The organism is Mesorhizobium sp. B2-1-3A (assembly GCF_006442655.1).
Taxonomy (GTDB): Bacteria; Pseudomonadota; Alphaproteobacteria; order Rhizobiales; family Rhizobiaceae; genus Mesorhizobium.
Genome location: NZ_VFWK01000009.1, coordinates 276,767 through 332,320 on the forward strand (window position 1 = coordinate 276,767; position 55,554 = coordinate 332,320).

Annotated in this window: 56 protein-coding genes (2 of these 56 only partly in view); 26 read left to right on the forward strand and 30 right to left on the reverse strand. The window is 64.4% G+C overall.

Annotated elements, in window-relative coordinates; genetic code table 11:
- The 4 genes from FJ977_RS32255 to FJ977_RS32270 all read left to right on the forward strand — a co-directional run.
- Positions 1 to 491: the 3' portion of an ABC transporter ATP-binding protein gene (locus FJ977_RS32255; protein WP_140776296.1), read on the forward strand. 172 nt of this gene lie to the left of the window's left edge; only the last 491 of its 663 coding nucleotides appear in the window; its start codon lies off the left edge, out of view; its stop codon occupies positions 489 to 491.
- Complete coding sequence (locus FJ977_RS32260; protein WP_246683384.1) at positions 484 to 1,167, forward strand: ABC transporter ATP-binding protein; 684 nt, start codon at positions 484 to 486, stop codon at positions 1,165 to 1,167. Before FJ977_RS32255 ends, FJ977_RS32260 begins: the two co-directional genes overlap by 8 nt.
- Positions 1,164 to 3,818 (forward strand): ABC transporter permease, encoded by a 2,655-nt coding sequence (locus FJ977_RS32265; protein WP_140776300.1) that lies wholly within the window; start codon positions 1,164 to 1,166, stop codon positions 3,816 to 3,818. Before FJ977_RS32260 ends, FJ977_RS32265 begins: the two co-directional genes overlap by 4 nt.
- 130 nt (positions 3,819 to 3,948) lie before the next feature.
- Positions 3,949 to 4,203, forward strand: a complete 255-nt coding sequence (locus tag FJ977_RS32270; RefSeq protein ID WP_140776302.1) for a DUF1344 domain-containing protein — start codon at positions 3,949 to 3,951, stop codon at positions 4,201 to 4,203.
- 88 nt (positions 4,204 to 4,291) lie between these two features.
- Here the strand turns inward: FJ977_RS32270 and FJ977_RS32275 are convergent, their stop codons facing one another.
- From FJ977_RS32275 to FJ977_RS32290, 5 genes are all read right to left on the reverse strand, one after another.
- Entirely contained in the window at positions 4,292 to 4,843 is a 552-nt protein-coding gene (locus FJ977_RS32275) for a phosphatase PAP2 family protein (RefSeq protein WP_140776304.1), read from the reverse strand.
- A 110-nt stretch (positions 4,844 to 4,953) separates the two neighbouring features.
- Positions 4,954 to 6,117, reverse strand: coding sequence for a glycosyltransferase family 2 protein (locus FJ977_RS32280; RefSeq protein ID WP_140776306.1), 1,164 nt, complete (start codon positions 6,115 to 6,117; stop codon positions 4,954 to 4,956).
- Positions 6,114 to 7,640, reverse strand: coding sequence for a glycosyltransferase family 39 protein (locus FJ977_RS32285; RefSeq protein WP_181180131.1), 1,527 nt, complete (start codon positions 7,638 to 7,640; stop codon positions 6,114 to 6,116). The genes FJ977_RS32280 and FJ977_RS32285 overlap by 4 nt, the downstream gene beginning before the upstream one ends.
- A 100-nt stretch (positions 7,641 to 7,740) precedes the next feature.
- On the reverse strand, positions 7,741 to 7,911 hold the full coding sequence (locus tag FJ977_RS36010) for a hypothetical protein (protein ID WP_181180132.1): 171 nt from the start codon (positions 7,909 to 7,911) through the stop codon (positions 7,741 to 7,743).
- Positions 7,912 to 8,063: 152 nt separating this feature from the next.
- Entirely contained in the window at positions 8,064 to 8,492 is a 429-nt protein-coding gene (locus tag FJ977_RS32290) for an Lrp/AsnC family transcriptional regulator (protein WP_140776310.1), read from the reverse strand.
- A gap of 121 nt (positions 8,493 to 8,613) precedes the next feature.
- Here FJ977_RS32290 and FJ977_RS32295 point away from each other — a divergent pair, with 121 nt between their 5' ends.
- A complete protein-coding gene (locus FJ977_RS32295) occupies positions 8,614 to 9,717 on the forward strand; it encodes a saccharopine dehydrogenase family protein (protein ID WP_140776312.1) in 1,104 nt (367 codons plus the stop codon).
- A 156-nt stretch (positions 9,718 to 9,873) separates the two neighbouring features.
- Here FJ977_RS32295 and lpdA read toward each other — a convergent pair whose 3' ends face one another.
- The 4 genes from lpdA to FJ977_RS32315 form a co-directional block, all read right to left on the reverse strand.
- Entirely contained in the window at positions 9,874 to 11,268 is a 1,395-nt protein-coding gene (lpdA, locus tag FJ977_RS32300; RefSeq protein ID WP_140776314.1) for a dihydrolipoyl dehydrogenase, read from the reverse strand.
- Between the two features lie 240 nt (positions 11,269 to 11,508).
- Entirely contained in the window at positions 11,509 to 12,903 is a 1,395-nt protein-coding gene (locus FJ977_RS32305) for a dihydrolipoamide acetyltransferase family protein (protein WP_140776316.1), read from the reverse strand.
- A gap of 1 nt (position 12,904) precedes the next feature.
- Positions 12,905 to 13,918 carry an alpha-ketoacid dehydrogenase subunit beta gene (locus FJ977_RS32310; protein WP_140776318.1) on the reverse strand — a complete coding sequence of 338 codons (1,014 nt, stop codon included), beginning with the start codon at positions 13,916 to 13,918 and terminating at the stop codon, positions 12,905 to 12,907.
- Positions 13,919 to 13,921: 3 nt separating this feature from the next.
- Positions 13,922 to 15,154 carry a 3-methyl-2-oxobutanoate dehydrogenase (2-methylpropanoyl-transferring) subunit alpha gene (locus tag FJ977_RS32315; protein WP_140776320.1) on the reverse strand — a complete coding sequence of 411 codons (1,233 nt, stop codon included), beginning with the start codon at positions 15,152 to 15,154 and terminating at the stop codon, positions 13,922 to 13,924.
- A 455-nt stretch (positions 15,155 to 15,609) separates the two neighbouring features.
- Between FJ977_RS32315 and holA the strand changes: the two genes are divergently transcribed.
- Positions 15,610 to 16,653: a DNA polymerase III subunit delta gene (holA, locus tag FJ977_RS32325; RefSeq protein ID WP_140776324.1), complete on the forward strand. Its 1,044-nt coding sequence runs from the start codon at positions 15,610 to 15,612 to the stop codon at positions 16,651 to 16,653.
- A gap of 181 nt (positions 16,654 to 16,834) precedes the next feature.
- Here the strand turns inward: holA and FJ977_RS32330 are convergent, their stop codons facing one another.
- From FJ977_RS32330 to mnmE, 5 genes are all read right to left on the reverse strand, one after another.
- On the reverse strand, positions 16,835 to 17,722 hold the full coding sequence (locus tag FJ977_RS32330) for a ParB/RepB/Spo0J family partition protein (RefSeq protein WP_140776326.1): 888 nt from the start codon (positions 17,720 to 17,722) through the stop codon (positions 16,835 to 16,837).
- Positions 17,723 to 17,803: 81 nt separating this feature from the next.
- Complete coding sequence (locus FJ977_RS32335) at positions 17,804 to 18,604, reverse strand: ParA family protein (protein WP_081689605.1); 801 nt, start codon at positions 18,602 to 18,604, stop codon at positions 17,804 to 17,806.
- 54 nt (positions 18,605 to 18,658) lie between these two features.
- The gene (gene rsmG, locus FJ977_RS32340) at positions 18,659 to 19,291 is read right to left on the reverse strand and encodes a 16S rRNA (guanine(527)-N(7))-methyltransferase RsmG (RefSeq protein WP_140776328.1); all 633 of its coding nucleotides are present in this window, start codon (positions 19,289 to 19,291) and stop codon (positions 18,659 to 18,661) included.
- Positions 19,288 to 21,177: a tRNA uridine-5-carboxymethylaminomethyl(34) synthesis enzyme MnmG gene (gene mnmG / locus FJ977_RS32345; RefSeq protein ID WP_140776330.1), complete on the reverse strand. Its 1,890-nt coding sequence runs from the start codon at positions 21,175 to 21,177 to the stop codon at positions 19,288 to 19,290. Before mnmG ends, rsmG begins: the two co-directional genes overlap by 4 nt.
- A gap of 464 nt (positions 21,178 to 21,641) precedes the next feature.
- A complete protein-coding gene (gene mnmE / locus FJ977_RS32350) occupies positions 21,642 to 22,973 on the reverse strand; it encodes a tRNA uridine-5-carboxymethylaminomethyl(34) synthesis GTPase MnmE (protein ID WP_140776332.1) in 1,332 nt (443 codons plus the stop codon).
- Positions 22,974 to 23,038: 65 nt separating this feature from the next.
- On the opposite strand from mnmE, the gene FJ977_RS32355 reads away from it, so the two are divergent.
- Positions 23,039 to 25,057: a thioredoxin domain-containing protein gene (locus FJ977_RS32355; protein ID WP_140776334.1), complete on the forward strand. Its 2,019-nt coding sequence runs from the start codon at positions 23,039 to 23,041 to the stop codon at positions 25,055 to 25,057.
- 71 nt (positions 25,058 to 25,128) lie between these two features.
- Here the strand turns inward: FJ977_RS32355 and rho are convergent, their stop codons facing one another.
- From rho to hemE, 3 genes are all read right to left on the reverse strand, one after another.
- Positions 25,129 to 26,394, reverse strand: coding sequence for a transcription termination factor Rho (gene rho, locus FJ977_RS32360; RefSeq protein WP_081294988.1), 1,266 nt, complete (start codon positions 26,392 to 26,394; stop codon positions 25,129 to 25,131).
- Positions 26,395 to 26,610: 216 nt separating this feature from the next.
- Positions 26,611 to 27,147 carry a protoporphyrinogen oxidase HemJ gene (gene hemJ / locus FJ977_RS32365; protein ID WP_140776336.1) on the reverse strand — a complete coding sequence of 179 codons (537 nt, stop codon included), beginning with the start codon at positions 27,145 to 27,147 and terminating at the stop codon, positions 26,611 to 26,613.
- Positions 27,147 to 28,178 carry a uroporphyrinogen decarboxylase gene (gene hemE, locus FJ977_RS32370; RefSeq protein WP_140776338.1) on the reverse strand — a complete coding sequence of 344 codons (1,032 nt, stop codon included), beginning with the start codon at positions 28,176 to 28,178 and terminating at the stop codon, positions 27,147 to 27,149. Before hemE ends, hemJ begins: the two co-directional genes overlap by 1 nt.
- A gap of 403 nt (positions 28,179 to 28,581) precedes the next feature.
- On the opposite strand from hemE, the gene FJ977_RS32375 reads away from it, so the two are divergent.
- From FJ977_RS32375 to dnaQ, 5 genes are all read left to right on the forward strand, one after another.
- Positions 28,582 to 29,403, forward strand: a complete 822-nt coding sequence (locus FJ977_RS32375) for a pyruvate, water dikinase regulatory protein (RefSeq protein ID WP_140776340.1) — start codon at positions 28,582 to 28,584, stop codon at positions 29,401 to 29,403.
- 142 nt (positions 29,404 to 29,545) lie between these two features.
- Positions 29,546 to 30,145, forward strand: coding sequence for a Maf-like protein (locus tag FJ977_RS32380; RefSeq protein WP_140776342.1), 600 nt, complete (start codon positions 29,546 to 29,548; stop codon positions 30,143 to 30,145).
- On the forward strand, positions 30,138 to 30,980 hold the full coding sequence (locus FJ977_RS32385) for a shikimate dehydrogenase (RefSeq protein WP_140776345.1): 843 nt from the start codon (positions 30,138 to 30,140) through the stop codon (positions 30,978 to 30,980). The genes FJ977_RS32380 and FJ977_RS32385 overlap by 8 nt, the downstream gene beginning before the upstream one ends.
- Entirely contained in the window at positions 30,977 to 31,564 is a 588-nt protein-coding gene (gene coaE, locus FJ977_RS32390; protein WP_140776347.1) for a dephospho-CoA kinase, read from the forward strand. Before FJ977_RS32385 ends, coaE begins: the two co-directional genes overlap by 4 nt.
- A gap of 218 nt (positions 31,565 to 31,782) precedes the next feature.
- Complete coding sequence (gene dnaQ / locus FJ977_RS32395) at positions 31,783 to 32,508, forward strand: DNA polymerase III subunit epsilon (RefSeq protein WP_140776349.1); 726 nt, start codon at positions 31,783 to 31,785, stop codon at positions 32,506 to 32,508.
- A 3-nt stretch (positions 32,509 to 32,511) separates the two neighbouring features.
- Here dnaQ and FJ977_RS32400 read toward each other — a convergent pair whose 3' ends face one another.
- Genes FJ977_RS32400 through FJ977_RS32410 form a run of 3 tightly spaced genes read right to left on the reverse strand, consistent with a single transcriptional unit; the run spans position 32,512 to position 35,453 of the window.
- Complete coding sequence (locus FJ977_RS32400; protein ID WP_140776351.1) at positions 32,512 to 33,462, reverse strand: alpha/beta hydrolase; 951 nt, start codon at positions 33,460 to 33,462, stop codon at positions 32,512 to 32,514.
- Positions 33,463 to 33,480: 18 nt separating this feature from the next.
- Complete coding sequence (locus FJ977_RS32405) at positions 33,481 to 34,161, reverse strand: isochorismatase family protein (protein ID WP_140776353.1); 681 nt, start codon at positions 34,159 to 34,161, stop codon at positions 33,481 to 33,483.
- A complete protein-coding gene (locus tag FJ977_RS32410; protein ID WP_140776355.1) occupies positions 34,158 to 35,453 on the reverse strand; it encodes a Xaa-Pro peptidase family protein in 1,296 nt (431 codons plus the stop codon). Before FJ977_RS32410 ends, FJ977_RS32405 begins: the two co-directional genes overlap by 4 nt.
- 266 nt (positions 35,454 to 35,719) lie before the next feature.
- On the opposite strand from FJ977_RS32410, the gene FJ977_RS32415 reads away from it, so the two are divergent.
- Both FJ977_RS32415 and FJ977_RS32420 read left to right on the forward strand, forming a co-directional pair.
- A complete protein-coding gene (locus tag FJ977_RS32415) occupies positions 35,720 to 35,959 on the forward strand; it encodes a hypothetical protein (protein WP_140776357.1) in 240 nt (79 codons plus the stop codon).
- 21 nt (positions 35,960 to 35,980) lie between these two features.
- Positions 35,981 to 36,289, forward strand: coding sequence for a hypothetical protein (locus FJ977_RS32420; protein WP_140776359.1), 309 nt, complete (start codon positions 35,981 to 35,983; stop codon positions 36,287 to 36,289).
- Positions 36,290 to 36,338: 49 nt separating this feature from the next.
- On the opposite strand, the gene FJ977_RS32425 is transcribed toward FJ977_RS32420, so the two are convergent.
- From FJ977_RS32425 to FJ977_RS36015, 6 genes are all read right to left on the reverse strand, one after another.
- Complete coding sequence (locus FJ977_RS32425) at positions 36,339 to 37,307, reverse strand: GlxA family transcriptional regulator (protein WP_140776361.1); 969 nt, start codon at positions 37,305 to 37,307, stop codon at positions 36,339 to 36,341.
- Between the two features lie 270 nt (positions 37,308 to 37,577).
- Positions 37,578 to 38,759, reverse strand: coding sequence for a PLP-dependent aspartate aminotransferase family protein (locus FJ977_RS32430; RefSeq protein WP_140776363.1), 1,182 nt, complete (start codon positions 38,757 to 38,759; stop codon positions 37,578 to 37,580).
- On the reverse strand, positions 38,756 to 40,195 hold the full coding sequence (locus FJ977_RS32435) for a pyridoxal-phosphate dependent enzyme (protein WP_140776365.1): 1,440 nt from the start codon (positions 40,193 to 40,195) through the stop codon (positions 38,756 to 38,758). Before FJ977_RS32435 ends, FJ977_RS32430 begins: the two co-directional genes overlap by 4 nt.
- Before the next feature lie 253 nt (positions 40,196 to 40,448).
- Positions 40,449 to 41,807 (reverse strand): FAD/NAD(P)-binding protein, encoded by a 1,359-nt coding sequence (locus tag FJ977_RS32440; RefSeq protein ID WP_140776367.1) that lies wholly within the window; start codon positions 41,805 to 41,807, stop codon positions 40,449 to 40,451.
- A 25-nt stretch (positions 41,808 to 41,832) separates the two neighbouring features.
- On the reverse strand, positions 41,833 to 42,309 hold the full coding sequence (locus FJ977_RS32445; protein ID WP_140776369.1) for an Rrf2 family transcriptional regulator: 477 nt from the start codon (positions 42,307 to 42,309) through the stop codon (positions 41,833 to 41,835).
- Between the two features lie 169 nt (positions 42,310 to 42,478).
- On the reverse strand, positions 42,479 to 42,634 hold the full coding sequence (locus FJ977_RS36015) for a hypothetical protein (protein ID WP_181180133.1): 156 nt from the start codon (positions 42,632 to 42,634) through the stop codon (positions 42,479 to 42,481).
- Between the two features lie 586 nt (positions 42,635 to 43,220).
- On the opposite strand from FJ977_RS36015, the gene tauA reads away from it, so the two are divergent.
- The 8 genes from tauA to FJ977_RS32485 all read left to right on the forward strand — a co-directional run bounded on the left by tauA (position 43,221) and on the right by FJ977_RS32485 (position 50,472).
- Positions 43,221 to 44,234 (forward strand): taurine ABC transporter substrate-binding protein, encoded by a 1,014-nt coding sequence (gene tauA / locus FJ977_RS32450; protein ID WP_140776371.1) that lies wholly within the window; start codon positions 43,221 to 43,223, stop codon positions 44,232 to 44,234.
- 227 nt (positions 44,235 to 44,461) lie between these two features.
- A complete protein-coding gene (locus FJ977_RS32455; RefSeq protein WP_140776373.1) occupies positions 44,462 to 45,235 on the forward strand; it encodes a taurine ABC transporter ATP-binding protein in 774 nt (257 codons plus the stop codon).
- The gene (locus FJ977_RS32460; protein WP_140776375.1) at positions 45,232 to 46,092 is read left to right on the forward strand and encodes an ABC transporter permease subunit; all 861 of its coding nucleotides are present in this window, start codon (positions 45,232 to 45,234) and stop codon (positions 46,090 to 46,092) included. Before FJ977_RS32455 ends, FJ977_RS32460 begins: the two co-directional genes overlap by 4 nt.
- Before the next feature lie 28 nt (positions 46,093 to 46,120).
- Positions 46,121 to 46,309: a hypothetical protein gene (locus FJ977_RS32465; protein WP_140776378.1), complete on the forward strand. Its 189-nt coding sequence runs from the start codon at positions 46,121 to 46,123 to the stop codon at positions 46,307 to 46,309.
- 375 nt (positions 46,310 to 46,684) lie between these two features.
- Positions 46,685 to 47,638 carry a sulfonate ABC transporter substrate-binding protein gene (locus FJ977_RS32470; RefSeq protein WP_140776380.1) on the forward strand — a complete coding sequence of 318 codons (954 nt, stop codon included), beginning with the start codon at positions 46,685 to 46,687 and terminating at the stop codon, positions 47,636 to 47,638.
- An 89-nt stretch (positions 47,639 to 47,727) separates the two neighbouring features.
- Positions 47,728 to 48,891 (forward strand): FMNH2-dependent alkanesulfonate monooxygenase, encoded by a 1,164-nt coding sequence (ssuD, locus tag FJ977_RS32475; RefSeq protein ID WP_181180139.1) that lies wholly within the window; start codon positions 47,728 to 47,730, stop codon positions 48,889 to 48,891.
- Positions 48,888 to 49,664, forward strand: a complete 777-nt coding sequence (locus FJ977_RS32480; RefSeq protein ID WP_140776384.1) for an ABC transporter permease subunit — start codon at positions 48,888 to 48,890, stop codon at positions 49,662 to 49,664. The genes ssuD and FJ977_RS32480 overlap by 4 nt, the downstream gene beginning before the upstream one ends.
- Positions 49,665 to 49,674: 10 nt before the next feature.
- Entirely contained in the window at positions 49,675 to 50,472 is a 798-nt protein-coding gene (locus FJ977_RS32485; protein WP_140776386.1) for an ATP-binding cassette domain-containing protein, read from the forward strand.
- 73 nt (positions 50,473 to 50,545) lie between these two features.
- On the opposite strand, the gene FJ977_RS36020 is transcribed toward FJ977_RS32485, so the two are convergent.
- Complete coding sequence (locus FJ977_RS36020) at positions 50,546 to 50,722, reverse strand: hypothetical protein (RefSeq protein ID WP_181180134.1); 177 nt, start codon at positions 50,720 to 50,722, stop codon at positions 50,546 to 50,548.
- A 309-nt stretch (positions 50,723 to 51,031) separates the two neighbouring features.
- Between FJ977_RS36020 and FJ977_RS32495 the strand changes: the two genes are divergently transcribed.
- The 4 genes from FJ977_RS32495 to FJ977_RS32510 all read left to right on the forward strand — a co-directional run bounded on the left by FJ977_RS32495 (position 51,032) and on the right by FJ977_RS32510 (position 54,421).
- The gene (locus FJ977_RS32495; RefSeq protein ID WP_056574162.1) at positions 51,032 to 51,400 is read left to right on the forward strand and encodes a septal ring lytic transglycosylase RlpA family protein; all 369 of its coding nucleotides are present in this window, start codon (positions 51,032 to 51,034) and stop codon (positions 51,398 to 51,400) included.
- Between the two features lie 283 nt (positions 51,401 to 51,683).
- The gene (locus FJ977_RS32500; RefSeq protein WP_140776388.1) at positions 51,684 to 52,961 is read left to right on the forward strand and encodes a polyhydroxyalkanoate depolymerase; all 1,278 of its coding nucleotides are present in this window, start codon (positions 51,684 to 51,686) and stop codon (positions 52,959 to 52,961) included.
- Between the two features lie 159 nt (positions 52,962 to 53,120).
- Complete coding sequence (locus FJ977_RS32505) at positions 53,121 to 53,741, forward strand: transglutaminase-like cysteine peptidase (RefSeq protein ID WP_140776390.1); 621 nt, start codon at positions 53,121 to 53,123, stop codon at positions 53,739 to 53,741.
- A gap of 434 nt (positions 53,742 to 54,175) precedes the next feature.
- Positions 54,176 to 54,421 (forward strand): hypothetical protein, encoded by a 246-nt coding sequence (locus tag FJ977_RS32510; protein WP_140776392.1) that lies wholly within the window; start codon positions 54,176 to 54,178, stop codon positions 54,419 to 54,421.
- Between the two features lie 91 nt (positions 54,422 to 54,512).
- Here FJ977_RS32510 and FJ977_RS32515 read toward each other — a convergent pair whose 3' ends face one another.
- The 3 genes in view from FJ977_RS32515 to FJ977_RS32525 are tightly spaced (at most 25 nt apart) and all read right to left on the reverse strand, a layout consistent with a single transcriptional unit that may run on beyond the window.
- A complete protein-coding gene (locus FJ977_RS32515; protein WP_140776394.1) occupies positions 54,513 to 54,881 on the reverse strand; it encodes a helix-turn-helix transcriptional regulator in 369 nt (122 codons plus the stop codon).
- A gap of 25 nt (positions 54,882 to 54,906) precedes the next feature.
- Positions 54,907 to 55,437, reverse strand: a complete 531-nt coding sequence (locus FJ977_RS32520) for a Smr/MutS family protein (protein WP_140776396.1) — start codon at positions 55,435 to 55,437, stop codon at positions 54,907 to 54,909.
- A protein-coding gene (locus FJ977_RS32525) for a murein transglycosylase A (protein WP_140776398.1) crosses the window boundary here: on the reverse strand, positions 55,434 to 55,554 show its 3' portion. The gene runs 980 nt beyond the window's last position; the window shows 121 of its 1,101 coding nt (coding positions 981-1,101); the start codon falls outside the window, past its right edge; the stop codon is at positions 55,434 to 55,436. The genes FJ977_RS32520 and FJ977_RS32525 overlap by 4 nt, the downstream gene beginning before the upstream one ends.

A 55,554-nucleotide genomic window follows, 5' to 3' on the forward strand; every position in this document is an offset into this window, starting at 1 on the left:
AACCGGATGGCGGCTATATCGAGGTGGCGGGCGTCCGGCTGACCCGGCGTCCGGAGGCGCATCGCACGCGCGTCCGCGCCGCCAGCTTCGGCATCCTGCTGCAATCGGGAAACCTGTTCGGCCACTTGACCGTCGAACAGAACCTGCGATTGCAGATGCTGCTGGCCAGGAAGCCGGACGACCGGCGAACGGCCAGCCTGCTGGAAAGTGTCGGCCTCTCGCATCGCGCACGCGCTTTTCCGACCGAACTGTCCGGCGGCGAGACGGCGCGCGCGGGCCTCGCCGTCGCGCTGGCCGCCGATCCGCCGATCCTGATCGCCGACGAGCCGACGGCGGAGGTCGATAGCGAGACCGAAGCGCGGCTGATCGCTCATTTCGAGGCGCGGCGCGACGCCGGACTGGCGACGCTGCTGGCGACCCACAGCAGGGCCCTGGCACAGAAAGCCGATCGCATCGTCAGGCTGAAGGATGGGAGGATCGACCGTGGCTGAGACACTCGTCGTTGCAAAAGGCCTCGGGCGAGACTTCCGGGATGGCAACGCCGGTCGGATCGACGTGCTGCGTGATGTCGACTGCGAGATTGCCTCGGGCGCGCGCATCGCGCTTGTCGGGCCTTCGGGCAGCGGCAAGACGACCTTGCTGCATATTCTTGGCGGCCTCGACCGGCCGACGGCCGGTACCGTCGAATGGCCCGGGCTTGGCGCGTTCGAGACCTTGAGGCCACGCCATATCGGTTTCGTATTCCAGTCGCCCAGCCTGTTTCCCGCCCTCACCGCTGCCCAGAACGTCCGCCTGCCCTTGCTGCTGGCCGGCGAGAATACCGGCGCCAACGACATCGCGGTATCGCTTCTGCGATCGTTCGGCGTCGGCGAACTCGGCGACAAGCTGCCGGAGGAACTGTCCGGTGGCCAGGCCCAGCGCATTGCCATGGCGCGCGCCCTGGCCATGGGTCCAAAGCTTGTGCTGGCCGACGAGCCCACCGGGCAGTTGGACAGCCGAACGGCGCTGCGCTTCTTCGACGCCGTGCTCGACCGCCTGGACGGCACCGACATCGCCCTGGTGGTTGCCACGCATGACGAAGCCATGGCCAACCGCATGGCAACGCGCTGGACGATGGATCACGGCCGGCTCACCACCGGGCATCGGCCAGGAGCGGCCGCGGCATGATGGTCCTGCTGTGGATTCGCGGTGTGCTCGCCCGCCGCTTCCTGCGTGTGGCCGGCGCTGCCTTCGGCATCGCGCTGTCGGTCGCCTTGCTGGCGGCGATGTCGCTCTTCCTCGCCGACGCCGGTGCATCGATGACCGCACGCGCCGTGTCGGCGGTCCCGATCGACTGGCAGGTGCAAGTAATCCCCGGTGCCGATCCGGACCTAATAGGCAAGGCGCTGGCGCAAGCCGCTCCGGTCAAGCCCGTGCATCAGGTGCGCTATGCCGACGTCGCCGGCTTCGAGGCTCGGACCGGCGATACGACCCAGACCACGGGCCCCGGTCAGGCGGTTGCTTTCGACAGCCGGTATTCCAGCGACTTTCCGGCGGAAATCCGCTCGCTTTCCGGCACCCTTGACGGCGCGCTGATTGCGCAACAGACAGCCGCCAACCTTCATGTCGGTCCTGGCGACACTGTCTCGATCCAGCGGGTGGGCCTGCCGCCGGCGGAGGTGAGGATTGCCGGTGTGGTCGACCTCCCGGACGCCGACGCCCTGTTCCAGGCTGTCGGCCTGCCGCCCCAGGCCGCGCCGCAGGCCCCACCCGACAATGTCCTCATCCTGCCGCGGGAAGCCTGGCGGCAATTGTTCGATCCGCAGCAGAAGGCCCGCCCCGACACCACCCGGCTGCAATTGCATGTGCGGCTAGCCCGTGAGGCGCTGCCGCCGGATCCGGTCACGGCCTACACTTTTGTCACCGACGCCCAGCGCAATCTCGAGGCAAGGATCGCCGGCCAGGCCATCATTGCCGACAATCTCGGCTCGCGCCTCGGGGCGGTCCGGGAGGATGCGCTGTACGCCTCCGTGCTGTTTCTGTTTCTCGGGCTGCCCGGCGTCGCGCTGGCGGTCGCGCTTACCTTTGCGGTCACCGCGTCCGGCGCCGCACGCCGACGCACGGAACAGGCGCTGCTTCGCGTCCGCGGCGCGACGACCAGGGATATCCTGTTTCTGTCCGCCGCCGAAGCCGCCATGGCGGCAATAGGTGGAACCGCCATCGGAATGGCCGCCGCACCGCTCCTTTCCGGAACCGGACCAGGTTTCAAGGCGACGCTTGGCGTTAACGGCCCGACGTTGCTTCTTGTCGCCTTCTTCGGGCTGCTGGTCGGGTTCATCGCCTTTCTCTATCCGGCCTGGCGCGATGCGCGCTGGGCGACCGTTAGCGCGGCGCGGCGCACCGTGAGCCGGCTACAGGCGCCGCTCTGGCAGCGCCTGTGGCTGGATATCCTGTTGCTCGCGGCGGCGGGATTGTTCTTCTGGCAGTCGGCGAGCACCGGATATCAGGTCGTGCTCGCGCCCGAAGGCGTGGCGGCAACGGCGGTGGACTACAAGGCGTTCATCGCGCCGGCCCTGTTCTGGCTCGGCATGGCGCTGCTGACGATCCGGCTGTCGGCCACCGTCATCGCCCGCAATGGCACGCTCCTGCGAAAGATGGTTGCTCCGGCATCGGGAACACTGGCGCCCGTGGTATCGGCCGCCCTGTCGCGGCAATCGGGGCGGCTGACGATCGGCATTGCGATGACGGCGCTGGCCATCTCCTTCGCCGCGTCGACCGCCATCTTCAACACCACCTACAATGCCCAGGCGCGCATCGACGCCGAGCTCACCAACGGTTCCGACGTCACCGTCTTCGGCACGGCGGACAAGCCCGCCGGAGCGCACTTTGCTGCTCTCGCCTCGCTGCCCGGCGCGGCAGCGGTGGAACCCATGCAGCATCGTTTCGCCTATGTCGGCGCGGACCTGCAGGACCTCTATGGCATAGACCCCAGCCGCATCGGACACGCAACCAGTCTTTCCGATGCCTATTTCAGCGGCGCCAGCGCGGCAGGCACGCTTGCCCTGCTCGCCGCGACGCCGGATGGTGTCCTGGTCTCGGAAGAGACCGTGCAGGATTTCCAGCTCCAGCAAGGCGATACCATCAATCTGCGGCTCATCGACGCCAGGGATCACCAGTATCATCCCGTGGCCTTCAAGTTCATCGGCGTCGCCCGCGAATTTCCGACCGCGCCCAAGGATTCCTTCCTTGTCGCCAATTCGGCCTATGTCGCCCGCATGACCGGCTCCGATGCGTCCGAATACGTGCTGATGCGGGCCAAGGCGGATCCCACGGCGCTGGCGCGGCAGGCTTCGTCGATGCTCACATCCGATCCGTCGCTGAAGGTGGCCGAGATCGGCCAGGCGGCGCATCTTATCGGCTCAAGCCTGACCGCGGTCGACCTCAGCGGCTTGACGACAATCGAACTGGGCTTCGCTGTCGTCATGGCCGCCGCCGCCGCCGGGCTGATGCTGGCGCTGGGATTCATCGAGCGCCGCCGGCCTTTCGCCATCCTCGCCGCGATCGGCGCCAAACCGCGCCAGCTCGCGGCCTTCCTGTGGAGCGAAGGTCTGCTGATCCTTGTCGGCGGCATGGTGTTTGGCCTGCTTTCGGGCCTGCTGACGGCATGGATGCTGGTCAAGCTGCTGACCGGCGTTTTCGATCCGCCGCCAGAGGCCTTGTCGATCCCCTGGCTTTACCTGGCGACCATGCTCGGCCTCGTCGCCGCTTCGGTGGCCGCCGCAGTTTGGTCCGCCAGGCCATCGGCGGGCCAGGCTGCGGAACAGTTGCGCGACCTGTGAGCTGGACGTCGGTTACCTATTTGTAAACTCGCGGCCAGCCCGCCGACAACTCCACGGCCTAGGCTCGTTTAGCCGCTCCAAGGGCCGATGGCCCTGCGGCTTCACAACCAAGCAAAACGGGAAAAAGACCATGAAGAAATCAGCTATCGCGGCCGCAATGATATTCGCCGCCGTATCGTCAACCGGTGCGTTCGCCAAGGCAGCCACGGGCACCATCGCCAGCGTCGACAAGAAGGGCGACTCGATCACGCTTTCGGACGGCAAGACCTTCACCTTGCCGGAAGGCATCGAAGCAGAGACGCTGAAAGTCGGCGAGAAGGTGGTCGTGACCTACTCGACCAAGGCTGGCAAGCTGGCGGCATCGAGCATCAAGCCGGCTAAATAAAACAATGCCACCTGGGGCAATTCCAGGGAACATGCGTAAGGCCGAGGGGCCCGCCGGCAGCGATCCCGACGGCTGTCGGCGGGCTTCTTCAAAGTATTCCAGTGACCAGCCGATCGAGCCGGGTGTCTTCCCGGTACGCGAAGCGAACCAGGACCGCCGCCAGAAAGCCGGTCGCGGCGCCGCCGAGAATGTCGCTGGCGTAGTGGGTTCCGAGATAAACGCGCGACAGCCCGATCAGCAGCGCCGCCGCAAGAAACCAGAATCCGCGCCGGGACAGGCCATGGACAAGGAAGGCGGCCGCGATGGCGAAACTTGCCGTCGCATGATCGGACGGGAACGAGAAATCGACGGTCCTGTCGATGATGAGGTGCGTGACATGTGCTTCGTAAGGGCGGGCCCGTTGCACGAACAGCAGGATCAGCTGGTTGATGCCAAGTCCGATGAGGAACGAAAGACCGGCCGCTATCAGGACATGACGGATGGCCGGATCGGAGCGCGGCACCCACCATTGCGCCACGACCGCCAGCACCAGCAGCGGCACGCCTGCCGTCGAGATCCCGATCATCACGGAATCAATCGTCGGAGCATGTCCGGCCCATGTGTTTATCCAGGCGGTGATCGCGGCGTCGAATTGATACATGCGTGGTCGGCCTCGGTTGGAGTAAGTCCCCAGAAAAGTGCCTGACGGGTTTCCGTCCGGACGCGCGTCAAGGCAAAGAAACGAAACGTTTCCGTGAAACGGGCACCGCTCTATTGGCGGCGCCAGGTGATTGCGGAATTGGTGATGTAGTTCCACGCCGAGCCCACGATTGCGCCGGCAAGGCCGGCAACCCACCAGCGTGAGTGGCCGCTGTAGAGAAGCGTCGACACGCCGACACCTGCCACGACGCCGAAGCTGCAAAGCGCGGCGAACATAAGCAGGCCGGTCAGGAACCGCCAGCCGCGCCGGCGCTGGTCGCGATAGGTGAAGGCGTTGTTCAGCGTGTAGTTGAAGGCCATCGCCGTGAACATGGCTGCCGTCTGGGCGACGGCAAACGACAGGCCGTGCGGCAACAATGCATGCAGGACCGCGAGATGGACGACAACGCCGGCGGACCCGACCAGGCCAAAGGCAAGGAAGCGCGTCGAGATCAGGTCTCCCGACATTTTCGCGACCAGCAGGCCGGCATATTCAAGCGCGACCAGGGAGTCGAGCTTGCTCTGTCCGTGCAGGCGCGGGGCAAACACGTAAGGGATTTCCTTGATCCTGATGGCGCTTGGCGAAGACGCGACAATGTCGAGCAGGATCTTGAAACCTTGCCGCGACAGCCGGGGCGCCACGGCGTCGACGATTTCCCTGCGCAGCATGAAGAACCCGCTCATCGGATCATGGATCGGCGTTCTCAGGAGCAGGCGCGCAAGATACGTCGCCAGCCGGCTGACGCTCGACCGCAGCCTGGTGAATCCGCCATGGGCACTGCCGTCGCTCCCGTAACGGCTGGCAATCACCAGGTCGGCCTCACCGCCTTGCAGGATCCCGAACATGGCGGGCAGGCATGTTTCGTCGTGTTGCAGGTCACCGTCCATGACGGCGACGATCGGCGCCGAGCTCGACAGGATGCCCTCGAGGCAGGCTCCGGCGAGGCCTCGCCGAGCAATACGCCTGATGCCGCGAACCCGGTGATCGCCGGCGGCAATATCGTGGACCGCCAGGATCGTGCCGTCCTTCGAGTCGTCGTCGACAAAGACCACTTCCCAGTCGATGTGCGCCAGCGATTGCCGCAGCCGGGCCACCAGCAGGCCGATGTTGGGGCGCTCGTTCAGCGTCGGAATGACGATCGTCACTTCCGGGCCGCCATGCGCAGCAGTGACGGGCAACGCGCTCTCCGCCATCAACGCCACGCCGGCGTCCTGGTAGGTGGTCGCCTGGTTCATGGCTGTCCCCCGGCCGGCTGCCCATCGGCCTTGGAGAGCGGCGGCGCTACGCGCTTCACCGGCAGGATCAGCATGTCGAAGACCGGAAATCCGGAGATCCGTTGCGTTATGTGCCGAGCGTCGCCGTCGACGACAAACAGGCCGCCGAGATTGTCGCGATAGGCTTTTTCCTGTGCGGCCTCGTCGTCGCGGAAATTCATGGCTCCGATGAACAAGCCGGCGGTTTGGCTGGCGAGTCGCCTGTGGTCCATGAACTGGAAGTGGCGCGGATCTCCGGGAAGCACATCGACCGGAATGTCCGGGCCAAGTTCGTAGCCGAGCTTTGCCGCCTGCATCCAGTTCGAGGCAACGACATATCCGTTGGCGCGCCTGATCTCGTCGGCGACCTTGCTGTCCGTCAGCCCAGACCAGTCGACGAGCTGCCAGTTGACGTCGAACTTCGGCGCCCTCTGGAAAAATGGCCTGGTCAAGGCGCCGGTTGTCGCCTGCACCGCAAATCCGGTGGCCAGAAGCGGAACGACAGCGGCGGCGAGAACGATAGACACGATGAGCAGCGTTCGCCTGCGCATCGAAAATGCGCCGCACCATTGGCCGACGAGCGGAAAGGCAAACAGGAAGCCACTCATCGACCAGTGCGGCAGCGAGTGGGCACTGAACAGGGCGACCAAGTCGAAGAACACGACGGGCAGCGCCGAAAGCAGCACAAAGAAGCGATCCGTTGCCGAGCCGGCCCAGGCACCTCGCCACAGGCACGCCATGGCGACCAGCCAGATCGGCGGCCAAACATAGAGCGCCTGGCCGAGCAATGTGACGGCGAGGTTGCCGGGATGCAGGAGATGGCCTTCGTTGGCGGTACCCCGGCCGGACTGGAATGCCAAGGAAATCCAGCCATGATCCATGTTCCATATTATGACCGGCAGCAGACCAAGTGCCGCGATGGCGCCGGCCACCCATGGCCCGGCGGTTCGAAGCTGGTCCCGCCCGGGTTTCGTCAACAGCAGGACCAGCAGGGCGGAAATGCCGAACAGACCGGCCTGATATTTCGACATCAGCGCCAGCCCGAGCGCCACGCCGGCCACGCACCAGCGCAGAAGGGCAAACCGGGTTTTAGCGCCGAGAAGCATCGGTGCGGCCAGGCAGGCGGCGGCCAGCAGAAAGAAATCAAGCGGCCCGTCAGGAACGACGAAATGGCCGGCGGAGATAAGAAAGAACGGGGCGACCGTATACCAGGCAACGGCCCAGAATGCGGCAACGGCGCCATAGGCGTATCGGGTCAGCGCAAAAAGCAGCAACGCCGACGCAGAGCCGAGCAACACATAGGGAAGTCTCACCACGAGCCGGCATTCGCAGCCGAAAATATCCGCCATGAACCGGGCAAGCGCGAAGCCGATCGGAGGATGATCGAAATAGGAAAGCGAGTGGCTGCGTGACACCACCACCGCATAGGCTTCGTCAATCGAAAGTGGGATGACCGATGCAAGCCCTATCCTGAAGATCAGGAAGACGACGACGAGAAGTGCCATCTGAGAGATCGGGTACGCCGGAAAGGGGCGCGCCGCGCTGGATGTGGGCCATATGGCAACCCCGGCACCTCGCCAGGTCTCGTCGTACTGCATCTGGGCGCTACCAGAACCAGAACAGATGGGTGCCGTAGTCCGGCATCGGCTCGTTTCCGGACATGACGATCAGCACCAAGGCAATGGCCAGCAACACGATGCCGGTCGTGATCCAGATCCACCGGCCAGCCCGGACGGGAATATTGCGCGGTACGGACAAAGCCACCTCTCGGAACACGACAGGCTTTCGGCTTGGGACGGTCTTAGCCGCAGCGGTTCAGGCGTGACACTGCCTCGTCAATCATACTGCCGCCTTGCCGGGTTCTTACAAATCAGTAAGGGGTGGAATTGTTCTCGGATGACCCGGCCCCACACAGCCGGCCCCGACACTCAGCGGTCGATGCGCGTCGACAGGATGATCGACGATGAAGTCCGCTCGACCCCGTCCATGGCGCCGATCTGGTCGAGCAGCGCGTCGAGGTCGCGGATCGACGGGGCGTCGACGATTACGATCATGTCGAAATTGCCGCTGACCGAATGCAGCGTCCTGACCGGCGGCAGCGCCTGCAGAGCCCGCACCACCCTGTCGGCAAGCTTCGGCGTCACGGTGAGCAGCACATGCGCCTTGACCAGCCCCTGCTCATAGTCCGCCGAGAGCCTGACGCCGTAGCCTGCAATGATGCCGCGCTTCTCCAGCCGCTCGATCCGGCTCTGCACCGTCGTGCGCGACACGCCGAGCTGCCGCGCCAGTTCGGCCGTCGAAGCGCGCGCGTTGGCGCGCAGCAGGGAAAGCAGGGCCTGTTCGGCTTCACTGAGCATTTCGACGAATCCCTTCGGCAAATCGACTAATATTAGGGTTCACTCTGCCAGATTCCACACTTCCTTTCGACAGGCAAGCTGCGATGATTCCCGCCGGATAGAAGTGACAGGGGTATTGATCATGAACAACATCGTTATCGTCGGCGCCGGCAAGATCGGCTCGACCATTGCCGGGATGCTCGCCGCGACGGGCGACTACCACGTTACCCTTGTCGACCGCTCGGCGGCACAGCTCGCCGCGGCCGAAGTGCCCGCCGGCGTCGAGACGCTTGAACTCGACATCGCGGCGGTAGGCGCGCTGGAAGCGGCGCTCGCCGGCAAGTTCGCGGTGCTCAGCGCCGCCCCCTTCCATCTCACCACGCGCATCGCCGAGGCGGCGGCCAGCGCCGGCGTGCACTATCTCGACCTCACCGAGGATGTCGTCTCGACCCGCCGCGTCAAGGAACTGGCGCGTTCGGGCAAGAGCGCCTTCATCCCGCAATGCGGGCTGGCGCCGGGCTTCATCTCGATCGTCGCCAATGATCTCGCCAGCCGCTTCGACACGCTCGAAAGCGTGCGCATGCGCGTCGGCGCCCTGCCGCAATACCCGTCCAACGCGCTGAACTACAATCTGACCTGGAGCACCGACGGCGTCATCAACGAATATTGCGAGCCCTGCGAGGCGATCGTCGAGGGCGAGCTGGTCGAAGTGCCGCCGCTGGAGGAGCGCGAGGAATTCTCGCTCGACGGCGTCACCTACGAAGCGTTCAACACGTCGGGCGGGCTGGGTACGCTGGCCGAGACGCTGAAGGGCAAGGTGCGCACGCTGAACTACCGCACCATCCGCTATCCCGGCCATGCCGCGATCATGAAGGCGCTGCTCAACGATCTCGGCCTGCGCCACCGCCGCGACGTGCTGAAGGACATTTTCGAAAGTGCTTTGCCGGCGACGCTGCAGGACGTGGTCATCGTCTTCGTCACCGTCTCCGGCCGCCGCAACGGCCGCCTGCTGCAGGAGACCTACGCCAACAAGATCTATTCGCAGCGCGTCGGCAACCAGGTGCGTAGCGCCATCCAGATCACCACCGCGTCCGGCATCTGCGCCGTGCTCGACATGCTGGCCGACGGCAGCCTGCCGGCGACCGGTTTCGTCAAGCAGGAAGAGATCGCGCTGGATGCATTTCTGGCCAACCGCTTTGGACGGGCCTATGCCCAGCACGAGATGGTAAGCCGGCTGGCGAGCTGAGCTTTTTACCCTCCCCCTTGTGGGGAGGGTCGGCTCGCAATCGGAGCGAAGCGGAAATTGCGAGACGGGGTGGGGGTGAGCGCCGACGGTCGGCGAGGACCCCCACCCCGCTCCGCTTCGCGGATCGACCCTCCCCACAAGGGGGAGGGTAACCGTTCAAATATGCAGCGCGTGGCCCAGCGCCTTCAGCGCCGCTTCCTGGAACCCCTCGCCTTGCGTCGGATGCGCATGGATGGTTCCGGCGATATCCTCCAGCCGTGCGCCCATTTCCAACGCCAGCCCGAAAGCCGCCGCCAGTTCCGACACGCCTTGCCCGACCGCCTGGATGCCGAGCACCAGATGGTTGTCCGCGCGGGCGACGACGCGGACGAAGCCGTCTTCGCCGAGCCTGGTCATCGCCCGCCCATTGGCGGCGAACGGGAACAGGCCGATCTTGACCTCGCCCTGGGCCTTGGCCTCTTCGGGCGACAGCCCTGATGTCACCAGCTCCGGATCGGTGAAGCAGACGGCGGGAATCGAGCGCTTGTCCCAGCCGCGCTTGTGGCCGGCGACGATCTCGGCGACCATTTCACCTTGCGCCATCGCCCGGTGCGCCAGCATCGGCTCGCCGGTGACGTCGCCGATCGCGAAGATGCCGCGCATCGAGGTGCGGCACTGGTCGTCGACCTTGATGAATTTGCCAGCCATGTCGAGGTCGATCTGGTCGAGGCCCCAGCCTTCCGTCACCGGCTTGCGTCCCACCGTCACCAGGATCCTGTCCGCGGCTACCTTGGCGCTCTTGCCATCCGCTGTCTCTACCAGCAGGGCATCGCCCTTCGTTGACAGGCCCTTGGCCTTTGCGCCTGTCATCACCTCGATACCGAGCGCCGCGAGCCGCTTGACGACAGGCCGGGTCAATTCGGCGTCATACTGCGCCAGCACGCGCGGCAAGGCCTCGACCACCGTAACCTTGGCGCCCATTTTCGCGAAGGCCATGCCCAGTTCCAGCCCGATATAGCCGCCACCGACAACCGCGAGTTTCCTGGGAACCTCGCTCAGGGACAGCGCGTCCGTGGACGATATGACAGGCCCGCCAAAGGGAAGAAAAGCCAGCTCGACCGGCGCCGAACCAGTGGCGATGACGATGGTCTCGGCGCGGATCATCTGGCTTCCGGTCTCGGTCTCGACCTCGACGGTCTTGCCGTCGCGGAATGTCGCCCAGCCCTGCACGGTCTTCACGCCAGCCTTCTTGAGCAGGCCGGCGACGCCGCTGTTGAGCCGGCTGACAATGCCGTCCTTCCAGGCGACGGTCCTGGCAAGGTCGAGCGCGGGCGCGGTGACCGAAATGCCGAGCGGGCTCTTGCCGCCGGCCATATGCGACACCTTCTCGAACTCCTCCGCCGCATGGATCAGCGCCTTCGACGGAATGCAGCCGACATTGAGGCAGGTGCCGCCGGGCTTGCCCGCTTCGACGATGACCGTATCGACGCCGAGCTGGCCGGCGCGGATGGCGCAGATATAGCCGCCCGGACCGGCGCCGATGACGAGCAACTTGCAGGAGATTTCTTTCATGTTGGCTGTCCTTTCGGCGACGGTCGATACGCGCCTTCCCTTCTCCCCTTGTGGGAGAAGGTGGACCGGCGCGACAGCGCCGAGACGGATGAGGGGTGCTCCAGGGAACGCCGACGCCTCATTCCGCTGGAACACCCCTCATCCGTCGCCTGCGGCGACACCTTCTCCCACAAGGGGAGAAGGTGGAGCTCAAACCCCGACGCCGGCGCCTTCTGAACCGTTTCGATCAACTCATCGCCCTCAATCCACGAAAATCAAAGCCGGCGTTTCCAGAAGCGCCTTGATGCGCTGGATGAACACAGCCGCATCCCAACCGTCGATGACGCGGTGGTCGAAGCTCGACGACAGGTTCATCATCTTGCGCGGGATGAACTGCGTGCCGTCCCACACCGGCCGCACCATCATCTTGTTGACGCCGATGATCGCCACTTCCGGATGGTTGATGACCGGGGTCGTCGCCACGCCGCCCATCGCGCCGAGCGAGGTGATGGTGATGGTCGAGCCCGATAACTCCTCGCGCGTCGCCGTGCCGGACTTGGCCGCCTCGGCCAGCCTGTTGACCTCGGCGCCGCAATCCCAGATGTCGCGCGCCTCGGCATGCTTGACCACAGGCACCACCAGCCCCGACGGCGTCTGCGCGGCGATGCCGATATGGATGCCGCCATGCTGGTGGATGATGCCGGCTTCGTCATCGAACAGCGAATTCAGATTGGGCTGGTCTGATATCGCCTTGACCATCGCCCGCATCAGGAACGGCAGCAGCGTCAGCTTCGGCCTCTCCACCCCACCCCTGGCGGCGCGCTTTTCCTTGTTGAGCGCGGCGCGCAGTTCCTCCAGCGCGGTGACGTCGATTTCCTCGACATAGGTGATGTGCGGGATGCGCGACTTGGACAGCGTCATCTTCTCGGCGATCTTGCGCCGCAGACCGACCACCTTGATGTCCTCGACCGTATCGTTGCGGGCGAGGCCCTGTGCCTTGGCGACCTGCGGCCCGCGCGCCAGGAACGCTTCGATGTCCTCGTGGCCGATGCGGCCGGCTGGGCCGCTTCCGGCAACTTGTCTCAGATCGATGCCAGCCTCTTTCGCGCGCAGGCGCACGGCCGGCGACGCCAGCGGTTTTTCGCCTTCCGGGCGCGGCGCGCCGGATGGCGCTGCACCTCCAGAAGCCGGCGCAGCACCCCCACCCCTAGCCCCTCCCCACAAGGGGGAGGGGGATTCGGTCCCAGCAGCTCGTTCGCTCTTCGCGGTACTTGCAGAGGATGTCGAGCCCGTCTTCGCTTCGACCTTGGGGGGTGAAGCGCCTCCCCCTCCCCCTTGTGGGGAGGGGTTAGGGGTGGGGGTAGGTGCCGCCACGGCCTCTGCCGATTTTGACCCTTCGGCAACATTGCCGTCACCCGCAACTTTCAGCCGCACGATCGGCGAGCCGATCGCCACCGTGTCGCCGATCTCGGCGCCCAGCCACAGGATCTCGCCATCGACCGGCGAAGGAATTTCGACCGTCGCCTTGTCGGTCATAACGGCGGCAAGCACCGTATCCTCGCGCACGATATCGCCGACCTTGACATGCCACTCGACGAGCTCGGCCTCGGCGACGCCCTCGCCGACATCGGGCAGCTTGATGATGTGCTCACCCATGTCAGGCCTCCAGGGTTTCGATGAGCGCGCGGCCGACGCGGGCGGGACCGGGGAAATAGTCCCATTCCTGCGCGTGCGGATAGGGCGTGTCCCAGCCGGCGACCCGCGCCACCGGCGCCTCCAGATGATAGAAGCAGTTTTCCTGCACCAGCGCCGACAGCTCGGCGCCGAAGCCGGAGGTCAGCGTCGCCTCGTGAACGACGACGCAGCGCCCGGTCTTCTTGACCGACGCGACGATCGTGTCGAGGTCGAGCGGCAACAAGGTTCTGAGATCGATGATCTCCGCATCGATGCCGGTCTCCTCGGCCGCTGCTTGGGCGACATAGACCATGGTGCCGTAGGCAAGCACGGTAACCGCCGAGCCCACCCTGCGGATCGCCGCCTTGCCGAGCGGCACGGTGTAGTGGCCGTCGGCGACCTCGCCGAGTTCATGCTTCGACCACGGCGTCACCGGCCGGTCGTGATGGCCATCGAAGGGACCATTGTAGAGCCGCTTCGGCTCGAGGAAGATCACCGGATCGGGATCCTCGATCGCCGCGATCAGCAGCCCCTTGGCATCATGCGGGTTGGACGGCACCACCGTCTTCAGACCCGACACGTGGGTGAACAAGGCTTCCGGGCTCTGGCTGTGCGTCTGGCCGCCAAAAATGCCGCCGCCAGTCGGCATGCGCACCACGATCGGACAGGTGAAATCGCCGTTCGAACGGTAGCGTAGCCGGGCCGCTTCCTGGGTCAGCTGGTCGTAGGCCGGATACATGTAGTCGGCAAACTGAATTTCCACGCATGGCTTCAAACCATACGCAGCCATGCCTATGGCCGAGCCGACAATGCCGGATTCGTTGATCGGCGCGTCGAAGCAGCGGCTCTTGCCGTATTTAGCCTGCAGGCCATGGGTAACGCGGAAGACGCCGCCGAAGAAGCCGACATCCTCGCCGAAGACGACAACTTTCTCGTCGCGCCCCATCGACACATCCATGGCGTCGCGGATGGCCTCGATCATGGTCCGTCTTGGCATGGCTCAGACTCCCGCCTGCTGGCGCTGGCGTCTGAGATGCGGCGGCATCTCGGCATAGAGGCCCTCGAACATGTCGCGTGTCGACGGCTTGCCGCCGGCATGCAGCGTGCCGTGGCTTTCCGCCTCCTTCTGCGCCGCGATCACCGTGTCGAGGATCTCGGCTTCGGCCTGCGCATGCCGCTCGTCCGACCAGACGCCGAGCCCTATCAGATGGTTCTTCAGCCGCACGATCGGGTCGCCGAGCGGCCAGGCGTCGGATTCGGTCTTCGGCCGGTAGGCGGAAGGATCGTCCGAGCTGGAATGCGCGCCGGCGCGGTAGGTGACGTATTCGACCAGCGTCGGCCCGAGATTCTTGCGCGCGCGCTCGGCCGCCCATTTGGCCACCGCATGCACGGCGAGATAGTCATTGCCGTCGACGCGCAGCGACGGGATGCCGAAACCGAGCCCCCGGGCCGCGAACGTGCCGGAGCCGCCGCGTGCGATGCCTTGAAAGGTCGAGATCGCCCACTGGTTGTTGACGACGTTGAGTATCACCGGCGCCTTGTAGGTGGAGGCGAACACCAGGGCCGAATGAAAATCGGATTCCGCCGTCGAACCGTCGCCGATCCAGGCCGCGGCGATCTTCGAATCGTTCGAGATCGCCGAAGCCATCGCCCAGCCGACCGCCTGGATATACTGCGTAGCCAGATTGCCGGAGATCGAGAAGAAGCCGTGTTCCTTCGAGGAATACATGACCGGCAGCTGCCTGCCCTTCAGCGGGTCGGCCTCGTTGGAATAGATCTGGTTCATCATGGTGACCATCGGATAGCCGTCGGCGATGAGCAGGCCGGCTTGGCGATAGGTCGGGAAATTCATGTCGCCCGGCTCGAGCGCCTTGCGGAAAGCGCAACTCACCGCCTCCTCGCCCAGATGCTGCATATAGAAGGAGGTCTTGCCCTGTCGCTGCGCCATCTGCATGCGCGCATCGAAGGTCCGCAGCGTCATCATGTGACGCAGGCCTTCCAGCAACTCGTCATCGGAAAGCAGCCCGGCCCAGGGGCCGACGGCTTCGCCATTGCGGTTCAACACGCGGATGATCGAAAACGCCATGTCGCGGATGGTGCGCGGATCGACGTCGATATCGGGGCGCGGCACCGAGCCGGCCTTGGCGATGGTCACATTGGAGAAGTCAGGCGTGCCGCCCGGCCGCACTTCCGGCTCCGGAACGTGAAATCGCAACATCCCAGCATCGGCCATGACCTTTGTCCTCCAATGTTGCCTGGCGCCGATATTTGCACATCCGCGCCGCCAGACCAGAGCGAATTCGTCGGGCAAGCCTTTCGCATCGGACCAGCGACGCCGGCCCATCCAGCCTCCCGAGTACAAGATGAAGATATGTCCGCGAAATTTCTTGTCGATGTTTCATCGCGGCGCGCAATTTGGCGCAAGATTGGCCCGGGGTTTCCGCCAGATAAGGCAACTGGAGGGCGGACCATCGTGCGGTCTCCCTTCTCCCCTTGTGGGAGAAGGTGGATCGCCGCGTAGCGCCGAGACGGATGAGGGGTGTTCCAGCGGAGTGGGGCGTTGGCGTTTCCTGGAGCACCCCTCATCCGTCGCCTTCGGCGACACCTTCTCCCCACAGGGGGAGAAGGAAAGAAGAGTCGGTGCCGATCGCCATTCACCCCAACCCCACATCATGCTAACCACCCTCCATGGCACAGAAGAAAGCTTTCGAGGTCGATTCCTGGCTGGCGCGGCCCGATCCGCGCATCTCCATCGTCCTGCTTTATGGCCCCGATCGCGGGCTCGTTTCCGAGCGCGCGAAAGCCTTTGCCGAGAAGACCGGCCTGCCGCTCGACGATCCCTTCTCCGTGGTGAGGCTCGAAGGTTCCGAGGTCGACCGCGACGAGGGCCGCCTGCTCGACGAGGCCCGCACCGTGCCGATGTTTTCCGACCGGCGCCTGCTTTGGGTGCGCAATGCCACCGGCCAGAAGGCACTGGCCGAGGACGTGAAGGCGCTGACGGCGGAACCCGCGCGCGATGCCATCATCCTGATCGAGGCCGGCGATCTCAAGAAGGGCGTTGGGCTGCGCGCCGTGGTCGAGAGCGCGGACAACGCCATGGCGTTGCCGTGCTACGCCGATGAGGCGAGGGATATCGATACGGTCATCGATGACGAGCTGCGCAAGGCCGGCATGTCGATGACGCTGGAGGCCCGCCAGGCACTGCGCCGCAATCTCGGCGGCGACCGGCTGGCTTCGCGCGGCGAGATCGAAAAGCTCGTCCTTTATGCCCACGGCCAGAAGGAGATCGGGCTGGAAGAGGTGCGGGCGATGTCGGGCGACGTATCCGGCGCCTCGTTCGATGAGGCGGTCGACGCGCTTCTCGAAGGCAAGGTCGGCGATTTCGACACCGCCTTCACCCGCCACTGCCAGTCCGGCGGCCCGCCTTTCCTGGTGCTGTCCTCGGCGATGCGGCATTTGCAGCAGATCCAGGTCATGCGCGGCCAGATGGATTCTGCCGGCCGCAACGCCGCCTCGGTCGTCGCCGGCGCGCGCCCGCCGGTTTTTTTCTCGCGACGCAAGCTGGTGGAAAAGGCGCTCGAGCGCTGGAGCAGCGAGGCGCTCAGCCGCGCGCTGACCCGGCTGCAGACCGCCGTATTGCAGACGCGGCGGCGACCGGATCTCTCGGTGGCGCTGGCACGGCAGGCGCTGCTGGGGATTGCGGTGGAAAGCGCGAGGCTGTGGCAGCGGTAGGCGCGCCTCTCCTTCTCCCCTTGTGGGAGAAGGTGGATCGGCGCGCAGCGCCGAGACGGATGAGGGGTGTTCCAGCGGAGTGAGGCGTTGTGTTCCCTGGAGCACCCCTCATCCGACCTCACTTCGCGAGGCCACCTTCTCCCACAAGGGGAGAAGGGAAAGTAAGAAATTCGCCGGCTAATTACCGATCCTGCTTCAACCTGCGGCACAGCTCATCGAGCTGCTCCAGCGAACGATAGGAAACGCGAAGCTCGCCGCCCTTGCCCTTGTGATCGATGGCCACGATCATGCCGAGCGTATCGGTCATCAGCTTTTCCAGCGCCAGCGTGTCGGTATCCTTTTCCGGTGCGGCTTGCGCCTGCTTTGGCTTGGCCGGCGTCGGACCCGCCGGCATCTGGGCCAGCGCCTCGGCCTGGCGCACCGAAAGACCTTCCTCGACGATGCGCTTGGCGAGACCCGCCGGATCCTCCGCCGTCACCAGCGTGCGGGCGTGGCCGGCCGACAGCGCGCCGTCGACCAGCATGTCGCGGATCACCTCCGGCAGCTTCAGCAGCCTGAGCGTGTTGGCGACATGGCTGCGGCTCTTGCCGATGACGTTGCCGAGATCGGCCTGTGTATAGCCGTGCTCGTCGATCAGCTGCTGGTAGCCCAGCGCCTCCTCGACCGCGTTGAGGTCGGTGCGCTGGACGTTCTCGATGATCGCCAGCTCGAGCGCGGTGCGGTCGTTGACTTCGCGGATGATGACCGGGATCTCGGTCAGCCCGGCGCGTTGCGCCGCCCGCCAGCGGCGCTCGCCGGCGATGATCTCGTAGCGCCCGGCCTGCGTCGGCGACGGCCGCGCCACCACCGGCTGCACCACACCATGTTCGCGGATCGACTGGGCGAGGTCGGTCAGTTCGGCGTCGCCGAAGTGCCGGCGCGGGTTCTTCGGGTTCGGGCTGAGGAACTCGATCGGCACCTTGCCATCTGCGCTCATGCCGGGCTTTTCCGGTGCCGCCGGGCGATCGATCTCGCCGATCAGTGCTGCCAGGCCACGCCCCAGTCTTTTCCTCGAGAGATCTTCGCTCATCTTTATTCCAAGTCTATTTTAGATAATTGTCTTCAGATCGTTTCGGTATCGAATCGGCTGTTAATCATGCATCCGGTCTAATCAAGCGGCGCGCAATTTGCGCTCGCGGCGGATCACTTCCGAGGCCAGTTGCAGATAGGCCTGGCTGCCCGAGCACTTCAGATCGTAGAGAATCGCCGGCTTGCCGTAGGAAGGCGCCTCGGACACCCGCACATTGCGCGGAATGATGGTCTCGTAGACCTTGTCGCCCATATGCTGGCGCACATCCTGCACCACCTGGTTGGCCAGATTGTTGCGGCCGTCATACATGGTCAGCACGATACCCTGGATGGTGAGGTCCGGATTGATCGACCGGCGCACCTGCTCGACAGTCTCCAGCAGCTGGCTCAGGCCTTCGAGTGCGAAGAACTCGCATTGCAGCGGCACCAGCACCGAATCGGCGGCCGCCATCGAGTTGAGCGTGAGCAGATTGAGCGACGGCGGGCAGTCGATCAGCACATAGCCGAACCCGGCCGAACGCGCCGAGGCCGCACGCAAGGCATTGCGCAGCCGCAGCACCCGGTCGGGCGCCGAGGCGATCTCCATCTCGATGCCGAGCAGATCGAGCGTCGAAGGCACGATAGACAGGCCAGGCACGGCTGTGGGAATGGCCGCGGCTTCCAGTTCCAGTTCGCCCGTCAGCACATCGTAGGACGACACGGTCCGGTCCTTGCGGTCGATGCCGAGGCCGGTGCTGGCATTGCCTTGCGGATCGAGATCGACGATCAAAACCTTTTCGCCGATCGCGGCCAGAGCGGTGGCCAGGTTGATGGCAGTGGTGGTCTTGCCGACGCCGCCCTTCTGGTTGGCTACGGTGATGATTCGGGGGCCGTTCTTCATCATGGGTTTATGCCAGAAATTCATTTTGGGTCGCCAGATAGCTCGACACGTCGAAGGTCAGACAGGTCGCAGATTTGACAGTTCAAGGATGACGCCATGCGGGTCCGTCACACTGGGATGTTCTACCAGATCGAAGGACCATCGGTTAACGCTTTCTTGCACTTCCGCGCGATAATCCCGGCCTTTGTGGAACAGCCCGCGCGCGCCTGATATCAGCCACGGCACCGACAGGTCGAGAAGGACCGAAAGCGAGGCGAGAGCCCGCGCCGTAACGATTTGCGGCGTCGTAACAAGCACATGGCTGTCCTCGATGCGGCGCGCCACGACCCTAGCCGGCAGGTTGAACTGGCCGACGACAGCCTGCAGGAACGAAGCTTTTTTGCGGTTGCTTTCCACCAGATCGATACTGGCCCCTGGGCGCTCGGCGAGCAGGAAAGCCATGACAAGGCCTGGAAATCCGCCGCCGGAACCGATGTCGGCCCAACGCAGAGCACTGGGTTCTATGCGGGCGAGCTGTGCGCTGTCCAATATATGGCGTTGCCAGACATCGCCCGACGTCGACTGCGCGACGAGATTGATGCTGCGGTTCCATTTCTGGAACATCTGTTCGAACGCCACCAGGCGGTCGAATGTTTCACGTGAAACCGGGCCGGCGGCCGCCTCCAGCCTCTCCAGGGAAAAAGAGCTCACGCAACATCCTTTTGTTCGCGCTGGAGCCTTTGCGCGCTTTCATGATGCCGGACATGGGCGACGATGATCGCCAGCGCCGCCGGCGTCATGCCCTCCATGCGCTGGGCATCGGCAATGGAACGCGGCCGCCGTGCCTGCATCTTCTGCTTCAATTCATTCGACAGTCCGGGAACGCCGGTGAAATCGACCGTCTCGGGGATCAGCCGGCTCTCCTCATGGCGAATCTGCGCCACATCCGTCTTCTGGCGGTCGAGATAGACGGAATATTTCGCCTCCGTTTCGAGGCGCTCGGCGGTCTTGGCATCGATCGCGGCAAATTTCGGCTCAATCCTGGCCAGCCAGGCGACATCGACGCTGGGATAGGCCAACAATTCATAGGCGGACCGGCGCACGCCGTCGCGATTGATCTCCAGCCCGTGCCGCGCCGCCTCGTTGGGCGTCATGGTCAGGGCATTGGCCAGCTCCCGCGCCGCGTCGAGACGCTGCATCACCTCACCATAGCGTTGCCTCCGCCGCGCCGAAGCGATCCCCAACCTCTCCGCCAGCGGCGTCAGCCGCTCATCGGCATTGTCTGCGCGCAGCGACAGGCGGAATTCGGCACGCGAGGTAAACATCCGATAGGGCTCGCTGATGCCCCGGCTGGTGAGGTCATCGACCATCACCCCGATATAGGCTTCGGTGCGGCTGAGCACGATCTGCTCGCCGCCCGCCGCCCGCCGCGCCGCATTGAGCCCCGCAAGCAAGCCTTGTCCGGCGGCCTCCTCATACCCGGTCGTGCCGTTGATCTGCCCGGCAAGGAACAGTCCGGCGACCCGCTTGGTCTCAAGCGTCTGATGCAGCTCGCGCGGATCGACATGATCATATTCAATGGCATAGCCGGGCTGCAGCATCACCGCGCGCTCCAGCCCCGGAATGGTTTTGAGGATATCGAGCTGCACATCCTCGGGCAGTGAGGTCGAAATCCCGTTCGGATAGACCGTATCGTCGTCAAGCCCTTCCGGCTCGAGAAAGATCTGATGGCCGTCCCGGTCGCCGAACTTGACGATCTTGTCTTCGATCGACGGGCAATAGCGCGGGCCGACACCTTCGATGGAGCCGGAATACATGGCGGAGCGGCCAAGGTTGGCGCGGATCAGTTCATGCGTGGCTGATGTCGTGCGCGTGATGCCGCAGTCGATCTGCGGTGTCTCGATGCGGTCGGTCATCAGCGAGAACGGCACCGGATCCTCATCCGCCGCCTGGCGGTCCAGCGAAGCCCAGTCGATGGTCTTTCCGTCCAGCCGTGGCGGCGTCCCGGTCTTCAGCCGGCCAAGCCTGAAGCCTGCCCTGTCCATCGTCGCCGACAGGCCCAGGCTCGCCTGCTCGTTCATGCGGCCGGCAACAATCTTCTTCTCGCCGATATGAATGAGGCCGCGCAGGAAGGTACCGGTCGTCAGGACCACGGCGCCGCAAGCCAGCCGCCTGCCGTCCGCCAGCAGAACGGCGGCGATCTTGCCGTTGTCGATCTCGAAATCCAAGACCTCCGCCTCGACCACGTCGAGATCGTTCTGCTGCCGAATCGCTTCTTGCATAGCAAGGCGATAGAGCTTCCTGTCGGCCTGCGTGCGGGGCCCGCGGACCGCCGGGCCCTTGCGCCGGTTGAGCAGGCGGAACTGGATGCCGGCGGCATCCGCCACGCGACCCATCAGGCCGTCCATGGCGTCGATCTCGCGAACCAGATGGCCCTTGCCGAGGCCGCCAATCGCCGGATTGCATGACATGACACCGATCGTGGCGAAGCGCAGTGTCACCAGCGCGGTCCTGGCTCCGGCGCGCGCGGCGGCGCTCGCCGCCTCGCACCCCGCATGGCCGCCGCCCACCACAACCACATCATAGTGATCGGTCATTTCAAATGTCCCGGACTCAAAGATTGAGGGACACATGTCCCCGCAGGGCGAGCCTGTCAAGAAAACTTCGCCGCAAGTTTCACGTGAAACAAAGGATTACCTACCCTCCCCCTTATGAGGAGGGTGAGCGTAGCGCCATGTTTCACGTGAGTCACAGCTGTTTCACGTGAGTCATGGCCACGCATCGCCGAGGCGTCCCAACTTCGTCATCCACGGGCGGAGCAGCCGCGCAGCGGCGTCGCGGAGACCCGAGGATCCATTCCGTCACCCGGGATGCAGGGTGCAGCGGAACAAATCCTGCGCCGCTGCGGAGCGTCGGAGTCCCGGCATGGATCCTAGGGTCTGCGCCGCGTCGCTTCGCTCCTTGCTTCGCCCTAGGATGACGAACCTGTTGATGTCGCCGCTCAATTATCAGCGACGAGCACCCGAGCCGGTCTCCGACCCAACTCATTGTTTCACGTGAGTCATTTCCCGATACAGAACTGCCCGAAGATCACATCGAGCATATCCTCGACATCGATGGCGCCGACGATCCGGCCAAGCCGATCCGCCGCCAGCCGCAACTCCTCCGCGCGCAGTTCCTGGCCCGCGGCGCCGTTATCGGTGGCGCGAAGCAGATGGCGATTGGCCTCGCCGAGCAGTTCGACATGGCGCAGGCGCGATGGCAGAACATCGCCGACATCACCGGCAGCTTCCGCCGCGCGCCGGCCGATTTCAGCAAGCAACGCCTCCACGCCTGTCCCCTTTACGGTCGAAATAACAAGGTCATAGCGACCGGCCGCATCCCGAGCCGCCTGCTCATCCAGCAGGTCGACCTTGGTGCCGACGCGCAGCAAAGGTGCCGTACCCGCGAACGGACCAACGCCTCGGGGAGACAAACTATCTTCGAGCAGCAGTAAGAGATCGGCGCGATCCGCCTTGGCCCGCGCCTTCTCGATGCCGATTGCCTCTACCTTGCCCGGCGCATCGCGCAGCCCGGCCGTATCCGTCAGCCTGACGCGCATCCCATCGAGATCAAGCAACACCTCAAGCAGGTCCCGTGTTGTGCCCGGCTCATCCGTTACAATAGCTGCATCGCGTCGCGCCAAGGCGTTGAACAGACTCGACTTGCCGGCGTTCGGCGCACCAAGGATGACGACTTCGAACCCCTCACGGATGATTTCGGCGGTGCGAAATCCGGCGACGTGGCGATCGATTTCGGCGATCATCACACGCACGTCAGACCAGACCGTATCCGAAACGGAACCCGGCACATCGTCTTCATCGGCAAAGTCTATCTCGGCCTCAATCATGGCACGCGCATGAATCAGCCGCCGGCGCCAGCCGAGATAAAGCGCGCTCTGAGCGCCCTCGGCATTCTGGATGGCAAAGCGGCGCTGCGCCTCGGTCTCGGCATTGACCAGATCCGCCAGCGCCTCGGTTTCGACCAGGTCGACCTTCCCATTAAGAAAGGCTCTACGCGTGAATTCGCCCGGCTCCGCCTGCCTGACGCCGTCAAAAGCAACGATCGTCTCCAGCATTCTGGCCACAACCGCGCGTCCGCCATGGACATGGAATTCGGCCACGTCCTCTCCGGTAAAGCTGGCCGGGCCCGGAAAGAAGACGACAAGTCCGCTGTCCAGCACCGATCCATCCGGCGCCCTGAACGTGCGCAGAACCGCCGCACGCGCCTTAACCATATCGCCGGCGATCGTTTCGACTACGAATCGAGTTTGCGGACCGGAGATGCGCAGCACGGCAACGCCGGCCGGAAGCCGGCCGCTGGACAGCGCTACGATCGAATCGCCTGAAATCATTTGCCCGCTCTGCTGAACCGCCCTAGCTTTCGCCACACGCTGAACCGAGTTACCCGAGTTCCATTGTGACATTGCCCGCGCAAAACCTGCTTGCCGACGAGGCCAGCCCCTACCTGCAGCAGCACAGCGGCAATCCCGTCCATTGGCGGGCCTGGTCGCCGGCTTCGCTCGAGGAAGCCAAGGCCCTCGACAAGCCGATCCTGCTTTCCGTCGGCTATGCCGCCTGCCACTGGTGCCATGTCATGGCCCATGAAAGCTTCGAGAATGACGCGGTCGCCGCCGTCATGAACCGTCTGTTCGTCAATATCAAGGTCGACCGCGAGGAGCGCCCGGACATCGACCAGATCTATATGGCGGCTTTGTCCTCGATGGGCGAACAAGGCGGCTGGCCGCTGACCATGTTCCTGACCCCTGACGGCAAGCCGTTCTGGGGCGGCACCTATTTCCCGCGAGAATCGCGCTATGGCCGCCCGGGATTCACCCAAGTGATGGAAGCGGTCGACAAGGCCTGGCGGGAAAAGCGCGCCAGCCTGAACCAGAGCGCCGACGGCCTGACCAGCCATGTCGAAGCGCGGCTCTCCGGCACACAAGCCAAGGAAAGCCTTGACCGCGGTACACTGAGCGACCTCGCCGGCCGCATCGGCGGCATGATCGATCGCGACCTTGGCGGCCTGCGCGGCGCCCCGAAATTCCCCAACGCGCCATTCATGCTCACGCTCTGGTTGTCCTGGCTGCGCGACGGCAACGCCACGCATCGCGACGACGTGCTCATCAGCCTCGAACAGATGCTCGGCGGCGGCATCTACGATCACATCGGCGGCGGGCTCAGCCGCTACTCGACCGATGCCGAATGGCTGGTGCCGCATTTCGAGAAGATGCTCTACGACAATGCGGAGCTCGTCCGCTTCTGCAACTGGGCCTATGCGGCGAGCGGCAATGATTTGTTCCGGATACGAATCGAAGAGACGGTTGAGTGGCTTCTGCGCGAAATGCGCGTCGACGGCGGCGCTTTCGCCGCCAGCCTGGACGCCGACAGCGATGGTGAGGAAGGTCTTTTCTACACCTGGAGCCGAGAAGAAGTGGAAACCGTCCTGGGCGACGATTCCTCGTTGTTTTTCAATTACTTCACACTTTCCAGCCCGCATGGCTGGGAAGGCAAGCCGGTTGTCCACCAAACCCGCGCCCAGCAAGCCCAGGGCGTGGCCGACCGCGAACGATTGATCCCCCTCACGGCGCGGCTTCTGGCGGTCCGGGAAGAGCGGGTCAGGCCGGGCCTGGATGCAAAGACCCTCACCGACTGGAACGGCCAGATGATAGCCGCGCTCGCCGGAGCCGGCCGCTCGCTGAAACGGCCCGACTGGATCGAAGCGGCGGCAAAGGCCTTTGCCCATATCGTCGCGGCCAGCCACGACAAGCGCCTGCCGCACTCCATGCTCGGCCCGAGAAAACTCTTCCCCGCACTGTCGAGCGATTATGCCGCCATGGCCAACGCCGCGATCTCGCTGTTCGAAGCGTCAGGCGATTGGAATTATATCGATCAGGCCAGCGGGTTCGTCGAACAACTCGACCGTTGGCACGCCGACGCCACGGGGACGGGTTACTATCTGACCGCTTCGGACAGTACCGACGTGCCGATCCGCATCAGGGGCGATGTCGACGAGGCCATTCCGTCAGCCACCAGCCAGATCATCGAAGCGCTGGTCCGGCTCGCCTCCGTTACCGGCGATCTCGATCTGCAGGAAAAGGCCTGGCAGGTCGCCGAGTACGCGGCCGGCCGCGCCGCACATCAGGCCTACGGCCAGGCGGGCATCGTCAATGCCTGTTCGCTCGCAATCGAGCCCCTGAAACTGGTCATCGTGGACAGGCCGGAAGATCCGAAGCTCGTTCCGGTTGCGAATCGATGCCCTGACCCACGCCGCGTCGACATCATCACAACGATTGGTTCGGAGGCGAATCGACCACTGCTGCCCGGCGGCATCTTCCCGCCAACCAACAGGCCGGGCGCATGGCTTTGTACCGGCCAGGTCTGTCTGCCGGCGGTGACGGATGCCGAGGAGTTGGAGCAGCTGTTGCGGCGAAAGTGAATCGCCAACCCCGGCGCTGGCCCCACCCGCTGCACGGATCGGCCCTTCCCACAAGGGGGAGGGTAAGAGCCTTACGTGTTCATCGAATCGAAGAAGTCGGCGTTGGTCTTGGTCTGCTTCAGCTTGTCGATGAGGAACTCGATCGCGTCGGTGGTTCCCATCGGCGCCAGGATGCGGCGCAGCACGAAGATCTTCTGCAGGTCGGAGCGCGGAACCAGCAGGTCCTCCTTGCGGGTACCGGACTTCAAGATATCCATGGCCGGATAGATGCGCTTGTCGGCGACCTTGCGGTCGAGCACGATTTCCGAATTGCCGGTGCCCTTGAACTCTTCGAAGATGACTTCGTCCATGCGGCTGCCGGTGTCGATCAGCGCCGTGGCGATGATGGTCAGCGAACCGCCTTCCTCGATGTTGCGCGCCGCGCCGAAGAAGCGCTTCGGGCGCTGCAGGGCGTTGGCGTCGACACCGCCGGTCAGCACCTTGCCGGATGACGGCACCACGGTGTTGTAGGCGCGGCCGAGACGGGTGATGGAATCGAGCAGGATGACGACGTCACGGCCATGTTCGACCAGGCGCTTGGCCTTTTCGATGACCATTTCAGCGACTTGGACGTGGCGCACCGCCGGCTCGTCGAAGGTCGAGGAGACGACCTCGCCCTTCACCGAGCGCTGCATGTCGGTCACTTCTTCCGGCCGCTCATCGATCAAAAGCACGATCAGATAGCATTCGGGGTGATTGGTGGTGATCGAGTGGGCGATGTTCTGCAGGAGCACCGTCTTGCCGGTGCGCGGCTGCGCCACGATCAGGGCGCGCTGGCCCTTGCCGAGCGGCGCCACCAGGTCGATGACGCGCGGCGAGATGTCCTTGGAGGTCGGAACCTCCATCTCCATCTTGAGCCGCGAGGTCGGATAGAGCGGCGTCAGATTGTCGAAGTGGATCTTGTGACGGATCTTCTCGGGATCGTCGAAATTGATGGTGTTGACCTTGAGCAGCGCGAAATAGCGCTCGCCCTCTTTCGGACTGCGGATCGGCCCTTCGACCGTATCGCCGGTCTTCAGCGAAAAGCGCCGGATCTGCGACGGCGAAATATAGATGTCGTCGGGACCTGGCAGATAGTTGGCGTTGGCCGAACGCAGGAAGCCGAAACCGTCCTGAAGCACTTCGACCACGCCGTCGCCGATGATCTCGACGTCCTGGGCGGCCAGTTTCTTCAGGATCGCGAACATCAGCTCCTGCTTGCGCATGACGCTGGCGTTCTCCACCTCGAGCGATTCGGCATAAGCGATCAGCTCTGGCGGTTTCTTGTTCTTGAATTCGGTAAGTTTCATTTCTTGCATAGACGGACTCTGGGTGAGCTTTGGGAAAAAATATCGGCGGGATGCGACAAATGCCGGGCGCGGCCGAAAACAATGAGGGGCGGCGCATGACGGGAAGGAAGACCCGTCTTTTATCGTCGGTCGGATGAAAGAGCAAGCCGCGTTTTGCGGGCTGAAAAAGCCCGAAGCGCGGCATGTCGTTATCTATAAACCGCGACCACTTTCGCGCGGCCTGCGTCAGAACGGTTTGACGACAACCAGGATCACGATTGCGACCATCAGCAATGTGGGGATCTCATTGACGATCCGCCAGTGCTTCGCGGACTTTTCGTTGCGATCTTCAGCGAATTTCCGCACCGCGCCGGCCAGATAGCCATGAACACCGGACAACAGAAGCACCAGGCCGATCTTGGCGTGCAGCCAGCCGCCCTGGAAGCCAAAGACTTTCCAGGCGAGCCACAGCCCGAACACCCAGGTGACGATCATCGCCGGATTGATGATGCCTCGCAGCAGGCGCCGCTCCATCACCTTGAAGGTCTCCGACTGCACCGAACCTTTCTCGGCATCGACGTGATAGACGAACAGCCGCGGCAGATAGAGCATGCCGGCCATCCAGGAGATGACGGCGAGGATATGGATCGCCTTTGCCCAGGGGTAGAAGCCTTCGGGTGCGACGAAAAACAGAAGCGCTGTCAGCACAATCAGGATGCCGATGCTGATGATCATGCGCATCATCGCCTGGCCGGTGCTGTTGGTGTTGTTCATATCAGCCATCAGCGTACCGCGCTCCTCACCTGTTTCACCATAGCCTCGACATGCGCGATCGGTGTCTCCGGCGTGATGCCGTGGCCGAGATTGAAGATCAGCGGTCCGTCTCCCAGCGCCTTCAGAATGGTCTCGACGCCATCGGACAGCGCCTTGCCGCCAGCCACGAGACGCAAGGGATCGAGATTGCCCTGAACAGCCCCAGAGCGCTGCAGGTCCTTCGCCGCCGCCAGCGGCACCGTCCAATCGATCCCCAGCCCCGTCACGCCGGTCTTTTGGCGATAGGTCCGGTAGCGGGCGCCGGCACCCTTGGGAAAACCGATGATCGGTACATCGGGATGGACCGCCCGAACCTGCCTGACGATCTCGGCCACCGGCCAGACGCAAAACTGGTCGAACGACGCATCGTCGAGCACGCCGGACCAGGAATCGAAAATCTGCACGACGTCGGCGCCGGCCTCGATCTGGCGGATCAGATAGGCCGCCGAATGATCGGCGAGCACCTTCAAAAGATGTTGAAACGCCGCCGGCTCACGATAGGCGAACAGCCGCGCCGGCGCCTGGTCGGGGGTTCCATGGCCGGCAATCATGTAGGTCGCCACCGTCCACGGCGCGCCGCAGAAGCCGATCAGGGTGGTTTCATCAGGCAGTTTTGTCCGCAACCGGCGAACCGTCTCATAGACCGGTTCGAGATTCACGTGAAACACATCGCTTTCCAGAGCCATGATCTCGGCAACCGAGATCGGCGTCAAAAGCGGCCCTCGCCCTTCCTCGAAGCGCACGTCGCGGCCGAGCGCATGCGGAACGACAAGGATATCCGAGAACAGGATCGAGGCATCAAAGCCGAAGCGCTCGATCGGCTGCAGCGTCACTTCGACGGCGAGGTCGGGATCGTAGCAGAGGTCGAGGAACGAACCGGCGCGCCTGCGTGTTTCACGATACTCTGGCAGATAGCGCCCGGCCTGACGCATCATCCAGAGTGGAGGCGGAAACACTGCCTCGCCCTTCAGGACGTCCAGCATGATCCGGCTTTTGGGCATTGCACGCTCGCCTCTCCCAGCCTTCCTATAATCAAAGATTCTTATATCTAAGATTCTTCTGATTCTAAGAGTCTGTTGGTTGTGGTGGTTGTCACCTGTCCCGCTTCGCCAGGCAAAAAGCCAGCAAGCATATTGTCGCGCGCTTCTCTCTCCCGGCTGCGGGGTTCTGGGGACAGTCTGGAATCTATCATTGGAGTCAAAGCCTTGGAACATCCAGCAAAAACCCGGCCCTGTGGATGGCCTGAAGGCAAAAGAACCCGTCCCCAGATTTGTCCCCAGCCGCTCGGCGAAGCTGACAGACGATCGAATTGTGGACAAACCGGCATCTGATACAGTCGCCCCCCACGGTCCTGTCTTTCCATCCGACCTTATCCACATCCGCCCACAGCCCCAGGTGATCCCTGTGAACAAACCCCAGAGCTTCTTTCACCTGCATCTGATTTCCGATGCGACCGGCGAAACGCTGCTCGCCGCCGGGCGGGCGGCTTCGGCGCAATACAAGGATGCGCGCGCCATCGAGCACATCTACCCTCTCATCCGCACCGAAAAGCAGGTGGCCAAGGTGTTCGAGGACATCGAGGAGGAGCCGGGCATCATTCTCTATACGGTCGTCGACCAGAAGCTGGCGCGCGGCATCGACGAGCGCTGCGCCACCATGGGCCTGCCCTGTGTCTCCGTGCTGGAACCGGTGCTCACCGTCTTCCAGTCCTATCTCGGCACGCCGGCCGGCCGGCGGGTCGGCGCCCAGCACGTTCTCGACGCCGAATATTTCCGCCGCATCGATGCTCTCAACTTCACCATGGACCATGATGACGGCCAGCTGCCGCTCAACATGGACGATGCCGATGTCGTGCTGATCGGCATCTCGCGCACTTCGAAGACGCCGACCAGCATCTATCTCGCCAATCGCGGCATCAAGACCGCCAACATACCGATCGTGCTCGGCGTGCCGGTGCCGGAAAGCCTGGTCGCCGCCAGGACACCGCTGATCGTCGGGCTGATCGCCACCGCGGAGCGCATCTCGCATGTCCGCCAGAACCGTATCCTCGGCAACAGCAGCTCCTACGTGCCGACCGACTATGTCGACCGCGCGGCGATCAACGAGGAGCTCGCCTACGCCCGACAGATCTGTACCCGTCACGGCTGGCCGATGATCGATGTCAGCCGCCGCTCGATCGAGGAAACGGCCGCGGCGATCGTTGCCCTGAGAGGGAAGAACAGATAATTGGGGCCGGGCTGCGCGGTGATGGCACCCCACCGCCGCGAAGCTTGAAGGTCACGGCATGCCGTGACGGTGGCCAAGGGGTGCGGCGGTTGAATGCGCGCCACTCAGCCAGCATCCCAACCACAATACCCAGGCACAAACCATGACCGAAAAAATCATCCTCGCCTCCGGCAGCCCGTTCCGCAAGGCGATGCTCGTCAATGCCGGGCTCGACATCGAGGCGGTGCCCGCCGAAGTCGATGAGCGCGCGCTCGAGGCACCGTTGCAGGACAGCGGGGTTTCGCCCGAGGATGTCGCCCTGGTGCTGGCCGAGGCGAAGGCGACCGAGGTCAGCGAGCGCCGGCCCGGCGCGCTGGTGCTTGGCTGCGACCAGACCTTGTCGCTCGGCGACGAGGTGTTCCACAAGCCGGCCGACATGGAGGGTGCGCGCCGCCATCTCCTGGCGCTATCGGGCAGGACGCACCAGCTCAACAGCGCCGCCGTATTGGTCCGTGACGGCAAGGTGCTGTGGCGCCATGTCGGTATCGCCTCCATGACCATGCGCAAGCTCGACCCCGGCTTCATCGGCCGGCATCTTGCCCGTGTCGGCGCCAGGGCGCTGGCCAGCGTCGGCGCCTACCAGATCGAGGGTGAAGGCATCCAGCTGTTCGAGAAGATCGAAGGCGACCACTTCACGATTGTCGGCCTGCCGCTTTTGCCGCTGCTGGCGGAACTGCGCACTCTGGGAGCCATCGATGGCTGAGGCAACGAAGAAGGCCTTCGTCACCGGCCATCCGATCAAGCATTCGCGCTCGCCGAAGATTCACGGCCACTGGCTGGCAAAACACAGCATTGACGGCAGCTACCAGGCCATCGACGTGGCGCCGCAGGATTTCGCCGAATTCATCGCGACATTGCAGGCAAACGGGTTTCGCGGCGGCAATGTCACCATCCCGCACAAGGAAGCCGCCTTTGCGCTCGCCGCTCGCCGTGACCAGGCGGCCGAGGAGATCGGCGCCGTCAACACGCTGTGGTTCGAGGAGGGCGTCCTGTGGGGCGGCAACACCGATGGCCACGGCTTTGCCGCCAACCTGGATGACTACGCGCCGGGCTGGGCGAACACCGGACCCGCGGTCGTGCTTGGCGCCGGCGGCGCGTCGCGCGCCGTCATCCAGGCGCTGAAGCAGCGTGGCGTCAGCGATATCCGCATCGTCAACCGCACGCTCGCCCGGGCGCAGGAATTGCGCGACCGTTTCGGCGCCGGCGTTTCGGCGCACGGCACGGCGGCGACCGACGAATTGCTGGCCGACGCCGGCCTGCTGGTCAACACCACCGCGCTCGGCATGGTCGGCAATGAAGGCCTCTCCGCCGATCCGGCCTTGCTGCCGGACCATGCCGTCGTCACCGACCTCGTCTATGTGCCGCTGGAGACGCAGCTGCTCGCCGCCGCGCGCGCCAGGGGGCTGAAAACGGTCGACGGTCTCGGCATGCTGCTCAACCAGGCCGTGCCCGGCTTCGAACACTGGTTCGGCGTCAGGCCCAAGGTCACGGCCGAGCTGCGCGCGCTCATCGTCGCCGATCTGGTGCCGAAACCATGATCGTGCTCGGCCTTACCGGTTCGATCGGCATGGGCAAGTCGACGACGGCAAAAATGTTCGCCGAGGCCGGCGTGCCGGTCCACGATTCCGACGAGACGGTGCATCGCCTCTATTCCGGCGCGGCGGCGCCTTTGGTCGAAGCCGCCTTTCCCGGCACCACGGTTGGCGGTGTGGTCGATCGCGTAAAGCTTGGCGCGCGCGTCCTTGGCGATGCCGCCGCGCTGAAGCAGCTGGAAGCGATCATCCATCCGCTGGTTCGCGCCGATGCCGACGCCTTCCTGGCCAGGCATCGTAACGCTGGCGAATCAATCGCCGTGCTTGACATCCCGCTGCTGTTCGAAACCGGCGGCCGTGGGCGGGTCGACAAGGTCGTCGTCGTTACGGCGCCTGCTGAAGTGCAGCGCCAGCGCGTGCTGGCGCGGCAGGGCGTGACGGAAGAGAAACTGGCGGCCATCCTGGCCAAGCAGGTGCCGGATGAGGAGAAACGCAGGCTAGCGGATTTCATCATCGACACCGGCCAGGGTCTGGATGCCGCGCGTGCCCAGGTCGATGCAATCATTGCGGAGTTGATCGGGTGTCACTGACGCTTCCTTCCCTTCTCCCCCTGTGGGAGAAGGTGTCGCCGAAGGCGACGGATGAGGGGTGCTCCAGGGAACGCCAACGTCTCACTCCGCTGGAACACCCCTCATCCGTCTCGGCGCTAACGCGCCGATCCACCTTCTCCTACAAGGGGAGAAGGGAAAAGAGGCATTGCCATTTTGTTCCGGCCTCGTGATTCTGCTCCTTTGGAGCGACTGATTCGATGCGCGAGATCATCTTCGACACGGAAACCACCGGCCTTGATTCGCGCGACGATCGCGTGATCGAGCTGGGCGGCGTCGAACTGGTCAATCGTTTCCCGACCGGCAGGACCTTCCACCACTACATCAACCCGCAGGGCCGGGCGATCCATGAGGAGGCGCAAGCGGTGCACGGCATCAGCGCGGCCGACCTCGCGGGCAAGCCGACCTTTGCCGAGATCGCGCAGGCGTGGCTCGACTTCACCGACGGCGCCAAGCTGGTCGCCCACAACGCGACCTTCGATATCGGCTTCCTCAATGTCGAATTCGGCCGGCTCGGTCATCCCGTCGTCGATCCCGGCCGCGTCGTCGATACGCTGGCGCTGGCGCGCCGCAAGCACCCGATGGGGCCCAATTCGCTCGACGCGCTCTGCCGGCGCTACGGCATCGACAACACGAAGCGCACCAAGCACGGCGCGCTGCTCGATTCCGAATTGCTGGCCGAGGTCTATATCGAGCTGATCGGCGGCAAGCAGGCCGCCCTCGTCCTCGACAGCTCGACAGCACCGGCGCGAGGCGGCGAAAATGTCCGGCACATTGAGATCATCGTCGCCCAACGCCCAGCCCCATTGCCGTCGCGCCTCACCGAGGCCGAACGCGCCGCCCATGCCGCCATGGTCGCCACGCTTGGCGAAAAGGCGCTTTGGCTGAAGGCGACGTCACCCGATTCAAATACCGCGACGTCGTAGACTTCAGTACGGCCATTCGCTCCGGCCCAGCGCGCCAGCCGCCGCGATGATGCGCGCGAATGCCTCGGCGGCTGCGGGCACCGTGGTGCGGGCGCGCAGGAAACTGTGAACCAGGCGCTTCTCCTCATGCCACCATGCCTTGCCGCCGGCGGCCAGGATGCGGTCGCGGTAGGTCTCGCCTTCGGATGACAGCGGATCGCACTCGGCCGTGATGACCACCGTCGGCGGCAGGCCGGAAAAGTCGCTGTCGCGCAGCGGCGAGAAGGTAGGATCGTCGGGCGCCTGCCGCTTGGCCGAGCGGACGTCGCGGTAGAAGGCGATATCGCTGACGGACAGCAACGGCGCCTCCGCATGTTCGACATAGGAACCCTTGCTCTCGTCGCCGCCGAGACCGGGATAGATCAGCACCTGGCCGATCGCGGTCCGGGCGTGTTGGCGCGTCGCGTGCGCCACCGCGGCGGCCAGGTTGCCGCCGGCGCTCTCGCCGCACAGCACGAGCGGCAGGTCTGACGTCGCCACCGCCCATGCGAAAGCGGTCATCGCATCGTCGAAGGCGGCGGGATGGACATGCTCGGGCGCCAGCCGGTAGTCGACCGACAGCACGTCGAAGCCGGTGCCGGCGCAGAGCTCGGCGCAGATGTCGTCATGGCTGTCGAGCCCGCCAAGGATGAAGCCGCCGCCATGGAAATGGAGCACCATGGCGCGCGCGGGGCTGCCGCCGGGCTGGTAGTGGCGGATCGGGATGTCGTGGCTCGGCGCGGCGACCAGGCCGTCGCTGACCTTGACCGCTGTCGGGCGCCCTTGATGGAAGGCCCGGCACATCCTGTCATAAACCGCGCGCTGCTTGTCGATCGGCAGGCCGGTGATCTCGGGCGGATACCACGCGTTGACGCTGTCGATATAGGCCCACAGCGCTGGATTGAGCCGTGTTTCGTACTTGCCGCGGCCGGTCATGTCAGCCTGCCCAACCTGTCACAGATCCGCGTAGAGGGCGGCTGCGTTATCGAAACCGAAGCGCAGCGGCACCGAGCCCTCGACCTGCCAGGCGGAGACCGCCTCTCCGGCCAGCAGCCGGCAGGCGCCGTCCGTGTCGGTGACCGCGCCGCCATAGAGCCGGTTGGCAAGGTTGAGGATGCCGGTCTGGTGCATGGCCGCGCTGCCGCTGCCGCAGGCATCCTTGACCAGCAGCACGCGAAAACCTTTCGCAACCGCATCCTTTACCGATGCGTCGATGCAGGCCTCCGTCCACACACCAGCGATGACCAGCCATTCGATGCCGGAGGCCTTGAGTCGATCGGCGGCTGAGCCAGTGCGAAAGGCGCTGGCCTCGGCCTTGACCAGTAGCGCCTCGCCAGCGGCAGGCGCCACCTCATGGCAGATTTCGGTCAGCGGATCGCTTTTGTCGGAGAAAGCCGATTTGCCGTCGGCGCCGACGGGATGAAAGGGCCGGTCCTGCTTGTCGAGGTCGACGATATAGGCCCAGTGCTGGAGCGGCACGTGGTTTGCGCGCGCCGCTTCCTGCAGGCGCTGGACATTGGCCAGGATCCCGGCGAAGCCTTCGACCAGATAGCGCGGGTCCTGCCGGTGCTCTTCCTGCAGGTCGATGAAAACGGCGGCCACGGTGCCGCGCTTGATGGCGATGGGAGCCTTCACGCCAGAAACTCATCCTCATAGGGGAAGCGCGACAGAAGCTCCGTGCCGGTGTCGGTGATCAGGATCTCGTCCTCCAGCTTGACACCCTCGCGGCCGCCCTTCTCGCCAATATAGCTTTCCACGCTCACCACCATGCCTGGCACGATATGGCCGTCGCGGCCATAGGTCTCGTAATCCATGGCATGCGCGATAAACGGCGTCTCGCCATGCATGCCGACGCCGTGCATCACCGAAGTATAACGCTGGTCGACGAAACGGTCCGGGATCTTCCAAGCCTTCTCGGCGATTTCGCGGAAAGCCATGCCGGGTTTGACGATCGAGATATTGTGCTGAACCTGGTCATGCGCCATGCGGTAGAGCGACTTCTGGTAAGCGGTCGGCTTGCCCGGTCCGCAGCGGAAGGTGCGGGAGAAATCGGAATAGTAGCCGTAGCAGCCGATCGTGTCGGTATCGAGCGCCAGCAGTTCGCCGGGTCGGATCTTGCGGCCGCTGGCTTCGTTGAACCACGGATTGGTGCGCTGGCCTGATGTCAGGAGCCGCGTCTCGATGAATTCGCCGCCCTGGCGGATGACCTCGCCATACATGATGGCGAACAGGTCGTTTTCGGAAACGCCGGGCTTGATCGCCTCGCGCACCGCATAGACCGCGGCTTCAGCGCCGGCCATCGACACTTGCAGGCATTTCACCTCCTCCGGCGTCTTCACCGCGCGCACCGCCAGGATTTCGCCCTGGCAGTCGCGGACCTCGCAGCCGCGCTTCTCCAGCGCCAGCGCCTGCAGATGGCTGCAGCGGTCGAGCCCGAGCTTCATCGAGCCGCCGCCATGTTTTTTCAACAGCTCGGCGATCTCGTCGGCGAACGGCCCGGCGGTTTCGTCGTCACGGCCGGAGACAGACGACCAGACCAGCTTGGACGGACGCGCCTCGTCGATCGTGTCGAGCACCATCGAGACATGGTAGCTCTGCGGGTATTCGAACAGCACGATCGGCCCTTCGGTCGGGATAAAGAAATAACGGGTCGAGTTGCGCAGGAAGTAGCCGAACATGTTGCGCGAGCCGGTGGCGTAGCGCTGGTTGTAGGGGTCGAACAGCACGACGCCGCCATAACCAGCCTCGCGCATCCAGTCGCGCAGCTTGGCCAGCCGGCCTTTGCGAAGAGCGTCGGCATCGATGAAGGACGGCTCGGTGTCCGACAGCCACATGCCGCCGGCCGGATCGGCGGCGGCCGGGTGGCGCATGCGGTCCTTGAAGTCCACGTCCTCGGTGCTGTCGGGGTCGAATACGACGATGCTCATGGGTGCCTGGCCTTGGGTGGATTGCAAGGTCGGAGCATGGAGCATGAGCTGCGAGAGCGTTGTGCGGAAAACCGCATTTGTTGTGCGGAATGCCGCTACACCCTAGGCCAGAGCCCATCAACGAACGATCGAGTTCGATCTTTAGTTGACGGCGATCACCTCGTGATAGAACGCTCTGGGGCTGCAGTGTCTCTCCCACGGGCTAGCGAGCGAACTACTGCTAACCGCCCATTGCGGGCCATGCATCATTCGCGGATATTGATGGCATGATTGAATTGGCCGGACGGAACTATGAAGCCACGATTGGCAGTGATGTCCAACGTGATGGCATGTATCTGGAGCTTGTCGACCAAGATAATCACATAGTCGGTGAGATTTTCTTCTCAGATGTCGATGGGAAGATGACCATTACCTTGTGTCAGGCTGAAGTGCCTGTTGAAGTAGTCGAATGGATGATTGCCCGAGCCAACGTTCGCCTGCCACCAACCGATCCTGTTACCCGCTAACAACAGATCGGGAAGAGTGCTGTGCAAACCTTCGGTGAAAGAATGATCGGCAAATTGATCCGCTCTATCGAAAGGAGCGAGCCGGGGTTTGGGATCAGCGTTCTTTTCTCCGACGGCACTGGGCTTACCGTTTATACAGAAGTGTCCCTGCGCATGAGTGACAAAGCAGGCGAATCGTATATCGAACGCGTTACATCCACCGATCAAAGAATTACCCTTCACTTAGGCGGGGATGACTTCGTCGCGATTTCGATCGACCGCCAAAAACACGACGCCGTCGAGCTGTTCGTCTACCAAGACACAGACGGCACCTTTGTCGTCGAGAACTAAGCGACCCCTCTCTGCCCGCTGGCTACAACCAGCAGGTTGAGGTCTGCCGCTAATGCCGCCTCGCCAGTTTCGGCGGATGGCCATGCTCCTCGCGAAAGGCCCGGGCAAAGCTCGACATCGAGGCAAAGCCGCAGGCCAGCGCCACGTCGCGCACGGCGAGCGTCGAATGCGCTAACAAGTCGGCGGCGCGCTTCAGCCTGAGCCGCCGGTAGTAGCCATTGGGCGAGATGGCGAGTTCGGCGCGGAAGGAGCGCTCGAGCTTGTCGGAGGACACGCCAAGCCGTGCGGTGAGCTCGGCCATGCCGAGCCTTTCCTCAACCGCATCCTCCATGATGGCGATGGCCGACAGCACCAGTTCGTTCTGCACGCCGGTGCGTAGCCTGAGCGGCATCAGCTTGCGGTCGACGCTGGAGCGCAGCTGGCTGTGCACGAACCATTCGGCGACGCCGGCGGCAAGCTCGGCGCCATAGTCTCTTGTGATAATCTCCAGCATCATGTCGAGGCTGCCGACACCGCCGGCCGACGTAAAACGCTTGCGGTCGATGACATAGAGGTCGCGCCGCAGCTCGATCGTGGGAAAGGCCTCGGTGAAGGCGGCCTGGCTGGTCCAGTGCAAGGTGCAGGCATGGCCGTCGAGCAGGCCCGCGCGGGCGAGGAAGAACGCCGCATCGGCCACCGCGCCGATATGGGCGCCTCCGCGCAGGCTGCGGCGGATCCAGTTTGCCGCGTCCTCGGCGACCAGATGATCGGCATCGCCGCCGGAGCAGACGACGATGCGGTCGACCTTAGGCGCATGCTCGGCATAAAAGCCCGGCTGGATGACGACCCCGTTCGAGGCCTCGACGGCCCCTTTCGTGCCGCCGACGATGATCCAGCGGTAGCACTCCCGCTTCGCCAATATGTTCGCGGCGCGCAGCGGCTCGATGACGGAACTGAACGCCATCATCGGAAAGCCGGGGAACACCAGCACCGCGAAAGTGAGGGGCTCGGTGGGTTTTTCGGGTTCGCGCGTCGCCATGGGCGCTACATCTCGGGCGAATGGTGCGCGAGGTCAACCTGGGGTGATGCCGATCGACAACCATGAAACGTCGGCGCCGCCCCTCATTGCCCTGCCGGGCATTTCTCCCCGTAAACGGGACGAAAGAGGCTAACCGCCGCCGCCGGCGATTGGCGAAACCGGTGATGACAGCGCCCCTCGCCCCGTTTACGGGGGGAGAATGCCGGCAGGCAGGTGAGGGGCAGCGCCGGCTTTGGAGATTGGCTGGTTCCTACGAGAGCGCCGCCGCTTCTATCCCCCCAGCGCCTGCTCCAGATCCGCGATCAGGTCATCGCCATCCTCGATCCCGGCCGACAACCTTACCAGCGAATCCGATATGCCGATCTCGTCGCGCTTCTCGGCGGGAATGGAGCCATGCGTCATCAGCGCCGGATGCTCGATCAGGCTTTCTACGCCGCCGAGGCTTTCGGCGAGCGTGAACAGCTGTGTGCGTTCGAGGAAGCGTTTGGTTCCGGCAAGGTCGCGGTCGAGCACGGCTGATATCATGCCGCCGAAGGCATGCATCTGCTGGACGGCGATGGCGTGCTGCGGGTGGCTGGCGAGACCGGGATAGATGACCCGGCGGATATCTTTTCGCGCTTCCAGCCACTGCGCGATCTTCAGCCCGTTGTCGGAATGCCGCTCCATCCTGAGCGCCAAGGTCTTCAGGCCGCGCAGCGCCAGGAAACTGTCGAACGGGCCCGAGATGGCGCCGATGGCGTTCTGCAGGAATTTCAGCTGGGCGGCGAGATCCTTGTTGTCGCCGACGACCGCCACGCCGCCGACCATGTCGGAATGGCCGTTGAGATATTTGGTTGTCGAATGGACGACGATATCGATGCCGAGTTCCAGCGGCCGCTGGATATAGGGGCTGCAGAACGTGTTGTCGGCGACCGTGAGAACCCCCTTGCGCTTGGCCAGCGCCGCGACGCCTTCGAGGTCGACGATGCGCAGCAGCGGGTTGGTCGGCGTCTCGACCCAGAGCAGTTTCGTTTCAGGCCGGATCGCGGCCTCTACCGCCGCAAGATCGGTGAAGTCGACGAAGCTGACCTGAAGATTGGCCGAGCGCTTGCGCACCCGCTCCATCAGCCGAAAGGAGCCGCCATAGATGTCGTCGGTGGCGACGATATGGGCGCCGGAATCGAGCAGCTCCAGCACCGTCGAGACCGCCGCCAGGCCGGAAGCGAAGGCAAAGGCGGCCGTGCCGCTTTCCAGGTCGGCCAAGGCGCGCTCGAAGGCGAAGCGCGTCGGGTTCTGGCTGCGTGCGTATTCGAAACCCTTGTGCACCCCGGGCGACTGCTGGCCGTAGGTCGAGGTGGCATAGATAGGCACCATCACCGCGCCGGTCAGCGGATCGTGGCTCTGGCCGCCATGGATGGTGCGCGTCGAGAAGGCCAGGCGGTTCTTGCCGGCCGGCGGGGTATGTCTGGTCATCGTGCGCGCCTCAGATGGTTGATCAGGTCGATGCGGGTTATCAGGCCGACGAACTCTTCGCCGTCGAAGATGATGGCGACCTCGTTGCGGTCGAACACCGGCAGCAGCGCATCCAGCGTCTGGCTGGCCTGCAGCGTGTGCAGATTGGAGGTCATGGCCGTGCGCACCGGGCCGTTGAAGCGCTCCCAGCGCCCGTCATAGGGGCCGTCCACCTTGGCCAGTATATCGCTCTCGTCGACGATCCCGACGAGCTTGCCATTGTCGAGCACCGGCAGCTGCGAAACGTCCGAGCGGCGCATGCGGCCATAGGCGTTGAGCAGGCTTTCGTCCGGGCCGACAAAAACGGTGTCGCCGGTGCGGTGCGAGCGCATGACGAGGTCGCGCAGATCGCCATGCTGCTCGTGCTCGGCCAGCCCCTGCTCGGCCAGCCAGAAATCGTCGAACACCTTGGACAGGTATTTGTTGCCGCTGTCGCAGACGAAGGTGACGACGCGCTTTGGCACCGTCTGCTCGCGGCAATAGCGCAACGCGGCCGACAGAAGCGTGCCCGACGACGAGCCGGCCAAAATGCCTTCGCGCGACAGGAGGTCGCGCACCGCCAGCATGCTCTGCTTGTCCGTGATGGAATAGGCCTTCTTGACCAGCGACAAATCGGCATTGGGCGGCACGAAATCCTCGCCGATGCCTTCCACCGTCCAGCTGCCGGCCTCTTCCATCTTGCCGGTCTTGATCAAGGGCGCCAGCACCGAGCCGACAGGGTCGGCCAGCACCATTTCGGTCTTCGGCGACACCTTGGCGAAGTAGCGGCCAAGCCCGGTCAGCGTGCCGCCCGAGCCGACGCCGACGACCACCGCGTCGACATTGCCGTCGAGCTGCGAAAAGATCTCAGGGCCGGTGGTCGTTTCATGCGCCAGCGGGTTGGCTGGATTGGCGAACTGGTTGGCGTAGAAAGCGCCGGGCACCTCCGCCGCGATCTTCTCGGCCATGTCCTGGTAATATTCGGGGTGGCCCTTGCCGACATCGGAACGCGTCATGCGCACCTCGGCGCCGAGCGCGCGCAGATGCTGGATCTTTTCGCGCGACATCTTGTCGGGCACGACCAGCACGATGCGGTAGCCCTTGGGGATGCCGACCTGGGCTAGGCCGAGGCCGGTATTGCCGGCGGTCGCCTCGACAATGGTGCCGCCCGGCCTGAGTTTGCCTTGCCTTTCGGCGGCGGCGATCATCGACAGCGCGATGCGATCCTTGATCGAGCCGCCGGGATTCTGGCTTTCAAGCTTGATGAACAGCCGGCATTTGCCGGTGTCGAACTTGGTCAGCTCGACCACCGGCGTCTGGCCGATCAGGTCGAGAACCGATTTGTAAGGTGGCCGCAGGCGGGACGTTGCGCTTTCCGAGGGACCGCTGTCAGGCGCGGCGACCTTCTGCTCGCTCATTCAGATGCTCCATGATCGATCAAGCGACCGCCCAGAGCATGATGCCGAAGTGTGAGCGGTTTTCGGGCGACATCATGCTCTATTTCTTTGATTGAGCCGGCAGAGCGGCAGCGTAGCTTCTTTTCCAGCCGTTTACAGTTGGAAAGAAGATAGATCGTGCCAATCAGACGGCCAGACGGGGAATGAAATTCCAGTTTGTAGCATGGTCGGCAGGCCAGAGGGGGGCGCCGTAGAGCGCAACCCCATCAGCAATTCACCCCAGCAACTGCTTGCTCAGCCTTGCACACTGCACGCGAATATCCGGAATGGCGTCGATCTCGAAGAAGGTGCCGCGTGTCAGCGGGCCGACGGCGAGGATCTTTCGCGAGACCGTGCCGTCGCTGGCGATGATCTCGCAATTGGGCGACACGTCGAGACCGATGCGCATCGGGTCCGGCCGCGCGAGCCCGCGATCGACCAGCGAGCGCACCACGCTGTTCGAGGAGGTCGAAATGTCACGCACGATGCCCGAGCAATCATAGATACGGGCGACGTCAAAAGTCTCGACCAGCTGGCTGTGGCGCGACTGGACGTCGACGGTGAAGGTCTTCCCCGGCACGATGCCGACGACGCGGCCGGCGACAAGCCGGATGCGGCCGGATTGCACGGCCTCGGTCACCTTGGCGTAGACTTCGGGCGCCATGCGATGGCGGTGGATGTCCCACCAGGCCTTGGTGTGCTCGACGAAGCGGCGCTTGGCGGAAGCCGGCCAGTTCTGCCAGATCTTCTGGTTGAAGGGACGCAGGCCGTCGACCACGTCGCGCCAGTCGATGCCGGCCTTCTGGTTCTCGCGGATCAGGTCGCGGAACCAGCCGACGAAATAGGAAAGCTGGGTGCCGAGCGGGATGTCGGCGACGTCGAGCTTGATCGGATTGCCCTTGCGGTGCGGCGACGGCAGCAGGCCGCGCCGGGAAACGGCGATGATCTTGCCGGTGTGGCCGCGCTGTTCCAGCGCCAGGAACGCGTCGACCATGCTGAGGCCGGTGCCCAGCACCATCACGGGGCTGTGCGGATCGAGCGCGGTGTCGGCTTCCGAGCCCATGCGGATCGCATGGCCTTGCGCCGGCTGTTCGTCATGGCCGGTGGCGAGTATCGCCAGATGGGCGACGACGCTGGTGCCGTTGGCGAGCGCCACCTCGACGCCGGACGGTGTCGGCGTGATCGACAGGCTCTCCTCGTGGATCAGGCGAAGCCGCCCGGTCGGCTGTTCGCGCGCTTCGAGTTCGTCGAGCAGCTCGCCGAGATAGCGGGCGTAGATGCTGCGCGGCGCGTAGAATGGTGTCTGTGGCGTCTGCTCCTGGCTCACAAGGCCGCGCGCCTGCAGCCAGCGCCAGAAATTGCCGGGGTCGTCGGCATAGGCGCTCATGCCGGCGGCACTCACATTCAGCACATGCGCCGACAGCAGCGTCGAATAGGCGATGCCCTGGCCGAAATGCGGGCGCTTTTCGACCAGCGTGACACGCAGATCCGGATTGGGCGATTTCAGGAGATGCGCGGCCAGCACGACGCCCGAGGCGCCGCCGCCGACAATGATGATCGAGTTGGGGATGATCGAATTGGCACGCCCGCTCATGCGCGTTCCCGCATTATGCGAAGCGTCAGGCCTGGACCTTCACCGCGACCGGAAGATCGCCGATCTCCCTCGCGACCGTGAGGTCGTCGAGACCGATATCGCGCATTTCGGCGAGGCTGCGCTGGTCGAGCACCTCGGCGATCGCCTGCCGGACCTCCAGCATCACGTGTCGGACTTGGCATGTCGCCTCGTTGCAGTCTTCGCAGCGCTGATATTGTGTGCGGCTGGCGCATGGAATTGGGGCCAGCGGCCCGTCGAGGACGCGCACGACGTGGCCGACCTTGATCTCCTCGGCAGGGCGCGCGAGGCGGTAACCGCCATCCTTGCCCTTGCGGCTCTGGACGAAACCGGCATTGCGTAGCTCGCCCAGGATGGCGTCAAGAAACTTCTTCGGGATGTTGTTGCCGGTTGCGATGTCGTTGACGAAAGCGAGCTGCCCGGCCGGCATCTGCGCGAGGTGTACAAGCGCCTTGAGGCCGTACTTGCCTTTTTTCGTGAGCATAAACCGAACGTTTCTCTGTCATGCGATGGCTTGAAGCCATCCGTTGCGAAACGCCTGGCGTGCCTCCCCGCCGCGTCCAAGCATCCATGACACATAAATTCTAGTGACATGATATACAAGCCGAGAGCTGTTGATTTTGCTTTGTTTTCAAGCCGTTTTGGCCATTTTGTCAGGCTTTTGTGCCATTAAGGGCACAGAAATGCACATCGACGGCCCCAAAGCGAGGGATGGCTCCAGTCGGGCCGGTCGTGTCGCGCGCCGACGCACGCGCCGCCGACAGCCGATGCATGCCGCGAACGATCATGGTGGTGGGGTGCCCGCTCATCGTCGCCTCCAATTCCCTCATGTCGATAAGGATACTATACTTACCCTCGAACACCCGGAACGGCTTGTCAATTCCCGTGCTGTTTGGGGCATGGATTTGCGTGATGTTGGCCTGGGTAAGAATTTATCATTCGTGCGTGAACGGCACAGACAGCAGTCGAGTGCCGGAGCCTCTACAACGTCGTCATCCACGGGCGGAGCAGCCGCGAAGCGGCGTCGCGGAGACCCGAGGATCCATTCCGTGACGTTGACCGAAGAGTGCAGCGGTGCAGAGTTCTGAACCGTGGCGACGCTTACATGTCACGGCATGGATCCTATGGTCTGCGCCGCGTCGCTTCGCTCCTTGCTCCGCCATAGGATGACGAAGGTTGGAAGGTTCGCGGAGCGCCATTCCTGCTCCTACAGCGGTCTGTCATCGGAGCAGCGACAGCGGGCTGCAGCCGCCCTATGCGCTCTGGCCTTCCGCTACCGGCGGATTTTTTCCAACAAACCCACCGTCGTTGGAAGGATTTAACTCTACAAGACCGATAGAATTAGCGGACTATCATAGGGCAATCCGGTTTTCTCTGTTTTCATGGAGCCCTTTGATGTCCACCATTTCGCGACGCATTCTCCTTCTGTCGTCGGCAGCCCTTGCCGGCGCCGCCTTCCTCGGCCCGGCCCTGGCCGATGACCTGAAGATCACCATCGGCTACCAGACGGTGGTCGAGCCCTCCAAAGTGCCGCAGGCCGATGGCGCCTATGAGAAGGCCACCAAGGCCACGATCGACTGGCGCAAGTTCGATTCCGGTGCCGATGTCATCGCCGCGGTCGCTTCCGGCTCGGTCGACATCGGCTATGTCGGTTCGAGCCCGCTGGCGGCGGCGGCCAGCCGTGAACTGCCGATCCAGACGATTTTCGTCGTCGGCCTGATCGGGCCGTCCGAGGCGCTTGTCGCGCGCAACGGCGCCGGCATCGAGAAGGTCGCCGACCTCGCCGGCAAGAAGGTCGCCGTGCCCTTCGTCTCGACCACGCATTACAGCCTGCTCGCCGCGCTCAAGCATGAGAATGTCGATCCGAAGTCGGTTGAGATTCTCAACCTCAGGCCGCCGGAAATCGCCGCCGCCTTCGCGCGCGGCGACATCGACGCGGCCTATGTCTGGGATCCGGCACTCGGCCAGATCAAGACGACAGGCAAGGTCGTGCTGGATTCCTCGCAAGTCGCCGCCTGGGGCGCGCCGACCTTCGACGCCTGGATCGTGCGCACCGATTTTGCCGAGAAGAACCCGGAAGCGGTGCGCGACTTCGTCAAGGTGACCGGCGCCGCCTATGCCGAATACCTCGCCAAGCCCGACGCCTGGTCGGTGTCGTCGCCTGAGGCCGGCAAGATCGCCAAGCTCACCGGCGCCAAGCTCGAAGAGGTACCCGAATTGTTGAAGGGCTACGTCTTCCCGACGCTCGAGGAGCAGGCCTCCGACAAGTTCCTCGGCGGCGGCACGGTCAAGGCGGTCGCGGCGGCATCCGCCTTCCTCAAGGAGCAGGGCAAGGTCGACGCCGTGCTTCCGGACTACTCGAAATACGTGACATCGAAATACGTCACCGAGGCGCTGGCCTCGAACTGAAACCAGTGCTGAGGCGTCCCCGCATGTCCTGACGGGCACGCGGCGGCGCTCAAATGGCTCGCGCGCTCCTTCCCTGACGCCGCGTGCTGCCTGCCCCGGACCTGCTGACGAGGAGCCGTTCCGGGGCAGTCGGATTTCCCATTCGTTTGAGCATGATCTCTGGACAAACGGAAACCGTCCGCGAAAACCGGACGCCACTTTTCGGGATCATGCTCTGAGAGGCCCCCATGCCGCATCTCGTGCTCGACAAAGTCTCGATCCATTATGAGGGCCAGCCGGCACCCGCCGTCGAGCGGGTGTCGATCGACATCGCCAAGGATGATTTCGTCGTCCTTGTCGGCCGCTCCGGTTGCGGCAAGACCTCGCTGCTCAATGTCGCCGCCGGCCTCGTCGCGCCTTCGCGCGGCACGGCCACGATCAACGGCCAGCCGATCACGGCACCTGGTTCGGATCGCGCCGTGGTGTTCCAGAACGATGCGCTGTTTCCCTGGTTGACGGCGCGCGAGAACGTTGCCTTCGCGCTGCGCCTGCGCGGTGTCAAGCCGGCCGAGCGGGCGCGCCGCGCTGACGAGCTTCTAGCGCTGGTGAAGCTTGAGCGTGCCGGCGACAAGCGCATCTGGGAGCTTTCCGGCGGCATGCGACAGCGTGTCGGCCTTGCCCGCGCGCTTGCCGCCGAACCGCAATTCCTGCTGCTCGACGAGCCGCTCGGCGCGCTCGATGCGCTGACGCGCGAGCGCATGCAGACGACACTGCTCGATCTCTGGACGGCAAGCCATGCCGGCGTGCTGATGGTCACCCACGGCATCGAGGAGGCGCTGGTGCTCGCCACCCGCATCGTCGTGCTGGCGCCCGGCCCCGGCCGCGTGGTGCGCACTTTCGAACCCGGCTTCTCCAGGCGCTACGCCTCGGGCGAGGCCATCCGCGCGATCAAGGCCGATCCCGCCTTCGCTGCGGCGCGCGGCGAACTGACCGACGCGATCTTCGAGGGAGAGGCGGCATGACCATTTCCTCCTACACCGAACGCCCCGCCCCGAGGACCGAAGAGGCCGACGGCCTGTCGGTGCCGTGGTCGCGGCCAAGCCCGAAACGCAGGGGCGTTTCGGCGCGCATGGTCAGCGCGGTCACCATACTGGTGGCGCTGGCGGCGTGGGCGCTGTCGGCCCGCCTGCAGCTGGTGTCGCCGGTATTCCTGCCCTCGCCGGTCGCCGTCTGGAACAAATTCATTGTCGTCATCAGGGATGGTTTCGTCGACGCGACGCTGCTGCAGCATGTCGTCGCCAGTCTCGGCCGCGTGTTCGCAGCACTCGTCGCGGCGATCCTCGTCGGTGTGCCGGTGGGTCTCGCCATCGGCGTCAGCACTGTCGGACGCGGCATTTTCGATCCGCTGCTGGAATTCCTGCGGCCGATCCCGCCGCTCGCCTATTTGCCGCTGGTCATCATCTGGTTCGGCATCGGCGAGCCGTCGAAGATCCTGGTGATCGCCATCGCCATGCTGGCGCCGGTGGCATTGTCCACCGCCTCGGGCGTTCGCGGCGTCTCGCAGGAGCGCATCAACGCGGCGCGTTCGCTTGGCGCGACAAGGCGCCAGGTGGTCCGCCACGTGATCCTGCCCAGCGCGCTGCCCTCGATCCTGACCGGACTGCGCATCGCGCTCGGTGCCGGCTGGTCGACGCTGGTCGCGGCCGAACTGGTCGCGGCGACGCGCGGACTTGGCTTCATGATCCAGTCCGCGGCCCAGTTCCTGGTCACCGACGTGGTGATCATGGGCATCCTGGTGATCGCGGCCATAGCCTTCGTGCTCGAATTCACCATCCGCAGGATCGAGCGCGCGCTCGTCCCGTGGGCGGGACGGGAGTGACCAACCGCAAGTGCAGGAGAGAATGACCATGACCCATTCCACCGCCGTGCTGTTCGCCCATTTCGGCAACTGGCTGCTGGGCCTTGCCTCCGACCGCAAGGCGACGAAGGAGGACACCCCGCGATCGCCGGCACCGGTCCCGTTCCAGGCCGGGCGCGACCGCCTGCCGCCGCGCGACGAGAGCTTCTACTGGGCCTGGCAGTACTGGTCGCAGTGACTGGCGAAACCATGGACAGAGCGCCCCTCGCTCCGTTTACGGGGAGAGATGCCGGCAGGCAGGTGAGGGGCGGCGCAGACCTAGGTATGCAATCGAGGTCCGGCGAATACGGGTCCAAGTTAATGCTGCAGGCTACCAGTCCAATGCCGGCGCTGCCCCTCATTGCCCTGCCGGGCATTTCTCCCCGTGAACGGGGAGAAAGAGACTAGCAACGGCCGCCGCCGCTTGACCAAGCGGCTGAAAAACCATTCCGCCCTCCAACCTCATCTCGCAAAATCGTTCCTCTACTAAATTTATAGAACTACCTAGCCTGATCTCTCTTCCAACCGGCGAGGACATGGTCCCGGCGCCGATCCGCAACGAAGGAGAGGGATCATGTTCAATTTGACGAGGCGCGCTTTCGGCATCGGCCTTGTGGCCGCGACGGTCATCCTGTCGTTCGGCGCCGCGGCGCAGGAGCTGAAGCAGTTCAGCATCGGCTATCAGAAAACCGGCCTGCCGGTGATCGCCCGGCAGCAGCAGGTCATCGAAAAGGCGCTGGGCGACAAGGGCGTCACCGTCAAATGGGTCGAATTCACCGCTGGCCCGCCACTGGTCGAGGCGCTCAATGTCGGCGCCATCGACGCCGGCTGGACCGGCGACGCGCCGCCGATCTTCGGCCAGTCGGCGGGCGCCAACATTGTCTACGCGGCGGCACTGCCGTCCAATGGCGACGGCGAGGCGATCTTCGTCAAGCCGGCGTCGCCGGTCCAGTCGGTCGCCGACCTTAAGGGCAAGCGCGTCGGCGTCGGCAAGGGCACCAGTGCGCATAATCTGCTGGTCGCCGCGCTGGAAAAGGCAGGCATCCCCTTCGATCAGGTCACGCCGGTCTATCTCAGCCCCGCCGATGCCGCCGCCGCCTTCGCCAGCGACCAGATCGATGCCTGGGCGGTCTGGGATCCCTTCTTCGCAATCGCCGAAACGCGTTATCAGCCGCGTGTTCTGGCCCGCTCCAGCGAAGTGCTCAAGGTCAACACCTATTTCCTCGCCAACAAGGATTTCGCCAAGGCGCATCCCGAGATCATCACCACGACGATCGCCGCTCTCGGCGAGGCGGCGAAATGGGCGGACCAGAACCGCGACAAGGTGGCCGAGGCGCTGCATGAGGTGACCGGCGTGCCGCTCGACGCACAGACGATTGCCGCCAACCGCACCAAATTCGGCATCTTTCCGATCACCGACGAGATCACCGCCGGCCAGCAGGCGACAGCCGACCGCTTCTACAAGCTCGGCCTGATCCCGAAGGCGGTTCGGATCTCCGACGCGGTGTGGACCGCGCCGGGCAACTGATTTTCTCGCACGGCGCCGGGCGGGAACGTCCGGCGCCTTTGTCGTTTCCGCCGATATCTCCAGGAGATCCGCCCGTGACTGCGCCAGACATGACCACACCGGCCGGCACCGCGCCGCTCGATTTCTTCTGGTTCATCCCGACCCATGGCGACGGTTCCTATCTTGGTTCCGAGCAACAGCAGCGGCCGCCGGAGTTCGGGTATTTCAAGGAGATCGCGCAGGCGGTCGACCGGCTCGGCTTTCCCGGCGTGCTGCTGCCGACCGGTCAGAATTGCGAGGATTCCTGGATCACCGCGACAGGACTTGCGACGCTCACCGAAAAACTCAAATTCCTGGTCGCGCTGCGGCCCGGTGTGACGCTGCCGACCTTCGCCGCGCGCCAGACCGCGGCACTCGATCGGCTGAGCAATGGCCGGCTGTTGCTCAATGTGGTGGTCGGCGGCAATCCGACCGAGCTCGCCGGCGACGGCGTCTTCCTGCCGCATGACGAGCGCTACGCCCAGGCGCAGGAATTCCTCACCATCTGGCGCGGCCTGGTATCCGGCGAGCGCGTCAATTTCGACGGCAAATATTACCGCGTCGAGAATGGCCGCCTCGACCTTTTGCCGTTGCAGGAACGGCCGCCGCTCTATTTCGGCGGCTCGTCCGACGCCGGCCAGGATCTCGCCGCCGACCTCGTCGACATGTACCTGACCTGGGGCGAGCCGCCGGCACAGGTGGCCGAGAAGCTCGCTTCTGCGCGCAAAAAGGCAGCCCTGCGTGGCAGAAAACTGCGTTTCGGCATCCGGCTGCATTTCATCGTGCGCGAAACCGAGGACGAGGCCTGGCGCGCCGCCGAGCGGCTGATCAGCCACGTCACCGACGCCCAGATCGAGAATGCGCAGGCGCGTTTCCTCAACCAGATGGACTCGGTCGGCCAGCGGCGCATGGCCGAGCTGCATGGCGGCCGTCGCGACAAGCTGGTCGTCTCGCCCAATCTGTGGGCAGGCGTCGGCCTGGTGCGCGGCGGCGCCGGCACCGCGCTGGTCGGCACGCCCGGGCAGGTCGCCGAGCGGATCCGCGAATACCAGGCGATCGGCATCGATACCATCATCGGCTCCGGTTATCCGCATCTGGAAGAAGCCTACCGCGTCGCCGAGCTTCTGTTCCCACGCCTTGGGCTTGGCACCAGGCGGCAGCGGGCGCACCAGGACATCGCCAATGAATTCTCGGTCGGCTTCCATGGTGCCGCCCGCTTGCAGGCCTCTTCATGAGCTTTTCCGCGCGCCTCCACGCAAACGCCATCGGCTGGGTGTTGCCGGTTCTGGTGATTGCCGGCTGGGAAGCCGCGTCGCGCGCGGGCGTCATGCCGGCCAATGTGCTGCCGGCGCCAAGCGCCGTTGCCGAGGCTTTCTGGCGGCTGACGCTGTCGGGTGAGCTGATCCGCAACATCGGTGTTTCCACGGCACGCGCTCTTGGCGGCTTTGCCATCGGCGGCTCGATCGGATTCGCGCTTGGCCTTGCCAACGGCCTGTCGCGGCTCAGCCGCGGCCTGACCGACACCACGCTGCAGATGATCCGCAACATTCCGCATCTGGCGCTGATCCCGCTCGTCATCCTGTGGTTCGGCATCGACGAGGAGGCAAAACTGTTCCTGGTGGCGCTTGGCGTGTTCTTTCCGATCTACGTCAACACGCTGCTCGGCATCCAGAGCGTCGACCCGCAGCTGGTCGAGATGGGCCGCGTCTACGGCATGGACCGGCGCGCGCTGTTCTTTCGCGTTATCCTGCCCGGCGCGCTGCCGGCGATCTTCGTCGGCCTGCGTTATGCCCTGGGCATCATGTGGCTGACACTGATCGTCGCCGAAACCATCTCGGCCAGTTCCGGCCTCGGCTACATGGCCATGCAGGCGCGCGAATTCCTGCTGATCGATGTCGTCGTGCTGTCGATCCTGATCTACGCGCTGCTCGGCAAGCTCGCCGACAGCTTCGCCCGCCTGCTCGAGCGGCTGTCGCTCGGCTGGCATCCGGCTTTCCAGAACGGATGAGATGCTGTCGATGACCGCTGCCAGCCTGACCGCCGCCCGATCCTTCATCGCCACGCCGGCGCCGGCGCGCCCGGCCATAGCGGTCGAAGGACGGCGCGCCTTCGCCTTCAAGGGCGTGGGAAAGCGCTTTGGCGACAAGATCGTGCTCGACGGCATCGATCTCGAGGTGCCGGCCGGGCAGTTCGTCGCCGTCATCGGTAAGAGCGGCTGCGGCAAGAGCACGCTGCTCCGGTTGCTGGCGGGGCTCGACCGGCCGACATCGGGATCGCTGACGCTGGGCGCCGGGGAAGAGGGCCACAGCCGCACCCGGTTCATGTTCCAGGAGCCGCGTCTGCTGCCCTGGGCCAGCGTGGTGAAAAATGTCGAGGTCGGGCTGACCGGCATCGCTTCCGGCGCGGACGCAACACAGCGCGCTCTCGATATCCTCTCCGAGGTTGGCCTCGCCGATCGTGCTGACGAATGGCCCTCGGTGCTGTCCGGCGGCCAGAAGCAGCGCGTGGCGCTGGCACGCGCGCTGGTCGGCCACCCGCAGATCCTGGCGCTCGACGAGCCGCTCGGCGCGCTCGACGCGCTGACCCGCATCGAGATGCAGCAATTGCTGGAGCGCATCTGGCTCGCCCAGAAATTCACCGCCGTGCTGGTCACGCACGATGTCGCCGAAGCGGTCGCGCTCGCCGACCGGGTGGTCGTGATCAGCGCCGGCAAGATCGCGCTCGATCTGGATGTGCCGGTGGAAAGGCCGCGCCGGCGCGGTTCCGCCGAGCTCGCCCGGCTTGAGGGCACGATATTGGACCGGCTGTTCGGTTAGGGCTTGGGGCAAGACGAACCCTGAGACGTCGGCGGGACAGCGGGGCGCGCCCACGCTCGTCTAGCGACACCCCCTACCGGTTCGCCCACACCAGCCCGGCCAGGCCGACCAGCATAGTCACGATGCCGATATAGAACCATTGCGGCTGGCCGGTCATGAAGCTGCCGCCGACCACGCCGATGCCTTGCAGCAACCACAGCGCACCGATGGCCAGCACAATCAAGGCCAGCAGATTTTTGGTCAGTCTCATTGACGGATCTCGCTTTTCAAGTCGATCGTTGGCCGTGTCGTGACCGTGATGAAAGAGCCAAAGGAAGTGGCACAATCACCTCGGAATCTACTTGGATATTAATCCGGTATCTTGTCAAAACGATCTCGGATATCGGCCCGGAGATCATCGAAAATGGATCAAATTGCGCCGGAATATCCCTGACAGACTGTTACCTGGTGACTCCAAACGTGTGATCTCGCCACGGAACTGACAGATCACTGCCGCATTTCCTGCCTTATTCGGCACCTAACGGCTGGGGTCTGTCAAAAACGGAGCCACCCCTTAAAGATGAAGAACCTAAACCAGACCGCGCTTGTCGCGGTAACGATCGCTGCTGGCCTGATGGTCGGCGCTTCCGCCACTTCGGCGACCGCCGCCGCCGGCCAGTGCGGCCGCGCCTCCTGGTACGCGCTGCACTCGAAAACCGCATCGGGCGAGCGCATGAACCCGTCGGCGATGACCGCCGCCCACCGCACCTTGCCATTCGGCACCAAATTGCGGGTTACCAACCAGAACAATGGTAAAAGCGTCATCGTGCGCATCAATGATCGCGGCCCGTTCATTCGCGGACGCGTGCTCGACCTGTCGAAGGGCGCCGCCGGCCAGCTCGGCTTCATCGGTTCCGGCCACACCTCGGTCTGCATGGCACGCGTTTGATGTGATTATCCCCGGACCATGATCTCCTTCGAAAACCCAAACCAGTTTTCGGGATCATGGTCGGGTGTCCGGCTGCCCGACATATTTCCTACACATTTCGGCAGCGCACACTGAGCCGGCTCCGCCATTCCGGGCGGATTTGCAAGCCTTTGGACGAAAGAACCATTGGTCACGCCACGTGACGTATTGCATCGCAGCAATTAGTTGTTAACTTCGCCGCGAGACATTTGAGGCTCGGCGCTGCTCGTCGTCCCTTCGGTCGCAGGCAGCAGCGGGGTTGTCGATGTTCTATCAGCTCTATGAATTGAACCATGCGGCGCTGCAGCCGGCCCGGCTCTATGCCGACGCGGTGCGGATGTTCTACTCCAACCCGCTCAATCCGATTTCGCACACGCCCTGGGGCCGTTCGGTCGCCGCGGGTGCCGAACTGTTCGAACGCACCACGCGCCGCTATGGCAAGCCGGCCTTCGGCCTCGACAAGACCGTCGTCGACTGGAAGAGCGTCGAGGTCACCGAAAAGACCGTCTGGTCGAAGCCGTTCTGCAATCTCGTCCGCTTCGAACGCGCGGTGCCCGCCGGCCGCAAGCCGGATCCGAAGCTTCTGATCGTGGCGCCGATGTCGGGCCATTATGCCACGCTGCTGCGCGGCACGGTGGAAGCCATGCTGCCCTACGCCGATGTCCACATCACCGACTGGGTCGATGCCCGCATGGTGCCGATGGCCGACGGCAGTTTCGATCTCGACGACTATATCGATTACATCGTCGACATGTTCCATGCGCTGGGGCCTGACACCCATGTGATGGCGGTGTGCCAGCCTTCCGTGCCGGTTCTGGCGGCGGTGGCGCTGATGGAGGCGAAGGGCGATCCCTTCGTGCCCTCGACCATGACCCTGATGGGCGGGCCGATCGACACCCGCCGCAACCCGACCGCGGTCAATCTCCTGGCCGAGGAAAAGGGCATCGACTGGTTCCGCGACAATGTCGTCATGCGCGCGCCGTGGCCGGTGCCGGGCTTCGGCCGCGAGGTCTATCCGGGCTTCCTGCAGCTGTCGGGCTTCATGAGCATGAACCTCGACCGCCACATCATCGCCCACAAGGACTTCTTCATGCACCTTGTGAAGCACGATGGCGACAACGCCGAGAAGCACCGCGACTTCTATGACGAATATCTGGCGGTCATGGACCTGACGGCGGAGTTCTATTTGCAGACCGTCGATACCGTCTTCGTTCGCCATGCCCTGCCCAAGGGCGAGATGACGCATCGCGGCACCCGTATCGACCCGTCGGTCATCCGCAACGTCGCCCTGTTCACGGTCGAGGGCGAGAATGACGACATATCGGGTCTCGGCCAGACCAAGGCGGCGCAGGATCTGTGCGTCAACATTCCGGCCGACAAGAAGGCCCATTACATGCAGCCGGCGGTTGGCCATTACGGCGTCTTCAATGGCTCGCGCTTCCGCTCCGAGATCGTGCCGCGCATCGTCGACTTCATCACCAGCTATGGCCGCCAGAACCGCGTCGCGGTGAAGCCGAAGCTGGTCCGCACCGCCAAGCGATAGGCAATTCCGCGACAAAATCGGCTTCAGGGCCGATTCTGTTGCACAAGTGCCGCTGTCCCTCCCCGCGGGTAACCATGCTGCAAATCAGCCTGTCCTCGTAATTGACACGGACTGTCAATCGCCCTTAACGTTTCGTTAACAACAGGGTGAGCGGGGACAATGAATTCCTCAACAATGGCGAGAAGGCTGCGCGTGTGCGTGGCTGCGGCCGGTCTGGCAGCCACGGGAGGCTGGATGGCACCGGCTTTGGCTGCCGGAGCGATGGCGACCGGGGGCATCACCTCGCAGCCGATCGGCCACTATGATTTCTGCAAGCTGCACCCCGGCGAATGCTCGATCCGTCCGAGCAATCTGGCACCGGCCAGGATGACCGACGGGCTGATGCGCAAGCTCATCAATGTCACCGCCAGGGTCAACGCCGCCGTCAAGCCGATGAGCGACATGGACATATACGGCAAGGACGAGGTCTGGGCCTATCCCGACAAGGGCGTCGGCGACTGCGAGGACTATGTTCTGGAAAAGCGGCGCCAGCTGTCCCGCTCGGGCATCTCGCTTGCCGATCTTCTCATCACCGTGGTGCGCAAGCCCGATGGTGAGGGGCATTCGGTGCTGACCGTGCGCACCGACAAGGGCGACTACGTGCTCGACAACCTGACCGACAAGGTCAGGGCCTGGGACCAGACCGGCTACCGCTTCCTCAAGCGGCAGGCGATCGACAACACAGGCCGCTGGGTCTCGATCCGCGGCGGCCAGCAGGTCCTGGTGGGATCGGTCGAGTAAGGGTTGGGCCGCGGCTCGATTAGGGCAGCGCCACCCCCAGCGCTTCGTTATCCTAGGGCGGAGCAAGGAGCGCAGCGACGCGCGCAGACCCTAGGATCCATGCCGTGACGCCAACATAGAACACAGCGGCGCAGAAAGAGGCGCCGGCCATCTTCATCCGAGCATCGCTACATTCTTCACTGTTGCGGCGCTCGCAGGTCCCGGCATGGATCCTCGGGTCTGCGCGTCCGCTTCGCTCCCGCTACGCCCGTGGATGACGAAAGTGAGGAGGCTCCGCCGATCTCGTAGATCTCCGCTGCCCGCTCCGTTGCGAGGCGTCGCGAACGCACCTCGCGCATCTCTCCCGAAAATTTTCTCCATCTCTCCGTGAACCATTTTCGTTCGCCCGGCGACACACAGCCGTGAATGACGAAACCCAATCATGGAGACTTCAAATGACTGCTTTTCTGCGAAACACCCTTCTCGCCGTCGCCGCCGTATCGGCCCTGGGCGGATCCGCGATGGCCGACCAGACGGTCAGCTGCGCCCATACCAACCTCAATGACCTCTGGGCCGGCCGCTGTTGTGGCACTGCCGGCGCGTCGGACTGCCTGGGTGGTGGAAACAGTGGCCGTGGCGACCATGACCGCCCGGGCACCAACGGCGGCAACCCCAACGGCAGCACGGCCGGCAAGAACTGATCTCGCCACAGCTGCCCGCTGGCCAATGCCGGCGGGCACTGTTTTGCGACCAAGCGGCCGCCCGGCCGTCGCGGAATCCGGATAAAACCGGTTACTTCAGCCGGCCCAGCGCCGCGCGGATCGAGGCGGTGATGCGGCGCAGCTCCGCTTCGTCGAGCTTTTCGATGTTCTCGGCCAGAAGATTGGCGAGCTCGGTGGCGGCGGGGTTGAGACCCGACGTGTTGAGCTTCACGCGCGGATGCGAGGCTTCGGCCAGCCGCGCCAGCTCCTCGGCGTCGTCCCAGATGATGTTGAAATAGCCGATGATCTTCTGGATCAGCGTCCAGGTCGGCGCGCCGCGCCTGCCATGCTCGAGCGCCGACAGATAGGCGGCGCTGATGCCGATCGCCGCCGCCATGTCCTTCTGGGTGACGCCGCGCTCGGCGCGAAGCGCCCGCAGCCGCTCGCCGAACGGTGTCATGCGCTCGGCCTCACGGCTTCAGCTTTCATGAGCGCACCCGCCGCAGCCGGATGTAGAGCGCGCCCGAGCCGCCATGGTTGCGGGCGGCATGGTCGTGGCTGGAGACCAGCGGCCGGAATGCCGGCGTCGACAGCCAGGCCGGCACGGCGCGCCGCAGCACGCCGTCGCCGCCGGAGGACGACCCCTTGCCGGTGATGACCAGGACATAGCGGATGCCGCCGGCATGCGCCCGGTGCAGGAACGAGAACAGCAGCGAATAGGCCTCGTCCTGCGTCATCCCATGCAGGTCGACGCGGCCCTCGATCGGCAGCCGGCCCTTCGACAATTTGTCCAGCGTCGGCTCGTCGAGGCGATGCGTGACATGCTGCGCCTTCGGCTTTGCCGCGCCCGGCGCATTGGCGGCGGGCTGCGCCGCTTGCGGCGATGTCGGCACGGCGTCGGCCGCGATATCGGGAATGTCGACGGCCGCCCTGCCCTTCAGCGGCTTGGCCGTGCGCGCCACCAGGTTCCACAGCACCCGGTCATCCTCGCTGAGCTTGTCCGGACGCTTGCTCATCCGGCGCCCCCGACCAGCGGGCGCGGCACCAGCGCGTAGAAATCGGCGGCGTTGCGCACCACGCCGGCGATCTCGCCGGCCGCGTCGCCGGAGCCGGCGAAGAGATCGCCCCGCGCC

Coding starts and splice junctions, on each gene's coding strand:
- dnaQ (WP_140776349.1), top strand. CDS start 31,783: ATGCGCGAGATCATCTTCGACACGGAAACCACCGGCCTTGATTCGCGC.
- FJ977_RS32460 (WP_140776375.1), top strand. CDS start 45,232: ATGACCATTTCCTCCTACACCGAACGCCCCGCCCCGAGGACCGAAGAG.
- FJ977_RS32410 (WP_140776355.1), bottom strand. CDS start 35,453: ATGAGCATCGTCGTATTCGACCCCGACAGCACCGAGGACGTGGACTTC.
- FJ977_RS32315 (WP_140776320.1), bottom strand. CDS start 15,154: ATGGCCGATGCTGGGATGTTGCGATTTCACGTTCCGGAGCCGGAAGTG.
- FJ977_RS36015 (WP_181180133.1), bottom strand. CDS start 42,634: ATGAGCGGGCACCCCACCACCATGATCGTTCGCGGCATGCATCGGCTG.
- hemJ (WP_140776336.1), bottom strand. CDS start 27,147: ATGGCTGATATGAACAACACCAACAGCACCGGCCAGGCGATGATGCGC.
- coaE (WP_140776347.1), top strand. CDS start 30,977: ATGATCGTGCTCGGCCTTACCGGTTCGATCGGCATGGGCAAGTCGACG.
- FJ977_RS32285 (WP_181180131.1), bottom strand. CDS start 7,640: ATGGCACTTCTCGTCGTCGTCTTCCTGATCTTCAGGATAGGGCTTGCA.
- holA (WP_140776324.1), top strand. CDS start 15,610: ATGGCACAGAAGAAAGCTTTCGAGGTCGATTCCTGGCTGGCGCGGCCC.
- FJ977_RS32290 (WP_140776310.1), bottom strand. CDS start 8,492: ATGCTCAGTGAAGCCGAACAGGCCCTGCTTTCCCTGCTGCGCGCCAAC.
- FJ977_RS32400 (WP_140776351.1), bottom strand. CDS start 33,462: ATGACCGGCCGCGGCAAGTACGAAACACGGCTCAATCCAGCGCTGTGG.
- FJ977_RS32310 (WP_140776318.1), bottom strand. CDS start 13,918: ATGCCAAGACGGACCATGATCGAGGCCATCCGCGACGCCATGGATGTG.
- FJ977_RS32425 (WP_140776361.1), bottom strand. CDS start 37,307: ATGGCGACGCGCGAACCCGAAAAACCCACCGAGCCCCTCACTTTCGCG.
- FJ977_RS32330 (WP_140776326.1), bottom strand. CDS start 17,722: ATGAGCGAAGATCTCTCGAGGAAAAGACTGGGGCGTGGCCTGGCAGCA.
- FJ977_RS32440 (WP_140776367.1), bottom strand. CDS start 41,807: ATGAGCGGGCGTGCCAATTCGATCATCCCCAACTCGATCATCATTGTC.
- FJ977_RS32445 (WP_140776369.1), bottom strand. CDS start 42,309: ATGCTCACGAAAAAAGGCAAGTACGGCCTCAAGGCGCTTGTACACCTC.
- FJ977_RS32430 (WP_140776363.1), bottom strand. CDS start 38,759: ATGACCAGACATACCCCGCCGGCCGGCAAGAACCGCCTGGCCTTCTCG.
- FJ977_RS32385 (WP_140776345.1), top strand. CDS start 30,138: ATGGCTGAGGCAACGAAGAAGGCCTTCGTCACCGGCCATCCGATCAAG.
- FJ977_RS32380 (WP_140776342.1), top strand. CDS start 29,546: ATGACCGAAAAAATCATCCTCGCCTCCGGCAGCCCGTTCCGCAAGGCG.
- rho (WP_081294988.1), bottom strand. CDS start 26,394: ATGCAAGAAATGAAACTTACCGAATTCAAGAACAAGAAACCGCCAGAG.
- FJ977_RS32465 (WP_140776378.1), top strand. CDS start 46,121: ATGACCCATTCCACCGCCGTGCTGTTCGCCCATTTCGGCAACTGGCTG.
- mnmE (WP_140776332.1), bottom strand. CDS start 22,973: ATGATTTCAGGCGATTCGATCGTAGCGCTGTCCAGCGGCCGGCTTCCG.
- FJ977_RS32470 (WP_140776380.1), top strand. CDS start 46,685: ATGTTCAATTTGACGAGGCGCGCTTTCGGCATCGGCCTTGTGGCCGCG.
- ssuD (WP_181180139.1), top strand. CDS start 47,728: ATGACCACACCGGCCGGCACCGCGCCGCTCGATTTCTTCTGGTTCATC.
- FJ977_RS32295 (WP_140776312.1), top strand. CDS start 8,614: ATGAACAACATCGTTATCGTCGGCGCCGGCAAGATCGGCTCGACCATT.
- FJ977_RS32305 (WP_140776316.1), bottom strand. CDS start 12,903: ATGGGTGAGCACATCATCAAGCTGCCCGATGTCGGCGAGGGCGTCGCC.
- FJ977_RS32495 (WP_056574162.1), top strand. CDS start 51,032: ATGAAGAACCTAAACCAGACCGCGCTTGTCGCGGTAACGATCGCTGCT.
- FJ977_RS32455 (WP_140776373.1), top strand. CDS start 44,462: ATGCCGCATCTCGTGCTCGACAAAGTCTCGATCCATTATGAGGGCCAG.
- FJ977_RS32500 (WP_140776388.1), top strand. CDS start 51,684: ATGTTCTATCAGCTCTATGAATTGAACCATGCGGCGCTGCAGCCGGCC.
- mnmG (WP_140776330.1), bottom strand. CDS start 21,177: ATGACCGATCACTATGATGTGGTTGTGGTGGGCGGCGGCCATGCGGGG.
- hemE (WP_140776338.1), bottom strand. CDS start 28,178: ATGCCCAAAAGCCGGATCATGCTGGACGTCCTGAAGGGCGAGGCAGTG.
- tauA (WP_140776371.1), top strand. CDS start 43,221: ATGTCCACCATTTCGCGACGCATTCTCCTTCTGTCGTCGGCAGCCCTT.
- FJ977_RS32515 (WP_140776394.1), bottom strand. CDS start 54,881: ATGACACCGTTCGGCGAGCGGCTGCGGGCGCTTCGCGCCGAGCGCGGC.
- FJ977_RS36020 (WP_181180134.1), bottom strand. CDS start 50,722: ATGAGACTGACCAAAAATCTGCTGGCCTTGATTGTGCTGGCCATCGGT.
- FJ977_RS32335 (WP_081689605.1), bottom strand. CDS start 18,604: ATGATGAAGAACGGCCCCCGAATCATCACCGTAGCCAACCAGAAGGGC.
- FJ977_RS32275 (WP_140776304.1), bottom strand. CDS start 4,843: ATGTATCAATTCGACGCCGCGATCACCGCCTGGATAAACACATGGGCC.
- FJ977_RS32520 (WP_140776396.1), bottom strand. CDS start 55,437: ATGAGCAAGCGTCCGGACAAGCTCAGCGAGGATGACCGGGTGCTGTGG.
- FJ977_RS32270 (WP_140776302.1), top strand. CDS start 3,949: ATGAAGAAATCAGCTATCGCGGCCGCAATGATATTCGCCGCCGTATCG.
- FJ977_RS32435 (WP_140776365.1), bottom strand. CDS start 40,195: ATGAGCGAGCAGAAGGTCGCCGCGCCTGACAGCGGTCCCTCGGAAAGC.
- FJ977_RS32485 (WP_140776386.1), top strand. CDS start 49,675: ATGACCGCTGCCAGCCTGACCGCCGCCCGATCCTTCATCGCCACGCCG.
- FJ977_RS32480 (WP_140776384.1), top strand. CDS start 48,888: ATGAGCTTTTCCGCGCGCCTCCACGCAAACGCCATCGGCTGGGTGTTG.
- FJ977_RS32505 (WP_140776390.1), top strand. CDS start 53,121: ATGAATTCCTCAACAATGGCGAGAAGGCTGCGCGTGTGCGTGGCTGCG.
- FJ977_RS32265 (WP_140776300.1), top strand. CDS start 1,164: ATGATGGTCCTGCTGTGGATTCGCGGTGTGCTCGCCCGCCGCTTCCTG.
- FJ977_RS32510 (WP_140776392.1), top strand. CDS start 54,176: ATGACTGCTTTTCTGCGAAACACCCTTCTCGCCGTCGCCGCCGTATCG.
- FJ977_RS32415 (WP_140776357.1), top strand. CDS start 35,720: ATGATTGAATTGGCCGGACGGAACTATGAAGCCACGATTGGCAGTGAT.
- lpdA (WP_140776314.1), bottom strand. CDS start 11,268: ATGAAAGAAATCTCCTGCAAGTTGCTCGTCATCGGCGCCGGTCCGGGC.
- FJ977_RS32280 (WP_140776306.1), bottom strand. CDS start 6,117: ATGAACCAGGCGACCACCTACCAGGACGCCGGCGTGGCGTTGATGGCG.